This window comes from Stenotrophomonas sp. YJH_SMC_8 (genome assembly GCF_059371315.1).
Genome location: NZ_JCAFUL010000013.1, coordinates 1 through 55,947 on the forward strand (window position 1 = coordinate 1; position 55,947 = coordinate 55,947).

Consider the following 55,947-nt stretch of genomic DNA (forward strand, 5'->3'; position numbering starts at 1 on the left):
GGCGGTTCAGGGAGAATCCGGCGTGGGGACCCAAGCTACTTCTCGGTCGCAAGACCTGGATCCACACGGTCGCCCACGCCGGGCTCTCGGCACCCAAGGTGCCAGATCGGCAAGAGATAAGATCCACGCCATGCGTGGATGAAATTGTCAGATATCGAATGAAATTCCGGGGTGAGCAATTCCAACAGATCGCGACGATCTGTCGAAGGCGGGGTGGGTCCGGTGGCGGGAGTGTCCGCGGCATGGATGCCGCGGCCAAGCCCCCATGGATGGGTTCACGGCGTCTCCCGCCACCGGACCCACCCCGCCCACCCACAGAAAGCCAGCTTTTGCTTCGGCTGTTGCCGCTGCTTGGAGCTTCTGCGGGTGCAGGGCGCAGCCCTGCCGATAAACCCTCTTAGTACAGCGTGCGCTCCGGCGCGCCCGCCGGCGGCGGGGTGTACTGGTACAGCCAGGTCTCGGTGAGGGTCTTGCCGCCACTGCGCAGGAACAGGCGGATATCGATCTGCTCGGTGCTGCCCTCCGGCGGCACCAGGTCGAACATCGCGCGGTAGCCGTTGATCTCGCGCAGCGGCCGCGCCGACACGATCTCGACCCGGCCACGGCTGGCTTCCACCACCGCCTCGACCTCGGCCTTGTCGATCAACCTGGCCAGCTCGCCGCCTTCGAAGTCCACCGCGAAGCGCCAGCTGAAATACTCGCGCTTCTTGCCGACCACGCCGCCCAGGCCGGTACGGCTGGCCACACAGTGCGCCAGCGGCGGCCGTGCCGGCGGCTCGGCGCCCCAGTACAGGCGGTAGCCGACCAGCAGCTCCTGGCCGGGCTGCGGTTTGTCCTTCGGGTTCCAGAACGCCACGATGTTGTCGAAGGTCTCGTCCACGGTGGGAATCTCCACCAGCTGCACCGAGCCTTCGCCCCACTCGCCCTTCGGCTCCACCCACAGGCACGGGCGCTTCTCGTAGAACACGCCATCGTCCTGGTAATGGTCGAAGTTGCGGTCACGCTGCAGCAGGCCGAAGCCGCGCGGGTTGCGGTCCACGAACATGTTGAAGCGCAGGTTGCGCGGGTTCAGCAACGGCCGCCAGATCCACTCGCCGGCGCCGGTCCACAGCGACAGGCCATCGGTATCGTGGATCTCCGGGCGCCAGTCCCAGCCCATGCGGCGGTCGTTCTCGCCCACCTGGTACATGCTGGTGCACGGTGCGATGCCCAGGCGCTCGATCGCCTTGCGCGGGTATAGCGCGCTGTCGATGTCCATCAGCAGCACATCGCCATTGGTGATCGCGAAGCGGTAGGCGCCGGCCACGCTGGGCGAATCCAGCAGGCCATAGACCACGATCGTTTCCGAATCGGCCGACGGCTGTTCCAGGTAATAGGCGATGAAGTCCGGGAATTCCTCCGGCTTGCCCATGCCGGTGTCGATCGCCAGGCCACGCGCGGACTGGCCGTACTGGCCTTCCTTGCCGACGGCGCGGAAGTAGCTGGCGCCAAGGAACGCAGCGAAGTCGCGGTCGGTGTCCTTGCGGGTGTTCAGGCGGAACCCGGCGAAGCCCAGATCGGCCGGCAGCTCGCCGTCCTTGATGCCGCTCTTGCCGTAATTGAACGCCGCGCCGTCATAGGCCAGCTCCTGCGCCTTGCCGTCGACCACGTCGAACATGCGCACCGGCGAATGGAAGTACAGGCCCAGGTGGAAGAACTTGGCCTGGAACTTGCCCGGCTGGTCGGCCCACAGGGCGTGGTCCTGGCGGTAGCCGATCGACTGGTACTGGTCCCAGTCCAGTCCTTCCAGGCGGCCCGGCAGCACCCGCTTGTGGCTCTTGTAGGGCGCCTGCGCCAGCGCGCGCGCCTGGCCCTTCAGGGTGGCGAAGTCGAACGGCTGCGGCTGGCCGAGGCGGCGCAGGCCCATCTGGCCACTCTTGCTGGCCGCGCACGCGGGCAGGGACGGCAGGCCGAATGCAGCCAGGGCGAGGGAGGCATTGCGGATGAAGTCGCGTCGTTGCATGCAGGCGCGTCAGGCACAGAAGGAAGGTCGGCCATCATAGGCAGACAAACGTTAACGGGCAGCGGAGACGCGCCCTGCCCGTTCAGCTGCCGCTGGCCGCCCGGCTCAGCGCTGGCAGTGGCTGCACCAGACGCTCGCGCGCTGGCCGATGGTGGCGTGCTTCAGTGCGCGGCCGCAGTTCGGGCACGGCAGGCCATCGCGGCCGTATACCAGCAGTTCCTGCTCGAAGTAGCCCGGCGCGCCATCGGGGCTGATGAAATCGCGCAGCGTGGTGCCGCCACGGGTGATGGCGTAGCCGAGGATCTCCTTCACCGCGTCAGCCAGCCGCTGGTAGCGCTCGCGCGAGATCTTCCCGGCCTCGCGCAGCGGACTGATGCCAGCCTTGAACAGGCTTTCGGCAGCGTAGATGTTGCCCACGCCCACCACCACCGCCTGGTCCATCAGGAAGGTCTTCACCGGCGCGCTGCGGCCACGGCTGCGGGCGAACAGGTGGTCCCCGTCGAAGGCATCATCCAGCGGCTCCGGGCCCAGCCCCTGCAGCAGCGGATGGATCTCGCCGGCCGGCTGCCACAGCAGGCTGCCGAAGCGGCGCGGGTCGTTGAAGCGCAGCAGGCGGCCGTTGTCCAGGCTGATATCCACATGGTCGTGCGCGCGCAGCGGGGTGTCGCCGGGCAGCACGCGCAGGCTGCCGGACATGCCCAGGTGCAGCACGGCGCTGCCGATGGCGGTGTCCAGCAGCAGGTACTTGGCGCGCCGGCGGATGTCCTCGATGCGCTGCCCCGGCAGCAGCTCGGCCACTTCCGGCGGAATCGGCCAGCGCAGATCGGCCCGGCGCAGGATCACCCCATGCACGCGACGGCCCTGCAGGTGCGGCGCCAGGCCGCGGCGTGTGGTTTCGACTTCGGGCAATTCAGGCATGCGGCGATTCTACGCCGGGCATGGCCCGGCGCTACCGGGACCGGTGCACCTGGCAGCGCCGGGCCATGCCCGGCGACGGTGCAGAGTCAGCGCGGCGGCGCCGCCAGCTCCCGTGCATCCAGGTAGCCGTCGCCGTTGGCATCCTGCGTGTGGAAGCGCTTCACGATCACCTGCCGCTGCTGCTCGCGGCTGATCGCCCTGCCCTTGCCGCCGGGCAGCTCCTCGGCGCCCAGCACGCCATCACCGTTGCGGTCCATGCGGTCGAAGGCATACAGCATCCACTGCACGTACTCGGCCTCGCTGACCTTGCCATCGCCATCGCTGTCCATCCGCTGCAGGTAGCTGGCAGTGTCGGTGACCTGGGCCAGCACCGCGCCCGGCACCAGCGCCGCCAGCAGCAGTCCGTACCCTGCCCTCACGCGCCCACCAGGCTGTAGCCCTTCAATCGTGCGGCGTAGGCCTGCAACGCGGCGATACCGCTTTCCTCCGCCTCGCGGCACCAGGCCTGCAGCTGATGCAGGCGCTCGGCCGCATCGTGGCCGCGTGCTTCCAGCAACGCGGCCAGGCGCCCCCGGTACTCGACCAGGGTGCGGATGCGCGGCCGTTGCGCCACCCATTCGCTCAGCTGGGCGCGGCTGTCCGGCTTCAACCAGCGGCCATCATTGACCAGGCCACGGCGCAGCCGGCGCGGCAGCAGGCGACGCAGCTTGGCCCCGGCGTTGGCGGCCTCCTCGCGCAGGGCCGGCATGAACACATTGCGCTGGTAGTCGGTCATCGCCTGGAAGCGGTGCGAGAGCAGCGCCTTCAGCGTTTCGGCATCGGGCACAGCGATGTTCGGGCGTACGTCCATGGCCGGTGCAACGCGAAGCACCTTGGCCAGGCGCAGCGCCTGCAGCAGGCGGATCGCACTCCAGCCGATGTCGAATTCCCAGCGCCGCATCGCGAAGCGCGCCGAACTGGGGAAGGCATGATGGTTGTTGTGCAGCTCCTCACCACCGATCCAGAGCCCCCACGGCGTCAGGTTCGTGGAGGTATCGGCCGATTCGTAGTTGCGGTACCCCCACCAGTGACCCAGGCCATTGACCACACCTGCGGCCCAGAACGGGATCCACGCCATCTGGATCGCCCACAGCGCCACGCCGGGCAGGCCGAACAGCACGCTGTTGATCGCCAGCAGCAGCACCGGGCCGAGCGTGGCGTGCGGGGTGTACAGGTGGCGCTCGATCGCATCATCCGGGGTGCCACGCCCGTACTGCTCGATGTCCGCGCGCATGCCGCGCGCCTCGCGGTACAGCTCCACGCCATGCCAGAACACCTTGCCGATGCCACGGGTGACCGGGCTGTGCGGATCGTCCTCGGTTTCCACCTTGGCGTGGTGCTTGCGATGGATGGCCACCCACTCGCGGGTGATCATCGAGGTGGTCAGCCACAGCCAGAACCGGAACACGTGGGCCAGTGCCGGGTGGAAATCGACCCCGCGATGGGCCTGGCTGCGATGCAGGTACAGGGTCACCGAGAAGATGGTGATCTGGGTGAAGACCAGCAGCACCGCCAGCATGGCCCACCAGCCCAGGCCCAGCACACCACCGGTCAACAGGGACATCAGGGCATCGGGCATGGCGGCTCTCCGTATCGACGCGGGGATGGCAGACATCATGGGCGCTTGCGTTGCAAACTGCATCCCTGCGGCGGTGATTGCCACCGTCATCCGTGGCACCGTTCACAGTTGGGGACCTGAGTTGTCGAGCCTTGATCCACGCGCCAGCACCATGACTGCCGCCCCGCCCGTTGCGGAGCTGCCCCCCTTGATCGAACTGGACCGCGCCACGGTGGTGCGCGGCCAGGTGAAGGTGCTGCACGGGCTCAGCCTGCGCATCGCGCAGGGCCAGCACACTGCCCTGCTCGGCCCCAACGGTTGCGGCAAATCGACCTTCATCAAGCTGATCACCCGCGAGCTGTACCCGCTGGCGCAAAGCGACGGCTCGGTGGCCGTGAAGGTGCTGGGCCAGAACCGCTGGCAGGTGGACCGGCTGCGTTCGCAGCTGGGCATCGTCACCGGCGATCTCAGCAGCAACCTGGCCGACATGCCGGGACTGACCGTGGAACAGGCGGTGCTGTCCGGCTTCTTCGCCAGCTACGTGGTGCCGGCCTTCCGCGAGGTGACTGCCGACATGCGTGCACGCGTCGGTGAGACACTGGCGATGACCGGCGCGCTGGCACTGCGCGAGCGCGCCTATGCCGAGCTGTCGGCCGGCGAGACCCGCCGGGTGCTGATCGCCCGCGCGCTGGTCAACCGCCCGCAGGCGCTGCTGCTGGACGAGCCCTCCACCGGTCTGGACCTGGTCGCCCGCGAACAGCTGGTGGCGACCATGCGGGTACTCGTCCAGCAGGGCATCACCCTGGTGCTGGTGACCCACCACATCGAAGAGATCATTCCTGAGATCGAACGCGTGGTGCTGCTGCGCGACGGTCGCGTGCTGGCCGATGGCACCCGTGCCGAGCTGCTGCGCAACGAACCGCTGTCGGCGGTGTTCGGCGGCGCCATCACCGTGTGCGAGCAGGAAGGCCGGCTGACCGCGTACGCGGGCTGAGACGGAGCCCTCGAGGGAAACAAGGGGCTTGGAAACCGACGGGCCTGGGAAACCGATGGGCCCGGAAACCGACGGGCCTGGGAAACCGGCGGGCTCGGAAACCGGCGGCGGTAGAGTCGACTGTTAGTCGACTATCGCGCGCAGCGCGGGATCTTTGCGATTCAGGCGAAAGGCAGTCGACTAACAGTCGACTCTACCCCGTCGTCATGTCATTCCCCGTCGTGATGCCATCCCCCCGTCATGGCATCCCCCGTCACGCCATCCCCCGTCGTGATGCCATTCCCCATGTGATGCCATTCCGTCGCCATGCCGGTGCAGCGGGCCGGAACCCGGCCCGCTGCACCCAGCCTCAGAACCTCAACGCCAGCGCGCGCGATTCGATCGGTGCCATCCGGCTCTGGTCCTGCAGCTGCAGGTCGCGCAGCTCGTACGGCGCGCCGAAGCCAGCCGGCAACGCGGCCTGGTCGAACGGCAGCACCAGCTGGCCACGCCCCGGACCATCGAACCACGCGGCCGCATGCGCCTGCGCGACCGGCTTCAGCTCGCCATCGCGGCCGGTGGCATACAGCGTGCCACGCGCCTCGTAACGGCCAGCGGCGGCTACCTGCATTGGCAGTGCGACCTGTCGACTGGCCGGGTCCGGCGCCGCCTGGCCACTGAAGCGCGCTGTCGGACGCGCCACCGCGAAGGCGACCTTGCCATCGCGCAACACACCATCGGCCTGGGCGAACACCTGCAGCTCCCACAACCCCTGCGCGTTGCCGACATCAGCCGGAATCCGCACCTGCGCACGCAGGGCACCATCGGTGGTGCGCAGCAGGCGCTGCGGCCAGCTGCGGCCGTCCGGCGCAACCAGCAACGCTTCACCGCCCAGGCTGCTGCGGCGTGAGGCCAGCGTTGCGGGAGTAGCGCCGTCTTCCAGCAGGCGCGCCTGCAGCTGCAGGTTGCCACCGGCCAGCACCTGCCCTTGGTTGGCCTGCACCTCCAGCCGCAGCGGACTGTTCGGCTCCAGTACCTGCACCACGTAGCGGCCCTGTGCCTGCGCGCTCTGCAGCGTGTACGCACCGGCCGCACTGGTCGCGCCGGTACGCAGCATGCTGCTGCCATCACTCACCGGCATACCGGCCTCCTGCAGCGCGCGCGCGTCGACACTGCGGGCCACGCTGCTGCGGCCTGCCGGGTCGCGCACCTGCAGCGAGTTGGCCGGCACTGCACGCGCGCCTTCTGCCGGGCTCAGCTGGATCACCGCATCGGCGGCCGTCAGCGGCAGGTCGAGGCCGCGCTGCAGTTGCGTGCCATCGACCTGCTGCCAGTAGCTGCGGCTGACCGAGGCATACGGAGTCGCCGCCTGCAACGATTGCGCCGGGTCCAACGCCCAGGCGAAGGACAGCGGTGCGCGTTCGCTGTCATCGGCCGGCAACGGCGCGGCAACCAGCGCAGCGGGCACCTGATCGCCGGCACGTGCGGCATTCAACGGCTGCGCAGCCTGCGCTGTGGAAAGGGACAGCACCGCCAGCACCGCGCTGGCCAGCAGGGTGGAATGGATCGTCATGGTCGTCTCCCTCACTGGGTCAGGTCGTTGCGCAGGATCGTGCCAAGGCCGAAGCACTCGCGACGGCTCTGGTTGTGGCTGAGCGGCTCTGCCCCCTGGGTGCGCTGCGTGTCGGTGAACCAGGTGGTACCTGCGGCCTTCTGGCTGCTGCACTCCAGGAAGCCGTCGGAGCAGGACGACAGCCAGTTCTGGGTGAACTCCAGGCCGACATTGGCGGCATAGCCCCCGCAGTAGCTGTTGCTGTCCCACACCGCCGATTCGACATCGCTGCCGACCACCGCGCGGAACGGTTTGGGCAGCGCCGGGCGGCCTGCGGTGCCATACAGGTTCTGCGCGTTGTAGGTCGCCATGCTGGCCAGCTGCTGCTGGCGCACGGCGTCGTTCTTGTAGCCCAGCAGCCAGCCCAGCGAGGTTTCAAAGGTATTGCCGTTGAGCACCGCATCGGCCAACGGCGTACCGGCCGAGGAAGGTGCCAGCGCAGTGACCTTGCGCACCGTGCGGATGATCTTCGGATAGCGGCTGTCGTAGGTCGGGTTGGACAGGATCCAGCGCACCACGTTGCCGCCGTTGGAATGGGTGATCACCACCAGCTGGGTGATGCCACGGCTGTCGATGAAGCTGGTCAGCTGGTTGGCCAGGCAGCCGGCGGCCTCCGGCTTCCACATGTACTGGGTGAAGTCGCAATTGATGACAACGTAGTTGCTGCTGTTCGGCAGGCCCTGGCGCACGGTGTCGATGATGGCCGGCTGCCAGTAGTCCTGGGTGGCATTGGTCTGCGCGCCGGTGCCATGCACGAAGGCCACGCCGACCACGTCGGCGGCCTGCGCCGGCGTTGCTGCAAGCCCGAGGAGCAGGGCCAGGACGGTACTTCCTGTTGCGGTGCTGCGCATCGCTTCTCTCCCTCTGTCTGCGGATCCCCCCGACCCGGCTGGAACTGGACGGCCCTGGCGCTTGCCGTTGTGCCGATGCTCACGGTGCAGCGGCGTGAAAGTCCGTGCGCTGCGCCCGGATTCAGGAGACTGACGCCACTCGATGACGTTTTTCATATCGCGGCAATGACCATGCCGGGTCTGGCCGTATGACCGATGGCCACTGCGGTGTCGTACACGGACTGCGATCATGGCGCGATGTTTTTTCTCCGGAGCCCGTTCATGTCGCTGATTTCCCACCCTGCCCGCCCGCTCCTCGGCCTTGCCGTGGCCGTGGCCCTGGCCGGTTGTGCCGCCACCGCCGCCAAGCCGACCGCCGTCGAAGCCAACATCACCACCAAGGCCGTGGGCTATCTGGACAAGGATGCGGTCCCGGCCAGCCTGGACCTGGTGCCGGCGCCGCCGGTGGCCGGTTCGGCCGCCCTTGCCCTGGACGAACAGGTCAGCCGTGAAGCCCGAGCACTGCGTGGCAGCCCGCGCTTCGCCCAGGCCGGTGTCGATGCCGAACTCGGCTTCCCGGAAGGCGCCAACCACTTCTCCTGTGCCGCCGACATCGACGTCGACGCGGTGAAGACGCCGGCGCTGTACCGCCTGCTGGAGCGCAGCCGGATCGACGCCAGCGCCGCCACCAAGGCGGCCAAGAACCACTACCAGCGCCCACGCCCGTTCATGGTCAACGGTGAGCCGACCTGCGCGCCGAAGGATGAAGAGGGCCTGCGCAAGAACGGCTCCTACCCGTCCGGCCATACCTCGATCGGCTGGGCCTGGGCACTGATCCTGTCGGAGATCGCACCGGACCGCGCCGATGCGATCCAGGCCCGTGGCCGCAACTACGGCGAGAGCCGCCTGGTGTGCAACGTGCACTGGCAGAGCGACATCCTGGAAGGCCGCTTCATGGGCGCCGCCGCCGTAGCCCGCCTGCACGACAATGCCGCGTTCAACAAGGATCTGCTGGCCGCGCGCAAGGAGATCGCCGCCGCTCGCAAGGCCGGCCTGCATTCCAGCCGTGACTGCGCCACCGAGAACGCGGTGCTGAAGGTGCGCCCGCAGAGCGCGTTGTAAGCGCACGCCGGATGGACTGTTGCCGGCCAGCGGCCGGCACTACCGGTTGCGACGCATGGGTAGCGCCGGGCCATGCCCGGCGGACACCGAACACAGAAGGGCCGGCATTGCGCCGGCCCTTCTTCATTGCATCAACGCAGCAGCTGCATCAGAACTTCGCGGTGAACTCCACGCCCCAGGTACGCGGCTCGTTGAGGAAGCCGGTCAGGTTGTTGAAGTCGATCGCGCCGACCACGCGGGTCTGGTTGGTCAGGTTGCGGCCGAACACGGCCACGTCGTACTGGCCGTAATCCCAGTTGTAGCCCAGGCGCAGGCCGCCTTCCAGCGAACTACGGCCGCGGAATTCCGGCGACTCGTAGATGAAGAAGTTAACCGCGCTGCGGTAGGCCCAGTCGGTGTAGGCGTACAGCTCGCTGCCATCGCTGAGCGGGAAGCCCACGCGCAGGGTCGCGTTGTGGATCCACTTCGGTGCCTGCGGCAACGGGTTGCCGTTGACCAGCGCATAGGTCTGGCCGTTGATCACCGTGGTCGGGTCGGTAATGGTGCAGCCACCGCCGCAGATCGCCACCGCCAGGTTCTTGTCCTTGATCTCGGTGTCGTTGTAGCTGCTGCCGAAGGTCAGCAGGACGTTGTCGGCCAGGTAGGCCTCCAGGTCCAGCTCCACGCCCTGGCCGATGGTCTTGTCGGCATTGAGCAGGGTGGCGGTGTTGTTGCTGCCGCCCACGGCGATCAGCTGCTGGCCGTCGACGTTGTAGCGGAACACGCTCAGGCCCAGGCGCGCGCGGCGCTCGAACAGGTCGGCCTTGATGCCGGCTTCATACGAGATGACCTTCTCCGAATCGGCCTGCGACAGGCCCGGCGCGAAGGCCAGGCGACCCTGGATCGACGGTGCGCGGAAGCCCTTGGCGACGCGGGCGTAGGCGTTGATGTCGTCGGTCAGCTTGTACACGCCGCTGACATCCCAGCTGACGTCGTTGACGTCGGTGTTGGCCAGGTACGGGCCGCTGACCGGGGTGCCGAACGGAACGGCCTGCAGCACGCTGGCGCTGAAGTCCTTCTTGTCCTGGGTATAGCGCACGCCGGCGCGGAGCTTGAAGCGGTCGGTGACGTCGAAGTCGCCCGAAGCGAACACCGCCCACGCCTTGTTGCGCTGGTTCTGCACCACGTGGCCGGTCTGCGGGTTGCCCGGGGTCAGCGAGTCGTAGTTGAAGTTGTTGATGGTCACGTCTTCATCGAAGTAGAAGACGCCGGCCTGCCAGTCGAAGCGGCCCCATTCGTTGGACTCGATGCGCACTTCCTGCGTCCACTGGCGGTGGTGCGGCAGGCCGTCGGCCGACTCCGACGAGAACGGAATCAGGCCCGGGCCGTAGTTGCCGGCACCGAGGAAGGCCGCACCGTAGCCGCCGTCGATGTCACCGCGGTTGAGCGATTCGGCGGTCTCGTAGCCGGTGATCGAGTGCAGCGTCACCGAGCCGAGGTTCCACTGCAGGCGCGCGCTGCCGCCCCAGGTTTCCAGGTCGGAGAAGTTGACGCCGTCGTTGGCCACCTTGTCGCGGTCGAAGTTCTCGACCAGCGAATTGCCGCCCTTCTGGATGATGTTGGCGCGGAACAGGCGCGCGGTGCCGTTGAGCTTGCGCTTGTGCAGGTTGAACAGCGCTTCGAAGTCGTCGCCTTCGTACAGGAACTGCACGCGGCCGGCGGCTTCGTCATAGCCTTCGAAGCCACTGTTGGGGGCACCGGCGCGGGTGTTGTCGACCCAGTCATCGCGGCGCTGGTAGATCGCCGAGACACGTGCCGACCAGCGGTCGGTCAGCGGGCCGCCGTAGGCGCCCTGCACGTTCCAGCTGTTGTAGCTGCCGTAGCCCACGCGCACGTAGCCGTCGGCATCCTGCGACGGACGCGCCGAATCGAACTTGACCACGCCGGCCGGGGTGTTGCGGCCGAACAGCGTGCCCTGCGGGCCACGCAGCACTTCCACGTTGGCCAGGTCGAACAGCGGGAAGCCCTTCAGCAGCGGGCTTTCCTGCACCACGTCGTCATACACCAGCGACACCGGCTGCGAGGCATTGAGGTCGAAATCGGTGTTGCCCAGGCCACGGATGTAGAAGCGCGGGAAGGCACGGCCGTAGGACGACTCGATGTTGAGGCTGGGCACGCGCGCGGCCAGGAAGCGGATGTCATCGCCGGCCGAGCCGAGCACATCCAGCTTCTCGCCCTGGATCGCGCTCAGTGCGACCGGTACGTCCTTGGCGTTCTCGACGCGGCGCTGCGCGGTCACCTGCAGGGCATCGAGGGCAACCGGATCCTTGGCAGCGGGGGTTTCCTGGGCGGCTGCTACCAGCGGCAGCAGGGCGGAAAGAGCGGCAACGAGGGGGCGCGCGACCGGAAGGCGGCCACGGGAAGTACGGGTCGGGGACATGGCGGTAGGCTGTGTTTGGAGGGGTGGTAAAACGGCGCTACCAGATAATTGTTGCAATACAGCACCTACGCCGCAAATGCCCGCCGTTCATGGCCCCGTCGCCGGCGCCCCCGGGCGCTCGCTAGACTCGGGGTTTCCACCGCGACGGACCCGCCGCCATGACCCAGTGGTACTTCCATGCCTCCGCCCAGGCCGAGCGCATCGGCCCGCTTGATGACGAGGCCGCGCGCCGCTACGCGCAGGCCAATCCACGCGCCCTGGCCTGGTGCCAGGGCATGAGCGGGTGGACGCCGATCGCCGAGGTGGCCGAGCTGCAGGCGCCGGCCCCGGGCATGCCCAACACCCCGCCGCCGGTGCCGGCAGGCACCAGCGGTCGCGCCGACGACATCGAGTTCCGCATCGTCGGCCATGAAATGCAGTTCGTGGAGATCGAGCTCGACCCCGGCGAGAGCGCCATCGCCGAGGCCGGCGCGCTGATGTTCAAGGACGCCACGGTGCAGATGGACACGGTGTTCGGCGCCGCCAACGGCGAGCAGAGCGGGTTCATGGGCAAGGTGATGGCCGCAGGCAAGCGCGTGCTGACCGGCGAGAGCCTGTTCGCCACCGTCTACACCCAGAGCGGCCATGGCAAGGGCAAGGTCGCGTTCGCCGCGCCCTACCCCGGCACCGTGCTGGCGATGAAACTGGACCAGCATGGCGGGCGCCTGATCTGCCAGAAGGACAGCTTCCTGGCCGGTGCCCGCGGCGTGCAGATCGGCGTGCAGTTCCAGCGCAAGATCATGACCGGCCTGTTCGGCGGCGAGGGCTTCATCATGCAGAAGCTGGAAGGCGACGGCTGGGTGTTCATCCACGCCGGCGGCTGCGTGGTCGAGCGCGAGCTGGCTGCCGGTGAACGCCTGGACGTGGACACCGGCTGCGTGGTGGCGTATCACCCCACGGTGGACATGGACGTGCGCCGGGTCGCCGGCATCAAGAGCATGCTGTTCGGTGGCGAGGGCGTGTTCCTGGCCACGCTGACCGGGCCAGGCAAGGTCTGGTTGCAGTCGCTGCCGTTCTCGCGCCTGGCTGGCCGCATGTGGATGGCCGCACCGCAGGGCGGTGGCCAGAGCCGCGGCGAAGGTTCGGTGCTGGGGGGTCTTGGCCGGATGCTGGACGGCGACAACCGGTTCTGACCGTGCCCGGTAGCGCCGGGCCATGCCCGGCGAGCACAGCGGCACCTGAACCATCCGCCGGGCATGGCCCGGCGCTACCCACGGATTTTGCGGCTTCGGTATGCTGGCGCCCTTTCCCGAGTCCGGCGCCGCGAGCGCACTGCCGATGAGCCTGTTCCGCCCCCGCATGCTGCTGTCCGTCGCCCTGATCGGCCTGCTGGCCGGCTGCGGCGGTGATCCGGTCCGCCCCACGCCGCCGCCGGCCCCCACCGTGGTGCCGCAGGCCAAGCCGGTGAAGATCGGTATCGCGCTCGGCGGTGGCGCGGCCAAGGGCTTCGCCCACATCGGCGTGATCAAGATGCTGGAAGCCAATGGCTTCGAGCCCGCGGTGGTGTCCGGCACCAGTGCCGGCAGCGTGGTCGGCGCGCTGTATGCCAGCGGCATGGACGCCTTCCAGATGCAGAGCAAGGCGGTGGCGCTGGATGAAGCCAGCATCCGCGACGTGCGCCTGTTCTCCGGTGGCCTGGTGCAGGGCCAGAAGCTGCAGGACTACGTCAACGAACAGGTCGCCAACCGTCCGGCCGAACGCCTGAAGAAGCCGTTCGCCGCCGTCGCCACCCAGTTGGAAACCGGCGAGCGCGCGATCTTCGTGCGCGGCAACGTCGGCCAGGCGGTGCGCGCGTCGAGCAGCATTCCCGGTGTGTTCGAGCCGGTGAAGATCGGCGGTCGCAACTACATTGATGGCGGTGTGGTCAGCCCGGTGCCGGTGGATGCCGCACGCCAGCTCGGCGCCGACTTCGTGATCGCCGTGGACATTTCCAGCAAGGCCAGCGGCAAGGCGCCGACCGACATGCTGGGCATCGTCAACCAGTCCATCTCGATCATGGGCCAGCGCCTCGGCGAGCAGGAACTGGCGCGCGCCGACATCGTCATCCGCCCGAAGGTGCTGGACATCGGCGCTGCCGATTTCAGCCAGCGTGGCACCGCGATCCTGGAAGGCGAAAAGGCTGCGATGGCAGCGATGCCGCAGATCCGCGCCAGGATCCAGCAGCTGCAGCGCGCGCGCGCCGCCGCGGCCGCACCGGCGCCGGTGGCTGCCCCCAAGTGCGAGGAAGCCTCGCGCCTGGGCAAGCTGATGGGCCGCAAGGACAAGTGCTGAGGGCAACCCGCTCCATGCGGGTCACCCCCAGGGACCTCACGACGGGTCAGGCGCCGATCTGGGCCAGTGCGTCGTTGGCTGCGGCCGTCACCGAGCTGCCGTAGCCATGGATGTACGAGCCGTTGCAGACCAGCGTGGCGTGCAGAATGACGCCATTGATTTCGGCCTTATCGAAGTTGCAGCTCTGGCCTGCCGCTGTGGAATAACGCATCAGTCGCATGGCGATGACGTTGGCGTCATCGATGCTGGCACCGAGCCCACTGATGGACCAGCTCTTCAGGGTCTGCGTGTTGCCGCAGTCGTAGCGGAAACGGAACCCCCAGGATTCCGGATAGTACGAACCCTGCAGGGGCGCTGAGCAATGGGTACCCGTGGCCGCCATTTCCGTCGCGATGGCCAGCGAGTTGCGCGCCGCGGTGGTGGGTGAGTTACCCACGCCGGCAATCGGCCAGCCATTGCAGACGAACTGGGCGAAAACACCCTTGCCGTAGGCACCACTGACGATGCTGCTGGCATCCGCGCTGCAGCTCACGCCAGCCTGCAGCACCGCCATGAAGCCGTTGAGGTTCTCCACCGCTTCATTGACCGAGACGCCGATTCCATAGACATAGCCACCATTGCACTGGCGCTTGGCCAGCGTCGACGAGTTGCTGGTCATGCCGACGAATTCAGTGGTACCGCAACTCAACGCCAGAGGTTGGGCATTGGTGATCTGGGGGGAAGCACCTGCAGCGGCCGGCATCAGGCCAGCGGCAAGCAGGGCAATGACAGGAGCAAGGCAGACTTTCATGTCGATCTCTCCGGACAGGGTTGTCCAGTGAGTCTAGGAAGGCCGATCGCGTCACTCTGTCAGATGTTCATCCGTCTCACCGTAGGAAAATGCCTTGTGTCGTCCAGGATGCAAAGCAAGTCACGCTCTCCCACATCCGCCAGCTGATCATGGCTCCAGCTGCGACAGCGGCAATGCCTGGAATCCCTTCACCGTGCGCAGCACGAAGCTGGAATTGGCATCGGCCACGCCGCCGGCATTGAGCAGCCGGTCCAGCAGGAAGTGCGAGAAGTGCTCCAGGTCGCGCACGTAGACGTGCAGCAGGTAATCCATGTCGCCGGTCAGTGCATGGCAGGCCACCACTTCATCCCACGCTTGCACGCTGTCCACGAAGTGGCCGATGGCGGCCTGGTCGTGCTTTTCCAGCTGCACGCGCACGAAGGCCTGCAGGCCCAGGCGCAGCTGCCGCGGTTCCAGCCGCGCACCGTAGCCGACGATCACGCCCTCGCTTTCCAGCCGCTGCAGGCGGCGCAGGCAGGCCGAGGGCGATAGGTTCACCCGCGTCGCCAACTCGGCGTTGGTGGCGCGCCCATCCCGCTGGATTTCAGCCAGCAGGCGTATATCCGTGCGATCGAACTGGACTTCTCCGGCCATTGTTGCCCCGCAACATGGTGAGTACGCAATGATCTTGCGCCAACAAGGCCATTCGGCGCAACTTTTGCAACCCTGTTGCGCGAGCTCTGCCCTAGCATCTTGGGTATCCCACCCAGGAGTGCCCCATGGACCTCGCCCAGCCCCGCCGCGTCGAACACCAGCAGACCGACAAGGGCTACGTGCCGGTGTACACCACCGCGCTCGTCGAGCAGCCGTGGGACACCTATAGCGCAGACGACCACGCCACCTGGAGCACGCTGTACCAGCGCCAGCGCGAGCTGCTGGTCGGCCGCGCCTGCCAGGAATTCCTGGATGCACAGGACGAGATGGGCATGAGCGCGCACATGATTCCGCGCTTCGACCAGCTCAACGAAGTACTCGGCGCCGCCACCGGCTGGACCCTGGTCGGCGTCGAAGGCCTGCTGCCGGAACTGGATTTCTTCGACCACCTGGCCAATCGCCGCTTCCCGGTGACCTGGTGGATCCGTCGCCCGGACCAGATCGACTACATCGCCGAGCCGGACCTGTTCCATGATCTGTTCGGCCACGTGCCGCTGCTGATGAACCCGGTGTTCGCCGATTACATGGAGGCCTACGGGCGCGGCGGCGTCAAAGCGCACGCGATCGGCCCGGATGCGCTGCAGAACCTGACCCGCCTGTACTGGTACACGGTGGAGTTCGGCCTGATCGACACGCCCGAAGGCCTGCGCATCTATGGTGCCGGCATCGTGTCGTCGAAGGGCGAATCGCTGTACTCGCTGGAATCGGCCGCGCCCAACCGCATCGGCTTCGACCTGCAGCGCATCATGCGCACGAAGTACCGCATCGACACCTTCCAGAAGACCTACTTCGTCATCGACAGCTTCGAGCAGCTGATGCAGGCGACGTCGCCGGACTTCACCCCGATCTACGCGGCACTGGCCGACCAGGCGCACTTGCCCGCCGGTGACGTGCAGAGCGATGACCGCGTGTTCCAGGAGGGCACCGGGGAAGGCTGGGCCGACGGCGGCGACGTGTAAGTACACAACGCGCACGGCTTTGCACTGGAAACGGCGCACATAAGTGCGCCGTTTTCGTTGTTGCCTGCCTGCGCCATTGCAGCGGCGCAGGCGAGGGCAGGGCACTCAGGCGTCCACGGCCCGGCAGGAACCACGCACCATCAGCTGTGGATGCACGCTGGCCGCAGTCGGGGCCTCAGGCACCTCGGTCTGCACCAGCATCGCCGCCGCCATGCGGCCGATGTCGGACACATGACGGCGCACCGAGGTCAGCGGTGGCCACAACCGCGAGGCCAGCGGGCTGTCGTCGTAGCTGACGATCGACAGCTGCTGTGGCACGGCAATACCCGCGCGCAGCGCAACCTGGTAGACACCGGCCGCCATCTCGTCGTTGCCGACGAAGATCGCGCTGGGGCGTTGCCCGCCCATCAGCAGGCGCTCTGCGGCATGCACGCCGGACTCGAAGGTGTCGTCCGCTTCAAGTACGCGCTCACCCGGCAGGGTCAGGCCCACCTGTGCCAGCCGATCAAGGAAACCATGGGTACGTTCGCGTGCGGCCCGCCGGTCACCCGGTCCGGCGATCACCGCGATGTCACGATGGCCGAGCGATAGCAGGTAGCCCGCTGCAGCGGCAGCACCATCGCGGTCATGGGTGACCACGGCCTGGGTTTCATCCTCCGAAGCATGCGCATCGATGCGGATGTAGCGGCAGTCGATCTCGTCCAGCATCTGCGCCAACGGCACCGATTCCGACGCGCGCGGGCCGAGGATCACCCCATGCAGCTTCTGCTGCTGCACGAAGCGGCGCACGCCGTGCGCGCAGTCCGGAGACTGGCTGTCGCAGGGATGCACGACCAGCTCATAGCCGGTGCCGCGCAGCGCTTCCAGCGCGCCGTGCTGCAGATCGACGATGCATTGGGCGCCCGGGTCGTCATACACCAGGCCGATCAGGAAGGAGCGGCGGAACGCGAGTCCGCGCGCCAGGGGGTCGGGCACGTAACCGACCTCGCGCATCAACGCCTCGACCTTGTCGCGGGTGTCTTTGCGCACCAGCGGTGAGTTGTTGATGATTCTTGAAACCGTTTTCTTGGAAACTCCCGACAGTCGTGCGATGTCGTTGATCGTGGCAGCCTTGCCCTTCGATGCCGGCAACGCGGCATCGCTAATAATTCGCACTGACATGTATAGAACCAGGTAAGTCGGAGAAGTCTAGCCTTGCGCCCGTCGGGCGCGAAGTTGCGGAATGTCGCAGCTGGAGCGGAACACGTCGTGTTCGACACGTTCTACCGCGTGGGGTTCCATTGTGATCGCTCTACTGCATTCGCATCTGAACCGTTTTTCACGCGCGCTTGCCATGAATGCGGGTGCGACGCGCGCGATCACCAACATTCCCTTAACCAGGCTCCGCTACAGTCGGGGCATGGACCTGCAGACTTCTCCGTTTCCGGCGTTCCGTGGCCGCGACCGGTTGATCGCCGCAGTCGACGCGGCGATGACCTCCGGTGATGCCGGGCGCATCACCGCCGACCTGCAGCTGGCGCTGCAGGAAGCCATCGCGGACAGCCGCATCGAGTTGCCCGAATGCGTGCACCGTCCGGTCAGTGATCATTACGCGCGACGCCCGCTGTACCACAGCCGCGAACACGGCTACAGCGTGATTGCCATGAGCTGGGGCCCAGGGCAGGGCACGCCGCTGCACGACCACGATGCCATGTGGTGTGTGGAGGGCGTGTGGTTGGGCGAACTGGAGATCACCCGTTACGAGCTGATGGAGTGCGCCGGCGAACGCTGGCGATTCCGACGCCACGCCGCGCTGCGCGGGGGCTGCGGCAGTGCCGGCAGCCTGATTCCACCGCACGAGTACCACACCCTGCGCAATGCCAGCGATGAGGCCCTGGCCATTTCAGTGCATGTGTACGAAGCGCCGATGGAACGTTCGGCGGTGTTCGATCCGCTTGGGGGTGACTGGTACCAGCGCCGTATCCAGGCGTTGCAGGCCGATCCGGCCTGAGCCGGGCAGAGGGCAGAGGGCAGAGGGCAGGGCAGCGGACAGCGTCTTCGCAGCGCGCATGGCATCATGCGCCGCTGCGCTGCCGGACCCGGCGGCGATCCGAAATGCCCCGTCGGGCAAGGAGCAAGACCATGTCCAGCGCTGATCCGCGCCTGCGCGCGCTGTTGAAGCTGGCACCGGTGATTCCGGTGTACACCCCCGAAGACGTGAATGAAGCCGTCGAGGTAGCCCAGGCACTGTTCCGCGGTGGCCTGCCGGTGATCGAGGTGACCCTGCGCACGCCGCAGGCGCTGGACGCCATCAAGGCGATGGTCGAGGCCGTGCCGGATGCGGTGATCGGCGCCGGTACCGTGCTCAATGCCGCACAGATGCAGGCGGCGAAGCAGGCCGGCGCGCGCTTCGCGGTGTCGCCCGGGGCTACACCGGCCCTGTATGCCGCCGCACGCGATGCCGACCTGCCATACCTGCCCGGTGCCGCCACCGCCTCGGACCTGATCCTGGGCCTGGAACACGGCAAGGACACCTTCAAGTTCTTCCCGGCCGTGCAGGCCGGCGGTGCCGCGCTGCTGGCGGCCTGGCACGGCCCGTTCGCCGACGTGCGCTTCTGCCCGACCGGCGGCATCAGCGCGCAGACCGCGCCGCAGTTCCTGCACCTGCCCAATGTGCTGTGCGTGGGCGGTTCGTGGCTGACCACCCCGGCGCTGCTGCAGACCCGTGACTGGGAGGCGATCGAGCGCCTGGCGCGCGAGGCATCGGTGCTGGCCAGCTGAACACGCTGCACGAATCTCCAAAGGTTTGATCGTGATCAAAGCGCCGGCCTCGAGCCGGCGTCATTCTGTGGGCAAGCGCACTGCGGAGATCCGAACATGCAATCCACCATGAAGGCCGCCGTCGTACGCGAGTTCGGCAAGCCGCTGGTCATCGAGGAAGTCTCGGTACCGCGCCCGGGGGCGGGCGAGGTGCTGGTCAGGATCGAGGCCTGTGGCGTCTGCCACACCGACCTGCACGCCGCCGAGGGCGACTGGCCGGTGAAACCGAACCCGCCATTCATCCCCGGCCACGAGGGCGTGGGGCACGTCGTGGCCGTGGGAGGCGGGGTAGGGCACGTCAAGGAAGGCGACAGGGTCGGCATCCCCTGGTTGTACTCGGCGTGTGGCCATTGCGAACACTGCCTGGGCGGCTGGGAAACGCTGTGCGAAACGCAGCGCAACACCGGCTACTCGGTCAACGGCGGCTTCGCCGAGTACGCACTGGCCGATGCCAACTATGTCGGCCTGCTTCCGAAGGAAGTGGGCTTCGTCGAGATCGCGCCGGTGCTGTGCGCCGGCGTGACCGTCTACAAGGGGCTGAAGGTCACCGACACCAAGCCCGGTGACTGGGTGGCGATCTCCGGTATCGGCGGCCTGGGCCACATGGCGGTGCAGTACGCCCGCGCAATGGGCCTGAACGTGGCCGCGGTGGACGTGGATGACAGCAAGCTGGCGCTGGCGCGGCAGCTCGGTGCGCAGGTCACCGTCAACGCGCGCACCACCGATCCGGCCGCGTTCCTGAAAAGGGAGATCGGCGGCGCACACGGCGCCCTGGTCACCGCGGTGTCTCCCAAGGCGTTCGAACAGGCCCTGGGCATGGTCCGTCGCGGTGGCACCGTGTCGCTCAACGGCCTGCCGCCCGGCAACTTCCCGCTGGATATCTTCGGCATGGTGCTCAACGGCATCACCGTGCGCGGCTCGATCGTCGGCACCCGGCTGGACCTGCAGGAATCGCTGCAGTTCGCCGCCGAAGGCAAGGTCGCGGCCACGGTCAGCACCGACCGCCTGGAAAACATCAACGACGTGTTCGCGCGGATGCACGCGGGCACCATCGAAGGCCGCGTGGTGATCGACTTCGCCGCCTGACCGCCTGTGCATGGCCGCCGCTGCTCCGTACCCCTCTCCCACGGGCACGGCGGCCGTGCCGATCCAACGGTAGTGCCGGCCGCTGGCCGGCAACCCGGGCACTCCGCGGCAGCCGTACAATGCGCGCATGCCTGGCCTGCTCAAGACCCTGTTCCTGTCCATCGTCGCCCTGATCGGCGGCGTGCTGTCGCTTGCCCTGGTCAGCAGCGTCGCCAGCTGGCTGCCGCCGCTGCTGGGCCTGTCACCGGGCAACAACAGCATGCAGCTGGGCTGGGACCTGGCCTTCAGCGTGCTCGGCGGCATCGCCGGCATCGCCTTCGCCACCTACTACGCGCCCTGCTGGCCGCGTTCGCACGGCTTCTCGATCTGGTCGCTGATCGCACTGGGCTGCGGCTATGCCATGTGGACGGTGGGTGCGGATTTCCCGCTGTGGTTCGTCATTGCATTGCTGGCGTCGCTGCCGGTGCAGCTGCTGGTCGGCTGGTGGTTCGGCCGTCGCGCTTCGCGCAGCGCGGTAGGCAGTGCCGGACTGCATTGATTACGGAATCGTCGCATCCAGTCTGCATGCGGTTGAATCACAGCGTCATAGTCGCTGCAATTGGTGAATCGTGATCCGTGCAGAGCCGCTGGTCGCGCTTCGCTCTGTCCGGTGCAAGTACACCGATACTCTGCAATCCCTGGACATCCATCACCCGCGTCTGACCAGTCCGTTCATCCAAGAAGGCGAGACGAGTGGTTGATTCCGCAATCACCGCCCCGCACCCGAGCTTTTTGTCTTCATCCCACAGCTCGACACATGGCGCTTTTGCTGCTGGCGTGCATACATCACGTCGGATCTCAGCTGCCCATACCTTGCCTGCATGATTGCCAAAGCCAGCAGGGACAGCAATCAGGACAATTGCGAACATGGACATGATCAGTCCCATCATTGGAAGTATGAGGGCCGTTGCAACGCCCAAGGACACTGCCTTTCGGCGCGGCGACCGCTTCGCTCGCGTTTCGGGCTGCGACATCGGCCATAGAAAGTACGTGGTCAATCCGCCAATAGCCAGAGAAAGGAAGGCAAAAATTCCCCATTGTTCTTCCAAAAGGTGTGGATAGTCAGAGGCCATCTGAACAAGCGCGTCCGCACCAAATCCAAGCAATCCTTCCCGGGCCAGCGAGAATCCGTCGTTAGGAATTCCAAGTTCTGCGAGGTAACCATTCCTTGCAGATGCTCCGATCCAATATGTGAAGACACCACACACCGTTATCGCGAATGTGAAGACAATCACCAGATTCGGCCAATCTATCCCCCTCTGCGGGGGCACGCGGGGTACCGCATCTACCTCATGTTCCGTTCGTGCCATGCGTGTGTTTCCGATTTGAGTTGTCCTCCGTAGAGAACGGCATCCCGACCCTCAAATGAAGAGGCGAAGGCGACTTTTTCGCGCAGCGCAACACAGGCTTAATAATTCCTCCCTAGGCTCGGTGCCCGCCGAACGTCGGCAACGCGGCGCAGGGGTCTGTCCCATGGATACCGGGCAGGCGCGGCGCGGATCACCACAGGGAACCGGGGAATCCATCCGATGCGTCACCCAATCCGGGAGGCTGCCACCGCAGCCCCTCCAGCGAAGCGTTTGTCCCGTGCCGTGCACGCCGTGCTGATCGGCGGCCTGGCCGTGCTGCCCGTCGACGCCATGGCCGAAGCCGAAGAGGCCGACGGCGATACCCGCCAACAGCTGCAGCAGCTGGACACGGTCACCGTCACCGGCAGCTACGCGAAGAGCCTGGAGCGCGCGGTCGATCTCAAGCGCGCCAACATCGGTTTCTCCGATTCGATCGTCGCCACCGACGTGGCTGATTTCCCCGAGCAGAATCTGGCAGAGGCGCTGCAGCGCATGCCCGGCGTCACCATCGAACGCAACAAGGGCCTGGGCAGCAAGGTCAGCGTGCGCGGGTTGCCCAGCGAGTTCACCCTGGTCTCCATCAACAACCTGGCCACCGCCTCGGGCAGTGGCGGGCGCGACGTGCAATTCGACATCTTCGCCGCCGACGTGGTGCAGACGGTCACCGTGCAGAAGTCACCGACCGCTGCGGATGAGGAAGGTGGCATCGCCGGTTCGGTCTACATCGAAACAGCCAAGCCGTTTGACTACGCCGAACCGAAGTTCAGCGCCTCGGCCGAAGCCTCGCACAACTCGATCAACGGCAAGATCGACCCGAAGATCTCATTCCTGGCCAGTGACACCTGGGGCGACTGGGGCGGCCTGGTGTCGTTCTCCAAGGCCAAGCGCAGCAACCGCACCGACTCCAATTCCGGCATCAACTTCCGCCCGATGGGGCGCTTCCTGGAAGCCTCCGGTACGCGCTCGTCGCAGGCCGCCGCGGTGCTGGCGCGCGATGCGGGAATCGCGGTGAAGAACCGCATGGACAAGGACGAGACCAGCCGCATCATCTTCCAGGACAAGGTTGGTGACCGCGTCTACCTCAACGAACAGGACCAGTGGGGCGCTACGGCATCGCTGCAGTTCAAGCCCAGCGAAACGTTCACGCTGAGCTTCGACGCCATGCTCGGCGGCTACGACACGCATGAAGACGAGTACGATGCGGCGGCCTATTCGGCCTCCAGCCGCAGCACGCTCGAGCGCATCCACGAGTACGACAAGACCACGCTGGGTGCGTACGGCATCACCGTACTCAAGGACGTGGCCTACACCGCCACCCAGCACGAGATCCTAAGCAAGGACCGCAACGCCAACACCGACTATCGCCAGTTCAGCAGCAAACTGGACTGGAAGGTAGGCAGCTGGGACATCGATGCGCTGGTCGGCTATTCCGGTGCACGCAGGGATTCGGACTACGCCAACCTCAAGCACGTGGCCTATGCCCCGTCGCGCACGCGCTGGACCGGCAATGGTGGCGAAACCGTACCGAGCAGCGCCGGTGGTTTCGACATGTACAACGCCGCCAGCAGGTACCTGTTCGAAGCGTACGAAACCGAAGTGGAGAAGGTGAAGGATGACAAGTACGCCGCGCAGCTGGACCTGCGCCGGCAGATGAACCTGGCCTTCTTCCCGGCGCTGAGCGCGGTGCAGTTCGGCGCGCGCTACACCGACAAGACCAAGCAGCGTGAGTTCGGCAGCGGCAAGATCCAGGGCCCTTCGGCAGGCAGCACCGCATGGGTGAACACGCGCACGCTGGCCGACAGCAACCCGATGTGGATCAGCCAGCTGGCCCCGGGTGGCGCCTATCGCCCCAGCGATCTGGACTGGCAGCAGATCTCCAACGCCTACGCACGCGCCACCTTCCGCTATCCCGGCTATGCCACGCCGCTGGATCCGGGCCAGTACTACGAAGTGAAGGAGAAGACCCTGGCGCTGTACGCCATGGCCGACTTCTACTTCGATATCGGCCATGTGCCGGTATACGCCAACCTCGGCGTGCGTTCTATCGATACCGACGTCGACTCCTCCGGCTTCCATCCGGTGCAGAAGCCCGATGGCAGCAGCGGCTTCACCGCCACGCCGATTTCCAGCAGCGGCGACTACAGCAAGCTGCTGCCCAGCTTCAACATGACTGCCGAGATCGCCGAGGGCCTGGTGCTGCGCGGTGCTGCGTCGGAGACGCTGATGCGTCCGTCGCTGACCGACATCGCCTACCGCCGCACCGTCAGCTGGAGCAGCTTCCGCTTCATGGACGGCAATCCGGCGCTGAAGCCGACCACGGCCAGGCAGTGGGAAGTGGGCCTGGAGAAGTACCTGCAGAATGGCGGCCTGCTGGCCGCGTCGTACTTCTCCAAGAAGATCGATGGCGTGGTGCGGCAGTCGCTGACCGGCATCGAGCGCAACGTCGAGAAGCTCAACGCCAATGGTTCGCTGGATGGCTACTACGACTTCGAGGTGTACCAGCCGGTCAATGCCGACGGTTCGTACAAGGTCAGCGGCGTGGAACTGGTCGCGCAGCTGCCGCTGTCGATGCTGCATCCGGCGCTGGAAGGGTGGGGCATCAATGCCAACTACACCCAGCTGGACAACTCGCTGACCGGCGCCTCGGATCTCTCGATCCCGACGCCGCCAGAGGGCCTGGCCGAAAAGGCCTACAACTTCACCCTGTACTACGAGAACGATCGCTTCAGCGCACGCGCCTCGTACAACTACAAGGACAAGTACGTCGAGTACATCCACCTCAACATGTACCCGGTCTACCGCGATGCCTATGGCCAGCTGGATGCTTCGATCGGCTTCCGCCTGAACGACACCTGGAAGCTGAACCTGGAAGCGATCAACCTGCTGGACGAGAAGACCCGCGGCTACACGATCGACAAGGCGTTCCCGACCCAGTACGAGTTCTCCGGTCGCCGCGTGACCGCCGGCATCCGCGCGGACTTCTGAGCGCCAACTGCTGCCATTGACCGCTGATGAAGCCGAGCATGGGCTCGGCTCTACAGGTTCACGGGTACCACCGCGTTCTGTGCAGCCGAGCCGGCGCTCGGCTGCTTGTCAGCGGAATCGCGACTTCAGTTCGTTCGCCTTCAGCTCTTCCACCAGCTCGTTCGTGCTGTCGATACGCGCCTGGGTGCAGAACGAAGAATTGCTGCGGATCTGCGCCTCGTGGAAACCGACACCGACGATTTCCTGCATCACCGGGTCCTGATCGAACTTCTTCGCGAGGTAGTCCAGGGCGGCGCCTTCATCGACACTGACCTTGCAGGCGCGTGCCGCGGCCAGCCGTGACCACGCGAACTGCAGGTCCGGATCCCAGCCCATGGCGTCCTCGCCAGTGAAGCCATTGTCGAAATGGTAGGCATAGACCTCGTTGGAAATCCGCTTGGCCTTCATGCCACCGTGGCCGGAGTAGGCCTGGGCCACCATGGGCAGCAGCAGCGCGGCGAGGAACATCATTTTCTTCATGCAGCCATCGTCCTGATTGAAATGCGTGCAGGATTCTAGCCAGCCGGCCACGCGGTGTACCAGCCACTTCGCGCGTACCGTTGCATTGACCGTTGCATTGCACGCATGCGCGCTCGCCGGGCATGGCCCGGCGCTACTGCAGCAGCGGCCTCACCGCCGCTGCCGGGATATGGTCCAGCGCGCGCCAGGCATCCTCCACCACCGGCCGTGCCTGCGACCAGCTCAATCGGGAGTGCCCGCGCATCTGTTCCCAGTGCTCCGCCAGTTCCTCGCAGGTATCGGCGGCATCACCGCGTGGCCAATCGGCAGCATGCGTGGTCAACGCGAAGGCATATACCGGGCAGAGGTCACGCCAGTTGCGGTGGCTCTGCCCGCGGCGTTCCTCATAGTCGCTGAGCATGTACTGCAGGTAATCCTGCGCCACCGCCTGGGGGTCTTCGTGGCGACGCGTACGGCGCTGCGCGGTGCGCTGGCCGAGCGGATCGAGCAGGGCGTTGAACACGGACGGTGCGGGTCGTTCAAGACGGGGCATGGCCGGCTCCTGCAGCGGGGGCGGGTGGGCAGGAATACGCGCGGTACCGTTACCGGGGGGTGAGCGAGATGTTCATGACGCCAGGTTCGCGGCGGCTTTACCTGGGGGGCGGTGTAGTGGGAGCCCCGAGCGCAGGTACCAGACCATGAGCCGAGAGACCTCCCGAGACCCGTTGCGCGGGAACCATCCGCCGATTCCGGGCGAACAGCGCGGCAAGCGCGATGCCGACAACGCCGACCGTCGCGGCACCGGTGCGCCGTTCTTCGACGCCGAGCATCCAGACGAACATCTGCCGGTGAAACGCCAGGCTGAACAGGCAGCTCAGGACCGCAAGGACGGTGGCGACCGCCATCGCGGCGGCCAGGAAAGCCCGCTCAGGCGCCGCGAGCGCAAGCAGCACGCCAGTGACAACCAGGACGAAGCACTGGAGGAGACCTTCCCGGCCAGCGACCCGACCTCGCCGTTCGTGCCGGCCAAGGCCCCCGATTGACGGTAGCGCCGGGCCATGCCCGGCGAGCGCAGCGGTCCCGCGCTAGCGCCACGACCACTGCACACCCACGCTGGCCCGCCGCCCCGGCCCGGGCTCGTAGAAGCGGCCATTGCCATCGTTGACGATCACCGAGCCGATGTAGGCGTGGTCCAGCACATTCTCCAGGCGCGCGAAGGCGCGCAGCTCACCACCCGGCAGGGTCCAGAGGCGCCCCCCCTCCAGATGCAGCAGGGCGTAGCCCGGCGCGCGCTCGGTGGCCACGTCATTGACCACGGTATCGCTGCTGGCCGTGGCCTCCAGTGCCCACTGCCAGTCGGCGGGTGTCCACCGCAGGCGTGCGAACGCCTGCTGGCGCGGCACACCCGGCAGGCGGCTGCCCGCCGCGACCACGTTGTTCGAGGTCAGGTAGGGCGAGCGCACCTGCGCCTGCAGCCAGGTCCAGGCCAGCTGCAGTTCCAGCTGCTCGGCCAGCGGCTGTCGGTACTGCAGCTCCACACCCTGCCGGCGGGTGCGGCCGATGTTGCGGTAGGTGCTGCGTCCTCCGAAATTGCTGGCAACGGCCAACTCATCGTCGGTATCTGCGCGAAACAGGCTGATATCGAGCTGGGTTCCGCCCTGTGCGTGCCATTTGCTGCCCACCTCCAGGCTGCGGCTGCGCGCCGCCGCCAGATCCAGGGCCAATCCCGCCTGCCCGTCGGCGCGATAGCCCAGTTCGTTGAAGGTGGGGGTTTCGAAACCGCGGCCGACCGCAGCATGCAGCCGCCACTGCGGGCTTGCCTCGAAGCTGATCCCGGCCACCGGCGTGGTGGCCTGGTAGCGCCGGCGGCCACTGTCATCCGGGTTGCGGCCGATGATGTAGCGGTCGTCGGATTCGAAGCGCACCGCGCTGTGGCGCACACCAGCCAGCAATGACCAGCGCTGGCTCCACTGCCACCACGCCTGCGCGAACTGATCGACGTTCTGCACCGTGTCGATCTGGTCTCTGCGCAGGCGCCCACGTACGCCCAGCGTGCTGCCGATGAAGTTCTCGTAGCCGGTGCGGTGCTGGCGCTGGCGGTCGGCACTGAGCCCGGCCACCAGGTCCAGCGGTCGCCCGGCGAGGTCGCCGTGCCAGCCCCAGCGCGCGTCCAGCCCACCGTAGCCGGCGTCCAGATCAATCACGCCGCCGGCATGCAGGGGGTTGGCCTGGGCGGTCGGCGGGATCGGCAGGTACTGGCGTACCGCGCGCTGCCCGGCATAGCCCATCAACTGCCAGCGCTGCGCCCCGTTCTCGCGGGTCCAGCGCAGACCCGCCTGCTGCTGGCGCACCGATTTGCGGGTGTTGTACTGGTGCGCCACTGCCGTGGCCTGGCGTGGGTCGGCTGCCACCTGCGCGCGGGTCAGGCCCAGCGGATCCTGCGCATCGGGGGCATCGAGCGCATTGAGCAGCAGCTCCAGCCGGCCACCGCCCAGCTCACCGCCGATGCGCGCATTGAGCGATTCACGGCGCGCACGGCTATGGTCCCGCCAGCCATCGGTGCGGAAGTGGTTGGCGGCGATGTTGTAGTCCAGTCCGCGACCGGCCCCCTTCAGCTGCGCGCCGACGCTGAGCGTGCTGTCGGCGCCGGCGTTCACGCGCAACCGCCACGGGTCGCCGGCCTGGCCCTGCGCACTCCAGACCTGCAGCACGCCGCCGGAGGAGTTGCCGTACAGCGCCGAGAACGGCCCACGCAGCACGTCGATGCGCTCGGCGCCGAGCAGGCTGGCATGTGACAGCTGGCCCTGGCCGTCAGGCATGGTGGCCGGCACGCCGTCGATCAGTACCCGCACCCCGCGCACGCCGAAGGTCGAGCGTGCGCCGAAGCCACGGATCGACAGCTGGGTATCCTGCGCGAAGTTCTGCCGGTCGCGCGCCAGCAGGCCCGGCACCCCGGCCAGCGCCTCGGACAGCTGCACGCCGGCCCCGGGCCGGCTGGCATCGATCCAGACCGTGTCCAGGCTGGCGGGCAAGGCGAACGGGTCGATGCCGGGCACGCGTGCGGCCTGCACCTGCACGGCGGGCAGGGCGGTCGGCGCGGGCTCGGCCAGCGCCGCCCAGGGCGACAGCAGCAGGGCAGCAAGCGGCAGGCAATGGCGTCGTGCAGCAGGATTCATGATTCAGGTTGATGGATCGGGCGGCAACGCACGCCATGGTACGGGGCCGCGGATGACGATGGCGGCGGCCAGCCCCGGCGGGCTTTGTTACGATGGGCTGTTTCCGGCCGAAAAGCCGCGAACCGCGTGGCGCAATTCCTCCCCCTTTCCGTCTACCGAACGAGTACCGCCGTGTCCTTCTTTGCAAACGTGGAACTGGTCCCAGGCGACCCGATCCTGGGCCTGACCGAGGCGTACAACGCCGACAGCCGCCCGACCAAGGTCAACCTGGGTGTGGGCATCTACTACGACGAGAGTGGCCGCATTCCGCTGCTGCGCGCCGTCAAGCAGATCGAGCAGCAGCTCGCCGCTGAAGCCAAACCGCGCGGCTACCTGCCGATCGATGGCCTGCCGGCGTACACGCAGGCCACGCGTGAGCTGGTGTTCGGCAAGGATTCGCCGCTGCTGGCCGCTGGCCGCGTCACCACCGCACAGACCGTCGGTGGCAGCGGTGCGCTGCGCGTCGGCGCCGACGTGCTGAAGAAGCTGCTGCCGCACGCCACCGTCGCGCTGAGCAACCCGAGCTGGGAAAACCACCGCGCGGTGTTCAGCGCCGCCGGTTTCGAGGTGGTGGAGTACACCTACTTCGACCCGACCACCCATGGCGTCAACTTCGAGGCCCTGCTGGCCGACCTGGGCAAGCTGGAAGCCGGCACCGTGGTGCTGCTGCACGCCTGCTGCCACAACCCCACCGGCGCCGACCTCACGGTCACCCAGTGGAAGCAGGTCGCGCAGCTGCTGAAGGACAAGCAGCTGTTCCCCTTCATCGACATGGCCTACCAGGGCTTCGACAAGGGCATCGAGCAGGACGGCGCCGCGGTGCGCATCATCGCCGAAGCCGGCATCGACAGCTTCATCGTCGCCAACTCGTACTCCAAGTCGTTCTCGCTGTACGGCGAGCGCGTGGGTGCGCTGTCGATGGTGGCGCCGACCGCCGCGGACGCCAAGGCCGTGCAGTCGCAGGTCAAGCGCGTGATCCGCACCATCTACTCCAGCCCGTCCACCCACGGTGCTGCGCTGGTGGCCGGTGTGCTGACCAACCCGGAACTGCGCGCGATGTGGGAGCAGGAGCTGACCGAGATGCGCGAGCGCATCCACGCCCTGCGCCAGGGACTGGTCGAGAAGCTGGCCGCAGCCGGTGCGCCGCAGTTCGGTTTCATCAACGAACAGGCCGGCATGTTCTCCTACTCCGGCCTGAGCCGTGAGCAGGTCGAGCGCCTGCGCGACGAGTTCGGCATCTACGCCGTCGGCACCGGGCGCATCTGCGTGGCCGCGCTGAACCAGAACAACCTGGAGTACGTCGCCAAGGCCGTGGCCACCGTCGCCAAGGGCTGAAGCAACGCTCCAGCGGTTTGAAGACAAAGGCGCCGAAAGGCGCCTTTGTTTTTTGCTCTTGCTCTTGCCTTTGCCATTCCCACCGCGCTCGCGGCGAACCCTGAAACGCAGTGAGAGGGGCACCGTGGCCAGGACCGTGAGGCGCATGGATGCGCCGATCGAGCCCCCAGGGATGGGTTTACGGCGTGTCCTGGCCACGGTGCCCCTCTCGCTGCGCCTGCATGAAGAGAAGGCGCCACGAGCGCAACGCATCTGGAAACGATTACGCCTCCCCGCGCTCACGCACGCGCTTGCCGGACGGGCGACAATAGGCGTTTTCCCGCTGCCGAGACCTGCCCGACCATGTCCCGTACTTCGTTGACCCGCTTCCTGATCCAGGAACAGCACGCCGGCCGCATCAATGCCGACCTGCGCCAGCTGATCGCGGTCGTCGCCCGCGCCTGCACCAGCATCTCCATCGCCGTCAGCAAGGGCGCCCTCGGTGGCGTGCTCGGCGACGCCGGTACCGGCAACGTGCAGGGTGAAGCGCAGAAGAAGCTGGACGTGATCAGCAACGAGATCCTGCTCGAAGCCAATGCCTGGGGTGGCCACCTCGCGGCCTGCGCCTCGGAGGAAATGGACCACAGCCAGCCGGTACCGGACATCTACCCGCGCGGTGATTTCCTGCTGCTGTTCGATCCCCTCGATGGCAGCTCCAACATCGACGTCAACGTCTCGGTCGGCACCATCTTCTCGGTGCTGCGCTGCCCGACCAACGTGGAACTGCCGGGCGACGACGCGTTTCTGCAGCCCGGCAGCAGGCAGATCGCCGCAGGCTACTGCATCTATGGGCCCAGCACCCAGCTGGTGCTGACCGTCGGCCACGGTACCCACGCTTTCACCCTGGACCGCGAGAAGGGCGAGTTCGTACTGACCACCGAGAACATGCAGATTCCGGCGGCCACCCAGGAATTCGCCATCAACATGTCCAACCAGCGCCACTGGGAAGCGCCGATGCAGGCCTACGTTGGTGACCTGCTGGCCGGCAAGGAAGGCGCGCGCGGCAAGAACTTCAACATGCGCTGGATCGCCAGCATGGTGGCCGACGTGCATCGCATCCTGACCCGCGGCGGCATCTTCATCTACCCGTGGGACAAGAAGGATCCGACCAAGGCCGGCAAGCTGCGCCTGATGTACGAGGCCAACCCGATGGGCCTGCTGGTCGAACAGGCCGGCGGCGCCGCCTGGACCGGCCGCGAGCGCATCCTCGACATCCAGCCCGACCAGCTGCACCAGCGCGTGCCGGTATTCCTCGGCTCGCGCGAGGAAGTGGCCGAAGCTGTGCGCTACCACCACGCGCACGACGCCGCACAGGGCTGATTGGCGGTTGCCTGACGGCGGTCATGGCAGATCGATGACATGACCGTGGGGTGACACCGAGGGCGGCAAACGGCACCATCAAGCTGTTGCCGCCTAAGGAATGCACGCATGCACGAGCAGGGCCCGGTCGATTTCATCGAAGTCATCCACAACGCGGTCCCCAGCGAGGTCTGCGCGGCGATCGTCGAGCGCATGCGCGCTGCACAGGGCCTGCGACCAGGCGCGGTAGGCAGTGGTGTGTTCCCGGAACTCAAGCACAGCAAGGATCTGCGCATCAGCGGCCTGGATGGCTGGCAGGATGTGGACCATCAGCTGCAGCATGCGGTGTTCAACGGCCTGCTGACTTATCTACGCCGTTATCCACAGGCATTGATCGCGCCGCTGATGTTGCAGATCCAGGACAGCAACGGCCAGCCGCGACGCCTGTCTGCCGAGGACTTCCCCGACATGCCGCCACAGCAACTGGCGGATCTTGCGCGGACCTGCCTGCGCCCCGGCGCCATCAACCTGCAGTGGTATGCGGCGGGCGAGGGTGGTTACCCCTACTGGCACTGCGAGCTGTACCCGAAGGACGCACAGGCCGAGACCCTGCATCGGCACGTGCTGTGGACGCTGTATCTCAACGACGAGTTCGAAGAGGGCGAAACCGAGTTCCTGTTCCAGGGGCGGAAGATCGCGCCGCGCACCGGCAGTTTGCTGATTGCGCCGACGGCGTTCACCCACACCCATCGCGGCAATCGGCCACAGGGTGGCGACAAGTTCATCGCCACCAGCTGGATCCTGTTCCAGAATGCGCAGAAGTTGTTCGGGGGAGGGTGACGTCGGGTCTGCAGGCCGATTATCGCTTGCCATGTGGAGTCGAGCTTCCTCGACTGAATCTGGAGCGAAGCCGGGCGGTCTCGACGCTACCGAGGGCGGCGGCGATAGAGACTTGCGCCCGCCACTGCACCGAAAACCGCCACACCGAAGCCAACAAGTGCCTCTTCTCCCAGCGCGTCGCCCGACATCAGCTTGCCGGCCGTCAGCAGCAGGACGTTCAATGGGAGCATCCACAAGAACGCGATGCCAAGCCAGTAGATGATCTTCATTTCATGCGCTCATTGATCCGGATACATCGACTTGAACCAGTAGGCGGATCTGTTCCGCATCCATGAGCTGAACTCTTCCGTCTCCAGTTCCCGCAGTTGGCGCATGTCTATTCCATAGCGTTGGAACAGCGAAATCAGCTCCCTCATACCGTCCTCATCCACAGCTGACGGATCAACAGAGACGTTGATCGTTCTGAGAAACCCCTCAACGAATACCACGCCCGATGTATTACTCAACCTGGAGAAGAATGCATCCTCGTCCAGTCGTGAGTAGAACCTCAGGGAATCAATTTCTATTTTCAGCATAGCCAGTCGTTGCGGAAGTGGTTGCGTGCAGGCTGTTCCATTCGGCTATCCGGCGGGTCCAAAGGATCGCCAGAGATTGCCGTCGCCGCCTTGCCAGGCACTGAGCTTCTCGACCGGGATTTCCTTGAGTTGACAGATGAACTGGAGATGGAAAGAACGGGCTTCTTTCCGATAGCTGCTCCATCCAACGGCCGTCACTTTGACTTCGATCCGGCTATCGCCCTTGTGCGGCTGGTGTAGTTCGACATCCGCCGAATCGGACAGCCAGTAGTCTCCCTTGTGTGCAAAGCCTGCGCCGCCACTGGTCAACCGCGCATCCACTACCTCCGGCATTCCTTCGGACGAAGGCAGGTATCCCTTCAGGCTGCCGGTGATCTTGGTGAACTGCTGGGAATCGATCACGCCCGGCGACTCCGAGAAGAGGCGCAGCAGAAGGAGCGTGTCAGTGCCCCTGCGCACTACCTGACCTGTGTTTGCCGTCCACAGATGTTGCTCGAACTCATCCAGGCCGGCAGGCATATCAGTGGCAGTCGATGCCTGCGGAACGGCGACGCATTCGTGAATGGCGCGGGCCTGTACCTGCAGGGTCACAAGGGTTAGAAGGAGAGCGCTGGCCGGAAGGCAACACAGGCGTTTCATCATGTGGACACCGCTGATTCGAATTCAGTCACGCGAGCGATTGGCAGGATGTGCCTGATCAAAAGGGGATGCGTCGGAGTCATGTGCTCCCGTCCATGCATCGAGGTCCTGCATCTGCAGGGGCGAGGCTTTCAGGCGCTCTGATAGCTGGATCGGTGCATCACATTGATCTCGCCATTGCAGTGGGCTTGTGGAGCGGAGTGTTGCATCGACCTGGAGCTCGATGCCGGAGTCTCCGGCAGAAACAACGATAATCTGCCCTGCGATCGGCACTGCGTAGCAGCCCGTCTTTCCGGCAAATGCGCTGGATCCACTGCTATGAAACAGCCACACGCGATCGTCGGAGACAGCGAACCGGTCACCTGCTTTCGCGTCAGCGGGGAGCTGGATCGTGAGCTTGCTGAAAGTGGAACGGTCGGTCCACCACGACGAACGGAATCGTCTCAGCCCTATCACACGGCTGTTGCCGGCAACGATCTGGTGACAGGCAAAGAGCCGCTGGCGCGGCTCGACCGTAAGGCAGCTGGGGTCGCGCATGGCAGCGTCTTCAACCACAAACGCACGGGCAGCCTCTGCATCGGTACCACAGACAAACAGAAACGCACCACAGCCGAAAGCAGATAGCCGCTTCATGGGCGAACTGATTCATCGTCAAGCGGACGGAATTGCACCGTCGCTGATCGTAGATCATCCATCTGCATCCTTCCCTGGCTTGCAGGCCATCCGGCCAAGCGCAGATTGTTACCGGTAGGTCAGGCAGCGGTCCAGCGTTCTAGAACAGACTTCCCTGCGGCGAATCCTTCTTCGGCGGCAACGGCTTCAGGAACCGGCTGCAGTCCAGCTTCGGCCAATGGCTGTTCTGCGCGTTGAAGCCCAACCGCTTGCGCGCCAGCTTGAAGCGGTTGTTCAGCAGATCCGCATACACACCCTGGCCGCGCATGCGCGTACCGAACTGGCTGTCGTAGTCCTTGCCGCCGCGCAGCTGCTGGATGGTACTCATCACATGCGCGGCGCGATCGGGATGATGGGTGTCCAGCCAGTCGCGGAACAGCGGCGCCACTTCAAGCGGCAGGCGCAGCAGCACGTAACCGGCTGTGCTGGCGCCGGCATCATGTGCGGCCTCCAGCACAGCTTCCAGTTCGCTGTCGTTGATCCACGGAATCACCGGCGCCACCATCACTCCCACCGGAATGCCCGCTTCATGCAGGCGCTTCATCGCGCGCAGCCGTGCATGGGGTGCGGACGCGCGTGGTTCCAGTTTCGCGGAGAGATGCGGATCCAGCGAGGTCACCGAGAAGTGCACGCTGACCAGGTTCTCCGCCGCCAGCGGTGCGAGCAGATCGATATCGCGCTCGACCAGCGCGTTCTTGGTGATCAACGAAAACGGATGCTTGGTTTCCAGCATCACTTCGATCAGCTGGCGGGTCAGCTTGAACTTGCGCTCGATCGGCTGGTACGCATCGGTGTTGATGCCCAGCGCGATCGGCTGGGGCACATAGCCCGGCTTCGACAGTTCCTTGCGCAGCAGCTGCGGCGCATTGGTCTTGGCGAACAGCTTGGTCTCGAAATCCAGGCCCGGCGACAGGTTCAGATAGGCATGCGAGGGGCGCGCGAAGCAGTAGGAGCACCCATGCTCACAACCGCGGTACGGATTCACCGACTGGCTGAAGCCAACGTCCGGCGAAGTGTTGCGGGTGATGATGCTGCGTGCAGTCTCGGCGCGTACTTCCGTGCGCAGGCGCGGGGCGAGGAATTCTTCGCTCTCGTCCACGGCCCAGCCGTCGTCCACCGCCTCGCTGACGGTGCTTTCAAAGCGCCCGGCAAGGTGGGACGTGGAACCTCGGCCCTTGATCGCGATACCCATTGCGGCAGGTTACGCCTCAGCCGTCTCAATGGCTGCGACAACTGTTCCGGTAGCGCCGGGCCATGCCCGGCGGTCGAAATCCGGGCACCGCCGGGCATGGCCCGGCGCTACCTCACAGCAGCGCCAGGTAGCCCCGCACCGTGGCATCCAGTCCGTCATACAGCGCCTCGCCGATCAGCGCGTGGCCGATCGACACCTCCAGCACGTCCGGCACGTGGGCCAGGAAATCGCGCAGGTTGTCCTGCGACAGGTCGTGGCCAGCGTTGACGCCCAGTCCCACCGCCTGCGCGCGGCGTGCGGCGGTGGCGAACAGCGCCAGCATTGCCTCGGCATCGCCGGCGGCGTGCGCTTCGGCGTAGGGGCCGGTGTACAGCTCGATGCGGTCGGCACCCACCTCAGCGGCCTGCTCCAGCAGTGGATTGCCCGCGTCGACGAACAGGCTGACCCGGCAACCCATTGCTTTCAGTTCGGCCACCAGCGGTCGCAGCCGCTCACCGTCGCGCTCGAAGTCGAAGCCATGGTCGGAGGTGATCTGCCCATCGCCATCCGGCACCAGCGTGGCCTGCGCCGGGCGGGTCTGCGCGCACAGCGGCAGCAGCCCCGGGTAGCCCTCGCGCGGCGGCGCGAACGGGTTGCCTTCAATGTTGAACTCGACACCCCGCGCACGGGTCAGCATGGACAACGCCAGCACGTCCTCGGCGGTGATATGGCGGCGGTCCGGCCGCGGGTGCACGGTGATGCCATGCGCACCGGCATCCAGGCAAGCCTGGGCGGCACGCACCACGTCCGGTTCGGCGCCGCCGCGCGAATTGCGCAGGACGGCGATCTTGTTGACGTTGACGCTGAGCTGGGTCATGGAACGGAACTACTTGGAAAGAGGGGACGGATCGTGGTCGTTGGCGTCGTCATTGCGGCGGGCCTGGGCCTGCTCGCGCAGGCGGCGCAGTTCCTCGGCATCGACAAGGGTGGCAGGGTCCCGCTGAAGGTCGCCGAAGCGGGCCACATAGCGGCCGCGCACCCAGGCCAGCAGGAAGGCGAGGGCGGCCAGCAGGCACAGGGTCATCAATGAGGCGCTGGGGGTCTTCAGCGCGAAGGCGAAACAGCCCAGCGCCAGCAGCAGGTACAACCAGTACATAGTCGGGCTCCCCGGATGATCGCCGCAGTGTAGCGCTGCGTCAGAGCAGCGGCGAGGCCAGCCGGGCGAAGGCCTCGGGCAGGCGGTGCAGCCACAGCGAACGGCCGGCCTGGTCGTGCACGCGGGTGGCGCGGTCGAACTCTCCCTGCAGCAGCCCGGCCAGGGCGGCGACGCGGTCACGGTCGCTGATCATCATCGACAGCTCGAAGTTCAGGCGGAAGCTGCGGTGGTCGAAGTTGGCGCTGCCGACGATGCAGACGTCGTCGTCGGCGATGAAGGCCTTGGTGTGCAGCATGCGCGGGCCGTACTCGTAGATCTTCACCCCAGCGTGCAGCAGTTCGTCGAAATAGGAGCGCGCGGCCTGGGTGACAAACCAGGAGTCGCTCATCTTCGGCACCAGCAGGCGCACGTCCAGTCCGCCCAACGCCGCCGAGGTCAGCGCCATCCGCGCCGCTTCGCCCGGCACGAAGTAGGGGGTCACCAGCCACACGCGCTCGTGTGCTTCCTGGATGGCCGCCACGTGCAGGCGGTGGATGGTTTCCCAGCCGGAATCCGGTCCGGAGACCAGCACCTGGGCGTTGATCGGGCCATCCGCGCGCAATGGCATGTCGGCCGGCCAGAGGCGGGCGATGTCGAAGCGCGAGTGGTCCTGGCCACTGGCGTAGAGCCAATCCTCGGCGAACACCAGCTGCAGGCTGCGCACCACATGACCGCGGATGCGCATGTGCAGGTCGCGGTAGGCGTCCGGCCTGCGGCTCTCGTCTTCATCGTCGGTGATGTTGATGCCACCGGTGAAGGCCAGCCGGCCATCGACGATCACCAGCTTGCGGTGCGTACGCAGGTTCAACCACGGCCGCTTGAACGGCTTCAGCAGCTGCCGCGGATGGAACCAGACCGCCTCGCCACCAGCGTCCAGCAACGGTTGCAGGAAACGGCGGGGCAGGGCGGAGGAGCCAACCGCGTCCAGCAGCAGGCGCACCTGCACGCCGGCATGGGCGCGCTCGACCAGGGCGTCGCGCAGGGCGGTACCGGCATGGTCCGGATTGAAGATGTAGTACTCCAGGTGCACATGATCGCGAGCCTGTGCCACCGCTTCCAGCAGTGCGGCGTAGGTAGCGGCACCGTCCACCAGCCAGGTCACTTCGGTGGCGCTGCTCGGCGCCAGGCCCGTGGTGGCCTGCGCGATCTTGGCCAGCTCGGTGCAGTCGGCATCCGGTGGGCAGACATCGCTGTAGTGCTCCATGCCCGAACGTGCGCGTCCGCGGCGCAGCCGTTGCCGCTTCACCTTCTGCGGGCCCAGCAGGTAGTAGATGAACAACCCCAGGTAGGGCAGCAGCGCCAACGACAGGATCCAGCTCAGCGTGGCGACCGGCTCACGCTTCTGCAGCATGATCCAGCCCGCCAGCGCGAACAGGTACAGCAGGTAGGCCACCGCCAGGATCGTGCCGAGGTGGGCAATGCCATCGAGCCAGTGACGCAGGGAGTCGAAGAGGGCGAGCATCCACCGATCATAGCGGGCGCGTGCTCCCTGATGGGGTCAGATCCCTTTTCCGCAGGAAAGGGATCTGACCCCATGGCGGCGCGATGAGCGCAAAAAAAAAGACGCCCCTGTTTCCAGGGGCGTCTGCAGTCGCGTCATGACTGTTGTGTTGCGGTGTAGCGATTACTGCTGCACAAAACCGATCTTCTTCATCTGAGCATTCTTCGCAGCGGCCAGAACCTTGGCCATCACGTCGTACTCGGAATCAGGGCTGGCGTCGATGCGCAGTTCCGGCTGGTTGGTCGGGTCCTTCTGGACCTCGTTCTCCATCCGCTGCTGCAGCTCGCTTGCATTGATCGGGCTGTTGTTCCACGAGACCTGGTTGCTGGCGTCGATCTTCAACTCGATCGGCGGCGGCGGTTCGACCAGCTGCGGCGGTGGGTTGAGCACGCGCTGCGGCAGGTCCACGGCGATCGGGTACGTCATGATCGGCGCGGTCACGATGAAGATGATCAGCAGAACCAGCATCACGTCCACGAGGGGTGTGACGTTGATGTCTGCCATGGGGCCCTTGCCACCACCACTACTGAATGCCATGGCTTACTGCCCCTTCTCTTTGGTCGCGACGAAGCCCACGTCCAGCATGCCCTGTTCCTGCGCGATCTTGGTCATCTCGTTGATGACACGCATCTTGGTGGTGCGGTCACCACGCAGGTTCAGCGGCGGCTGCGGGGTCTGCTGGGCGGCGGTCGCCAAGCGCGACTCGAGAGTCTGCTTGTTGATTTCTTCGTCGTTCCAGTAGATCGAGCCATCTTCCTTGACTGCCAGGGTGATGGGACCCTTTCGGTCGTTGGTGTCGTCCGGCTTCTGGACCAGGTTGGCCTCCGGCAGATCCACCTTGACCTTGTGGGACATCAGGGGCGCCGTGATGATGAAGATGATCAGCAGCACCAGCATCACGTCCACGAGGGGCGTAACGTTGATGTCGGCCATGGGGCCGCCGCTGTTACCACTACTGAAAGCCATAACGGGCTCCGTCTAGATCGTGTTGACTACGTTCTCGCTGGGTACAGCGCGTCGCAATTAGCGGACGCGCGAACCGGTGGCGAAGAAGTCGTGCAGGTCGTGCGCGAAGGTATCGAACTTGCTGATGGTCGCGCTGTTGATCTTGCTGAAGAAGTTGAAGGCGAACACGGCCGGGATCGCGACGAACAGACCGATCGCGGTCATGATCAGCGCTTCACCCACCGGGCCGGCAACGGCGTCGATCGAAGCGGAGCCGGTGGCACCGATCTTGATCAGCGCGCCGTAGATGCCCCACACGGTACCCAGCAGACCGACGAACGGAGCGGTTGCGCCGACGGTGGCCAGCAGGGTCATGCCCGACTGCAGCTTGTTGCTTTCGCGGGTCACGGCCTGACGCAGGGCGCGGTCGACGAACTCCGAACGGCTCAGGTTCTCACCGACGCCGCCGGTGGCACCGCCTTCAGCACGCTGGTGGTGGGCAGCTGCCTGGGCAGCGTCCAGGGCGATCTTCGAGAACGGCTCCGAAGCCGGCTGCTCTTCCATCGCACGGATGGCGTCCTGCGCGTTCGGGGTATCCCAGAACAGGCTGACGACGCGATCAGCGGCGCTCTTCAGGCGGGTGGCACGGAAGATGTTGATGACGGTCCAGTACCAGGACATGGCCGACATGGCGATCAGGGTCAGCAGCACGACCCAGGAAACCGCGAAATCACCCGGCTTGGTGGTCATTTCGTGGATCAGGTGCTCGAAGCCCATCTGCGACAGGGCGTTGGACGGATTGCCCCCGGCAGCAGCGGCGATGAAAATTTCCTGCAGCATGACGCTTACCTTTGTTGTGTGTGGTGATAAAGGGTGTAGCTAAGCTAAACAATCGAACTGGGAGCGGGGGTGGCCAGGCGGCCACCCGGGCGCATCAGTTCAGCGCAAAGTTGACCGGGACGCGAACGCGACCTGCCGCCTTCTTACCGCCAGATTCAGCGGCGTTGAAGCGCCACTTGCGAGCCGCTTCCATCGCGGCACGGTCCAGGTCGCGGTTACGGCTGGACTTTTCCACCGTGACATTGGTGACGTTGCCGCTGGCATCGACATCAATGATCAGGATCACTTCGCCCTGGATACCAGCGCGGAAGGCTGCCGGCGGGTAGCGCGGCGGATTCATGGCCTTCGACGAGATGTCCACGCTGGCCTCGATCGAGGTCGCAGGTGCCGGCGGCGCGGGGGGCGACGGCGGGGTGACGATATCGCTCGGGCGCGGCTCCGGCACGTCCACGACCGGCGCCTGCGGCGGCGGCGGGACCGGCGACGGCTTCGGCGGCGACAGATTCTTCACCGGCGGCGGCGGAGTATCGGTCGGCGGCGGCGGCGGCGGCGGCGGGGGCGGCGGCGGCGGCGCATCGACGATGGTCACCATGACGTTGCGCTCCTTCTCAGCCACGGCCTTGGGAGCCACGGCGGGAATGAGGAGCATCATGAAGGCGGCCAGATGCAGGGCAATTACAAACGCGATGCCGACGATGCGAGGCCAGCTCAGCCCCTTGTCATCGGGTTGTTCGTACCGGTGAACGACTAGTTGTTCCGTCATGCGCCAAGAGCTCAATAGTGGGGCCGGGATGCCGGGGGCGGAATCCCTGATCAGCGGTGCATGACACCGCAGGAACCTCCAAGCTTATACCAATCCTGAGCGCCTGCGCATCAACTGAGCAGGCATTCAGGCGTTATTCCTACTTACTTCAGGTTGATGATTTTCTTGGCATCAGCCTGGTTCTTCACACCCTTCGCCAGCGCCTGCTGGGCGGCCTGCTTGGCCTCCGGGATGCGACCTTCGGCATGCAGGACGCGTGCCAGGTTCAGGTAGGTCTCACCGTCCTTGGACAGCGGGGCAGCCTTCTGCCACGCATCGATCGCCTGCGGCACCTGGTCGGAGTAGTAGTAGGACTGGGCCAGCGCCAGGTAAACCTGGTAGTCCGGCTTCAGGATGCCCTTCTGCAACCCTTCGTTGATGACCGCGATGACGTCCTTTTCCTTTTTGTCGGTGTTGGCATAGATGGAGTACAGCTGCTTGTACTCGCGCTCTTCGGTGAGCTGGCCGCTGCTGCGCAGCTTGTCCATCACCGCGGCCGCCTTGTCCATCTGGTCGGCCTGCATGTACATGCTGGCCAGGTTCAGCTGGGCCTTCTTGTCGTTCGGGTTCTTGGCGGCCAGCGCCTCGGCTTCCTTGACCGCTTCACCGGACTGGCCGGCTTCGGACAGGGCCGCCATCAGCAGCTGGTTCCAGTTGTCCTTCGGTTCGGCGGAACCGGCGATGGCCTGCCTCAGCACCGGGATCGCTTCCTGGTAGCGCTCCAGCTGGTACAGCGCCTGGCCCTTGGCGATCAGTTCTTCCGGCTTGGTCGACTTGCTCTCGGCGAAGTACTTGTCGAGGGTTGCCAGGCCTTCGGCGGTCTTGTCTTCCTGCAGCTCCAGCTGGCCCAGCATCAGCATCGACTGGAAGTGGCCGTTGTTGTCCAGGCCGTTGAACTGCAGGACCTGCTTCAGATAGGCGATCGCCGCCGGGGTGTCGTCGGTCTGGTAGGCGGCCTGAGAGGCCAGCTGCGCGGCCAGCGACTTGTCGTACTCGTTCGCGGCGCTGTCAGCCAGGATGGCGTCGGCCTGGGTGCGGGTCTCCGGGAACTTTTCCTTGTTGTAGCTGTCGATCATTTTCTGCAGCTTGCTGCCCATCTTGGCCGAAGCCTTGACCGTCGGCTCCTGGCGGGTCGCGTTCGGGTACAGCGCCTCGGCCTTGGCCTGCTTGCCGCCGCGGTTGCCGCGCTCGGAGGAACGCGAGGACTGCGCGAAGGCATCGGTGACCACGGCGCCGGTCAGGGCGGTCGCGACGAGGACGGAAAGCACAGCTTTGTGGTTACGGAAAATCATCGTTCACCTCGATCGAACCGCCGGTTAGCGGCAAAGTCGGACTGTCAGAAAAATCTGAGCCGCCAAACGTATCAGAAACAGATGGCGTGAGAAATCGTTTTATGTGCTGCAATACAGCATAGAACTGCGCACTCATCCGCACTTTGGCCGTAGCCCGGCCGCCTGCGCCTGCTGATAGACCGGCGTCAGGGCCGGGGCATCGCGTCGCAGTTCCTGGATCCGGTTGGCCGGATCAGGGTGGGTGGACAGCCATTGCGGGCTGCGGCCGCCGCTGGCGGCCATCATGTTCTGCCACAGGTCGACTGCCTGCGCCGGATTGAAACCGGCCTGGGCCATCAGCCGCTGGCCGATCACGTCAGCCTCGCTTTCCTGGGTGCGTGAGCCGGGCAGCAGGAAGGCGGTCTGCGCGCCCATGCCGCCGAGCTGGTTGACGGTGCTGGCAGCGCCTTCGCCATAGGCCGCACCGGCCAGCGCACCGAGCACGGCCAAGCCGGTCTGCGCCCCCATCTGTCGGGTGATGCGTTCTTCGTGGTGACGGGCGATGACATGGCCGATTTCATGGCCGATCACGGCAGCCAGCTGGTCCTGGTTCTTGGCCACGGTGAAGATGCCGGTGTTCACGCCGACCTTGCCACCGGGCAGGGCGAATGCGTTGGGCTCCTTGTCGACGAACACCGCCGTCTCCCACCGTACGCCACGGTACTGAGGCGGCAACTGCGCGACCAGGGCATTGACCACGCACTGCACGTAACCGTTCTGGCGGCCGTCGGTGCTGATCTTTTCCTTCTGCTTTGTTTCGGCGAACGCCTGTGCGCCGAGCTGGTCCAGCTGTGCCTGCGAGACGCCGCCCACCATCTGCCGGCGGCCGGTAGGGGAGGTGGTGGTCGCGCAGGCGCTGACCAGGGTGGTGATGACAAGGGCCAGCAGCAGTTGTTTCATGGAAGCTCCCCCGTGTTCATATGGGCAGTGTGTAGCGTAGCGGCTTAATCTTTCGTCAAGCGGACGCGGCGTTACGTTGACCCCAGGAACACCATCGCGGCAAGGGCAACCGCATTGTTCAACGCATGCGCGGTGATCGCCGCCCACAACGTGCCGGTACGCTGGTAGAGCCAGCAGAACGCAGCCCCCATGCCACCATAGACCAGCCACAGTTGTGCGATTTCGGCCGGGCCATTGGCGCTGGTGCCTGGGATCTCATGGATCAGGGCGAATGCGAGGCTGCTCAGTACCACGCCCAACCACGGGCGCCCGGCCTTCCACAGGCGGCCAAACAGCACGCGACGGAACAGCAGTTCCTCGTAGGCCGGCGCCAGTGCCACCGCGAACAGCACCAGGAACAACGGGAAACGTGCGATCGCGCTCTGCATCAGCGCCAGATTGGTGGGGACCGGCTCGATGCCGAACTGCTTGGCCAGGAAGGCGATGCCGTTGCTGCCGAGCACGATCAGGGTCGCCACCAGCAGGGTCCAGCCCCAGGTGGAGGGGCGGCGCAGCGCCTGGCGCGACGCCTGACGCTCGGCGGCGTTGGCTGGCCGTCGCCAGAAGTACAGCAGCAACGCTGCACCACCGGTGGCAAACAGCGCCATGAGAATCTGTGCTAGCGCGCCGGGCTGGCCCAGTGTCGCCGCGATCGAACCGGCGTCGGGCGTTCCACCGCTGGCCTGCGCATTGGCGTAGCCGACCACCACGCCACGGTAAAGGCCCCACAGCAGGCCGCTGATCAGGCTCAGGCCGAACAGGGTGACGGCGGCGATGCCCAGGTCGATGAAAAACCCCGCCAGCGGTGAAACGACACGCGGCGCGGCCGAGGCCGGCGGAATCGGGGGCGGGGCGGAAACCGGGGCGGATGCGGACATCAGGTACCTGCGTTCAAGGATCGAAGGCCGGCGCGCCTCCCCGCGCACCGGCCATCACCGGATTGTGTCAGATATCCAGGTTGGCGACCTTCAGCGCGTTGTCCTCGATGAAATCGCGACGCGGTTCGACGACATCGCCCATCAGGGTGCTGAAGATCTGGTCGGCTGCGACAGCGTCTTCGATGCGCACCTGCAGCAGTCGGCGGGTTTCCGGATTCACGGTGGTGTCCCACAGCTGCTCCGGATTCATTTCGCCCAGACCCTTGAATCGCTGGATCTGGCGGCCGCGCTTGGCCTCTTCGAGCAGCCAGTTCTGCGCCTTGGCGAAGCTGTCCACTTCGATCGACTTGGCGCCGCGGGAGATGGTCGCACCTTCGCGGACCAGGCCATGCAGCAGCTTGGATGCCTGGTGGATCGCGCGCAGTTCACCACTCTCGAACGCCGACATCGGCAACACCTGGATGTGCTGTTCGCCCATGTGGCGACGGGTCACCAGCACAGCGGCGGGGCGCTCATCGTTGGCTTCCTGCAGCTCCAGGCTGAAGCGCGGGCTGCCCAGGCTGCCCTGGTTGAGGCGCTTGGCCAGTGCATCCAGGCCTTCGCCTTCGCCGGCACTGCGCAGGCTCTCCAGGTCCATCGGCACGAAATCGACCAGCGCTTCGAGCAGGTTGCGGTCGTAGCGGTGCGCGTTGCGCTCGATGGAATCGAGGGCAGCGGCGTAGGCCAGCAGCAGCTTCTCCAGCGCCAGGCCTTCGATGCCCGGTTCGCCGGTGGCCGGCACCAGCGCAGCGTTTTCCACTGCGCTGCTGGCCAGGTAGCTGTCCAGCGCCGGGTCGTCCTTCAGGTACAGCTCCTGCTTGCCCTGCTTGATCTTGTACAGCGGCGGCAGGCCGATGTAGACGTAACCGCGCTCGATCAGCTCCGGCATCTGACGGTAGAAGAACGTCAGCAGCAGGGTGCGGATGTGGGCGCCGTCGACGTCGGCGTCGGTCATGATGATGATCTTGTGGTAACGCAGCTTGTCCGGGTTGTACTCGTCACGGCCGATGCCGGTGCCCAGCGCGGTGATCAGCGTACCGACCTGGTCGGAGGACAGCATGCGGTCGAAGCGCGCGCGTTCCACGTTGAGGATCTTGCCGCGCAGCGGCAGCACCGCCTGGTTCTTGCGGTTGCGGCCCTGCTTGGCCGAGCCACCTGCCGAGTCACCCTCGACGATGAACAGTTCGGACAGCGCCGGATCCTTTTCCTGGCAGTCGGCCAGCTTGCCCGGCAGGCCGGCGATATCCAGCGCACCCTTGCGGCGGGTCAGGTCGCGGGCCTTGCGCGCGGCTTCACGTGCACGTGCGGCATCGACGATCTTGCCGGCGATCGCCTTGGCTTCGTTCGGGTTTTCCTGCAGGAACTCTTCCAGGCGCGCACCGAAGGCGTTTTCCACCGCCGGGCGCACGTCGGAGCTGACCAGCTTTTCCTTGGTCTGGCTGGAGAAGCTCGGGTCCGGCACCTTCACCGACAGCACCGCGATCATGCCTTCGCGCATGTCGTCGCCGGTCAGGTTGATCTTGGCCTGCTTGGCGATGCCGTTCTGCTCGATGTAGTTGTTGAGCACACGGGTCAGCGCACCACGGAAACCGGCCAGGTGGGTACCGCCGTCCTTCTGCGGAATGTTGTTGGTGAAGCAGTACATCGTCTCCTGGTAGGAGTCGGTCCACTGCAGCGCCACATCCACGACGATGCCGTTGTGCTCGCCGGTAACCGAGATGACATTCGGGTGCAGCGGGGTCTTCAGCTGGGCCAGATGCTCCACGAAGCTGCGGATGCCGCCTTCGTAGTGGAAGTCATCGCGACGGCCATCGCCGCGCTCGTCGGCAAGGACGATCTTGACGCCGGAGTTCAGGAACGACAGCTCGCGCAGGCGGCGGGCAAGGATGTCGTAGTGGAACTCCACGTTGTCGTGGAAGGCGACGGTGGACGGCCAGAAGCGCACGGTGGTGCCGCGCTTGGTGGTGGTTTCCAGCTTGGCCAGCGCGGTCACTGCGGCGCCGTTGCTGAATTCCTGCTGGTAGTGGAAGCCGTTCTGGAACACGTCCACCAGCAGCTTCTGCGACAGCGCGTTGACCACGCTGACGCCGACGCCGTGCAGGCCGCCCGAAACCTTGTAGCTGTTGTCGTCGAACTTGCCGCCTGCGTGCAGGACGGTCATGACTACTTCGGCCGCAGACACTTCGCGACCGAGCTTGGCACTCATCTGCTCGTGCTTGCCGGTCGGGATACCACGGCCGTTGTCGGACACCGAGACCGAACCGTCAGCGTGGATCGTCACCGCGACGTGGTCGGCGTGGCCGGCCAGCGCTTCGTCGATCGAGTTGTCGACAACCTCGAACACCATGTGGTGCAGACCGGTGCCGTCATGCACGTCACCGATGTACATGCCGGGACGCTTGCGGACAGCCTCCAGGCCTTCCAGGGCGGTAATGCTGTTGGCGTCGTAATTGCCGTTGTTTGCCGGGGTGTTCTGTTCGTCGCTCATTGCGCTTGCCGTAGGCTCCGCAGGTCGGCCACCGCTTGGGGCGATGCGCCGAGAATGAAAGGATTCCAACCCGAATTATACCAGCCGGGGTCGAGCGGCCCTGGTGTGCCCACTATGGCACAGCCACGATCTGTGCATGTTCCACGTGGAACCGGGTGATGTGGGTCAGCTCCTGCAGCGCCGCCGGGGTTTCGGTGGCGGTGATGAAGATCTGTGCTGGGCCATTGAGCAGGCGCTCCAGTACCCGCGCCTGGTGGGTGCGATCCAGCTCCGAAGCCAGATCATCCAGCGCGATCACAGGCCATTCGCCACGCTGTTCGGCATAGTCTTCGGCCTGCGCGAGCAGGCAGGCCAATGCCGTCAGCTTGGCCTGACCGCGTGACAGGGCATCGCGACCCGGAATGCTGTGGAAATCCACACTCCAGTCCGCCCGGTGCGGGCCAACCGAGGTATACCCAGCCTGGCGGTCGCGTTCCCGGGCCAGAAGCAGGGCATCGGCCAGCGGAAGTTCATGCCGCCGCCATCCAGGACTCAGTTCCAGTCCCTGGATGCCGAGTTGCGGTGCCAGGCTGGCGGCCAAGGCCACAGTGCGCTGCTGCAGACGCTCCAGGTAGTGCTGGCGGCGGCTGGTCAGTGGTTCTCCGGCCTCAGCCAGCTCGTGATCCCAGGTATCGAGCATCCGCGGCGGCCCGCCCTGCTTGAGCAGGGCATTGCGCTGCTTCAGCGCCCGGGAGTAGCGGCGCCACAGGGACAGAAAGTCCGGTTCCACGTGGAACAAGCCCCAATCGAGTAAGCGGCGGCGGGGTTCGCCACCACCACTGACCAATGCGTGGCTACCGGGCTCGAACGTCACCACCGCCAGCGCTGCGCAGAGATTGCCCAGCTGCGCGACATCTTCGCCGTCCAATCGCCCCTTCCAGTCCTGGCCGCTGTGGCGCAGCCCGGCCTTCCGGCGGTGGGGCGGGTGATCGGCACGCTGTTCGTCCCATTCCACGAAGATTTCCAACGCTTCCTGGCCCTGGCGCACCAATCCATCGCGGACCCGGCCACGGAAGCTGCGTCCATAGGCCATCAGATGCAGGGCTTCGAGCACGCTGGTCTTGCCGGCACCGTTGTCGCCGGTCAGCAGGTTCAATCCCGGCTGGGGCGACAGGTCCACCGCACTGAAGCGACGCAGTTGGTGCAGGGCGAGGCGGCGGATAAGCATGGGGCGCGAAAGACCATCCGCACGAGGCGGTAGTGGGGCAGGGAATCCATCAGCTTACTGCATCGGTCAAGCAGGACGCGCCGCGCCAGCTGCCAAGCAGAGCAGAGGCCTCTGCGCGCTTGGCGATCACGCGTTCCACGTGGCACCACGCCGTCCGCTTGGCCCCTTACAGGCCTGGACGTGGCCGAAATCCCTTCAATTCTGCCGAGGGCAGCAGGGCATCGACCCTCAGATTTCAACGATTTCAGCGCCTTCACACAGGTGTGAGTGCGCGCTTCGGCAGGGGTGCGGTCGGATGGCCCCACGGATTCCTTCAAATCTGCGATCCGGTATCCCGGAGGGTTCCACAGATTTCAAAGAATTCACCCCCTTCGTTTCACGCTGTCCACAGCGGGTCTGTATGACTTATACACAAGGTATGGGCAATCTGTGGATAAAAAAGCCCTTTTGCCTGCCGCTGAAAACTATCCACAGGTTCCCCCCCAGCCTGAGGGGCCTCTATACAGGGGGTTTCAGCCTTATAAATTTCTTTTAAATCATATAGATAGCTTGTTTTTCCACGAAATCTGGCCCTACCATCACCACCATGCTTTAGATTTATACCCAGATTTAGAAGCTAGGCTTGGCCCAAATTGCCTCGAATCAGTCCTGTGGACAGAGGCGTTTGCAGAAGCAGCGAGAATCCCGGCATCAGCGGCGCTCCGCTTCATCAATCCAGTCAGATCTGGCTGAATGCACCACGTTAAGAATCCAGGTGCGGGCGCTTCCGATCGAAGGGGATGCGCCAGCGAGCATTGGCTGCAATCGCTGGTCCCAACGCTCGCCATGAATGGTGCTGAAGGCAGAGCGAAAGAGGGGACGAGCAAGGAGGATGACGTCCGTCCAAACGGAGGCCGCTCGGCAACCCGATCCAATGCTCCACGTGGAACAAAAAAAAAAAAACGCCCGGGAAGATCCCGGGCGTCGTTCGGTTCCACGTGGAACAGCGCTGTTGTCAGAGACGCAGCGGCATGACTACGTGACGCGACTTCTCGCTGCTGGATTCACGCACCAGCGCGGAGGAGTTGGAGTCGCGCAGCTGGATGATGACTTCTTCGTCGCGCAGCGCGGACAGGGCATCCAGCAGGTAGTTCACATTGAAGCCAATGGCCAGATCGCTGACCGTGGTGTCGGCCTCGATCTCTTCCTGGGCTTCTTCCTGCTCCGGGTTGTGAGCACTGATCTTCAGGTTGCCCGGCGAGACTTCCACGCGGATGCCGCGGTACTTCTCGTTGGACAGAATCGCGGCACGCTGCAGCGAGGCGCGCAGGGCTTCGCGATCCACCTTCACTTCGCGGTCGGCACCGATCGGGATCACCGCTTCGTAATCCGGGAAGCGACCGTCGATCAGCTTCGAGGTGAAGGTGACATCGTCGCGCTTCACGCGGACATGGCTGCGGCCGACTTCCAGTTCGATCTCGCGATCGCCGCTTTCCAGCAGGCGCTGCAGTTCGGTCACGCCCTTTCGCGGCACGATGATCTGGCGCTTGGAACCGCTGGGCTTGGCCAGGTCGGTTTCACACAGGGCCAGGCGATGGCCGTCGGTCGCAACGGTCCGCAGGGCATCGCCGCGCAGATCGAACAGCAGGCCGTTGAGGTAGTAGCGCACGTCCTGCTGGGCCATCGCGAACGCGGTGCGTTCGATCAGTTCCTTCAGGGTCGCTTCGCCAATGGCCACGCGCTCGGTGGCTTCCACTTCATCCACCGACGGGAAGTCGTTCGAGGGCAGGGTTGCCAGGGTGAAGCGGCTGCGCCCGGCCTGCACGGTGATCTTGTCACCGGTCTGCGAGACGGTGATCCGGCTGCCATCAGGCAGGGCGCGGATGATCTCGAACAGCTTGCGGGCGGGAATGGTGGTTTCGCCGTCCTGGGCGTCTTCAACCGCGATCCGCGACACCATCTCCACTTCCAGGTCGGTACCGGTCAGCGACAGCTGGCCGTTCTGCACCTGGACCAGGAAATTGGCCAGAACCGGAAGGGTCTGGCGGCGTTCGACCACGTTGACGACCTGTGCCAACGGCTTGAGAAAGGCTTCGCGCTGCAGTGTGAAACGCATGTGGTTCCGTGCCCCTATGCTTTAAAAAATGTGGAATAAATCAAAAGCTTGGTGGTGCTGGTAGAGACAGAATCGCTGGAAAACAACGCTAAGTCGTTGTAAATAAAAGAATTTCTAACCTCGAAACCCTCTGTATTACCGACCCCCAGGGGGTGGGGAAAGCTGTGGATAAATTCAGCGCGATTTCAAACGCCATTTTTATCCACAACGTGTCCCGCGCTTGCTACCGGATTCTGCACCGTTTTGTGCGATGACGCCTCATCGGCATCCGTGCATCATTCGCTCAGCTTCCGGATCAGCTTGTCCCAGTCCTCGCGGAGCTTGCCGTCGGTTTCCATCAGGGTGCGGATCTGGCGGCAGGCGTGCAGCACCGTGGTGTGATCGCGACCGGCAAAGGCATCGCCGATCTCGGGCAGGCTGTGCTCGGTCAGTTCCTTGGTCAGGGCCATGGCGACCTGGCGGGGGCGGGCCAGCGAGCGGGTCCGACGCTTCGACAGCAGATCCTTGATCTGCAGGCCGTAGTAGTCGGCAACGGTTTTCTGGATGTTGGGAATGCTGATCGCCTGCTGCTGGGCGCGCAGCAGGTCGCGCAGGGTTTCCTGGGCGAATTCGGTGGTGATCGCGCGGCCGGTGAAATTGGCGCGGGCGGTCAGGGTATTGAGCGCGCCCTCGAGGTCGCGCACGTTGGAGCGCATCTTCTTGGCGATCAGGAACGCAACATCATCGGGAATCTCGGCACCGCGTTCGCGTGCCTTGGCCAGCACGATCGCGGCGCGGGTCTCGAAGTCCGGCGGTTCGATCGCGACCGACAGGCCCCAGGCAAGCCGCGACTTCAGGCGCGCTTCCAGGCCCTCGACTTCGCGCGGATAGCGGTCACAGGTCAGGATGATCTGCTGCTTGCCATCGAACAACGCGTTGAAGGTGTGGAAGAACTCTTCCTGGGTGCGGTCCTTGCCGGCGAAGAACTGGATGTCATCGATCAGCAGCGCGTCCACCTGCTGGAACTGGCGCTTGAACTGATCCATGGTCTTTTCCTGCAGGGCCCGGATCATCGCGCTGAAGAACTGTTCCGAACGCAGGTACAGCACTTTTGCGCCTGGATTGGCCTGGCGCATGGCGTTGCCGGCGGCGAACATCAGGTGGGTCTTGCCCAGGCCGGTGCCTCCGTACAGCAGCAGCGGATTGTGCGCGCGGTCGCCCGGCTTCTGCGCTGCCTGGAAGGCGGCGGCCAGGCCCAGCTGATTGCTGCGGCCTTCAACGAAGTTGGCGAACGTGTAGTGATTGTCCAGATTGCCGGCAAACGGCACCTGCGGTTCGCTGGAAACTTGCGCCGATGGCGTGGAAACCGGCGCGTTCTGCGCCTCCACAGGGCGCGGGCGCGAGCCGATTTCAAGAAAAACGTCGCTGAAGCCGGCGAAATGCGCCAGCAGTTCGCGGATCCGGGCCAGATACAGCTCGCGAACCTGGTCGACGATGAAGGCATTCGGTGCATACAGCACCAGGCTGTCCACGCGCAGATCGGCCTGCAGCGGCTTCAACCAGGTATGAACGTCTTCCGGCGGGAACTCCGCTTCGAGGCGCTCGAGACTACGGGACCAAGCATCCATCAGCAATAATCGTCCGGTGGCCGGGGCATGGACGCGACAAGGCGCCCAAACACAGGCCGGAAAGGGGGGAAATGGATGGCTCAGACTACCACCGAGCGCCCGCCTTCGGAATGCTTGTCCCCTACTTATTCACAAAAACATCCACAGCTATTGCACAGCCCAGTGAATTCGCGTAGCTGCCAGGGGTTGACTTGGGCCGGGGTACCTCTCTAGAATTTCCGGTTCTTTCCGTCCCATTCATACGAGAGGCCCCCAATGGCCACGAAGCGCACCTACCAGCCCAGCAACCTCAAGCGTAAGCGCGACCACGGCTTCCGTGCCCGTATGAAGACCGCTGACGGCCGCAAGATCCTGTCGCGTCGCCGCGCCAAGGGCCGCAAAGTCCTGAGCGCCTGATTGCCATGCCGCACCTCGCGGCAGACGCAATCCCTTCGACAGTGAATACTGCAGACCCGCGCAAGCGATTCCCTCGCTCTGCGCGGGTTCGCACGCGTGCCGAATATTCAACGGTCTTCAACGGCGCCCGCCGTGTGTCCGATCCGCTGATGACCCTGCACTGGCTGCCGGCTGACCGGCCGGCCAGGCTGGGTCTGGCGGTTTCCCGCAAGGTTGATCCGAACGCCGTCGGGCGTAACCGGATCAAGCGCGTCCTGCGCGACATCCTGCGTCAGACACGTACCGAAATCCAGCCAGGCGACTTTGTCGTCGTGGCTCGTAGTGCTGCGCGTTCCGCCAGCAACGACGAGATCCGCCAGGCCTTCCTGCGCCTGCTGCGTCGCCTGCGTGCATTGCCCACGCCGGGCGTGGACGGCACAATGCCGCCGCCTGATGGCATCGCAACTCCTTCTTTGACCGAGCCGGCATCGCGTCCCGGCCCCGCCGAGCCTGTCCGCTGATGAACCAGACCCGCGTATTCCTCATTTTTGCCTGGCTGATGGTGGCCGTGCTGCTGTGGATGGAGTGGAGCCGTGAAAAGGCTGCTCCGACCCCGGCACCGACGACCACGTCGGCCCCGGCTGCTGCACAGAGTGTTCCGGGCGCGACCCCGGGCAGCATCCCCAGCGCGCAGGTCCCGGGTGCCCCGGGCCAGGCCGCTGTGCAGCCCCAGGCCAGCGCCACCCCCGCCAGCCAGCGCGTGACCGTCACCACCGACGTGCTGCGCCTGGTACTGGACGGCGGCCGCGTGCTCGATGCCGAGCTGCTGCAGTTCCCGCAGACCAAGGACGAAGGCAGCCCGCCGGTTCGCCTGCTGACCGAAGACCCCGCGCATCCATACAGCGCGATCAGTGGCTGGGCCAGCGAAGACAAGAACACCCCGGTTCCCGGCGCTGACGGCTTCAAGCTGGTCGGTGACACCAAGGACTTCGTGCTGGCCAAGGGCCAGAACGAGCTGCAGATCCCGTTCGTGTGGACCGCCGACAACGGCGTGACCATCAAGCGCACCCTGACCGTCTCGCGCAACGAGTACGCCGTGCGCTTCAAGGACGAAGTCAGCAATGCCGGCGCCGCGCCGTGGAACGGCTACGTCTACCGCACCCTGGACCGCACCCCGACCATCCTGTCGCGGAGCATGACCAACCCGGATTCGTTCAGCTTCAACGGCGCCACCTGGTACGACAACGACAAGAAGTACCAGCGTCGTGCGTTCAAGGACTACCTGGAAGACGGCACGCTGAACCAGAACATCACCGGCGGCTGGCTGGCGATGCTGCAGCACCACTTCTTCACCGCCTGGATCCCGCAGAAGGACCAGACCGCGCACTACGTGCTGTCGCAGGTGGCCGGTCGTGACCTGATCGAGGCGCGTGGCCCGGCCTTCACCGTGGCCCCGGGCCAGTCGACCAGCACCGAAGCCCGCCTGTGGGTCGGCCCGAAGCTGGTCAACCTGATCGCCAAGGAAGACGTGCCGGGCCTGGACCGCGTGGTCGACTACAGCCGCTTCTCGATGATGGCGGTGATCGGCCAGGGCCTGTTCTGGGTGCTGAACCAGGTGCACAAGCTGGTCGGCAACTGGGGCTGGGCGATTGTCGGCCTGGTGGTGCTGCTGAAGCTGGTGCTGTACCCGCTGTCGGCCGTGCAGTACAAGAGCGGCGCCAAGATGCGTCGCTTCCAGCCGCGCATCGCGCAGCTGAAGGAACGCTATGGCGATGACCGCCAGAAGTTCCAGACCGCGATGATGGAGCTGTACAAGAAGGAAAAGATCAATCCGATGGGCGGCTGCCTGCCGATCCTCATCCAGATGCCGATCTTCTTCGCCCTGTACTGGGTGCTGGTCGAGTCGGTCGAACTGCGCCAGGCGCCGTGGCTGGGCTGGATCCAGGACCTGACCGCACGCGACCCGTACTTCATCCTGCCGGTCATCAACGTGGCGGTGATGTGGTTCACCCAGAAGCTGACCCCGGCACCGGGCATGGACCCGATGCAGCAGAAGATGATGCAGTTCATGCCGCTGGTGTTCGGCGTCATGATGGCCTTCATGCCGTCCGGCCTGGTCCTGTACTGGGTGGTCAACGGCGGCCTGGGCCTGCTGCAGCAGTGGTGGATGACCAAGCGCCATGGCGGCGACCCGGTCCCGGCCACCACCGCCCCGGCCCCGGTCAAGAAGAAGTAACGCCGACCTGTAGAGTCGACTGTTAGTCGACTGGCGTTGGGGATGGAGCAGTCGGCTAACAGTCGACTCTACCGCCCCGATCGACGCGAAAGCCCGCCGCAAGGCGGGCTTTTCGCATGCGGCGTTAGAATTCCCCGCATACCGTTCCTCCCACTTCCGAGTCCGCCATGCTGCGTGCGTCGTCGTTCCGCCTGTTCCTGCCTTCGCTGCTGCTCACCCTGGTCGTTGCCGGCTGTGGTGACAAGGACGCGAAGGCACCGGCGGCCACCGTCACCCAGCCCAGCGCGCAGGCGGCTGCTGCTGCCGATCCGGCCGCCGCACCGTTGCTGGCTGCGCTGCAGAAGCAGCTCGACGGGTACCGCCGGATCATCGTGCTGCTGGCCGACGAGGAACAGCAGTCGGCCGCCGACCGCGGTACCTCCACGCGCGTGGGCCAGCAGCTGTTCCACGATGGGCTGGAACAGCGCACGGCGATCGCCGCACAGTTCGATACGCTGCTGCGTGGTTCCAGCCCCCAGCGCTTCGCCACCCTCGGCACCGTGCTGGACTACATCGAGTCGGCGCCGGAACTGTTCGACGCCGACCGCCTGGCTTTCCGCGAAGTGCTGCGCGATCTGCATGAGCGCGTCGGCACCGACTCTTCGCTGCCGGCAGTGAAGCTGCACCAGCGCATCGGCGAGGACCTGGAAGCGCTCGATGAGATCGAACGCAACTACAACCAGGAACTGACCCGCATCTTCAGCCGCTTCGAGCGCACCCGCGCCATCGAGCTCAAGCGCGAGAAGTGGGAGGACTACATCGCCCACCTGCACAAGGACTACAGCCGCGAAGCGATCCTGCGCGACTACGGCGTGATCGAGCCGTACCCGATGTCGATGAAGGACAGCGACCGCGAGATCTTCGGCCGCGACCTGCCGGCCAAGACCGTGGTGCTGACCTTCGACGATGGCCCGCACAAGGCCTATACCGATGAAGTGGTGGCCATCCTCAAGCGCTACGACGTGCCGGGCGTGTTCTTCGAAGTGGGCCGGAACCTGGGCAAGGTGGAAGCCGATGGCAAGGTCAGCCTTGGCCCGATGGCGAAGATCAGTCGCAATCTGATGGAGGAGGGCTATGCGGTGGGCAACCACAGCCTGACCCACGCCCAGCTCTCGCGCACCACCGGTGATGCGCTGCGCCAGCAGGTGCTGGACACCGACACGCTGCTGAAGGATGTCGACAGCAAGCGTGCACCGCTGTTCCGCTTCCCTTATGGCGCGCGCAACGCCGAAGGCCTGCAGCTGCTCAACGAGGCCGGCCTGAAATCGATCATGTGGAACATCGACTCGATGGACTGGGCCGATCCGGTGCCGGAGTCGATCGTGCAGCGCGTGCTCGACCAGGTGAACAAGGAACAGCGCGGCATCATCCTGTTCCACGACATCCACGATCGTGCGGTGAAGGCGCTGCCGCAGATCCTCGACCGCCTGATTGCCGATGGTTACCAGTTCGCAGGCTGGAACGGCCGCGACTTCACCGTTGCCCGCGCGCGCAAGGGCGACACCGGTGCCGCCACCGTCACCACCGGCTACGAGAAGTCGTGGGCCATCGTGGTCGGCATCGACAACTACGCCAAGTGGCCGAAGCTGGAGTACGCCAGCCATGACGCGCAGGCAGTGGCCGACACATTGACCGGGCAGTTCGGCTTCCCGTCCTCGCAGGTGATCGTGTTGAAGAACGAGCAGGCCACCCGCAACAACATCCTGGCCGCCTTCCACGACCGCCTGGCCGATGACCGCACCGGAAAGAACGACCGCGTGTTCGTGTTCTTCGCCGGCCATGGTGCCACCCGCCAGCTCGCCTCCGGACGCGACCTCGGCTACATCATTCCAGTGGATTCGGACCCGAAGGAATTCGCCACCGACGCCATCGCGATGACCGACATCCAGAACATCGCCGAGAGCATGCAGGCCAAGCATGTGATGTTCGTGATGGATGCCTGCTACAGCGGCCTGGGCCTGACCCGTGGCGGCCCTTCGTCGTCGTCGTTCCTGCGCGAGAACGCACGCCGCAGCGCGCGCCAGATGCTGACCGCCGGCGGCGCCGACCAGCAGGTGGCCGACGCCGGCCCCAATGGCCATTCGGTGTTTACGTGGGTACTGCTGCAGGCGCTGGCCGGCAAGGGCGACCTCAACGGCGATGGCCTGATCACGGGTACCGAACTGGCCGCCTACGTGGCGCCGGCCGTCTCGGCCGTTTCGCACCAGACGCCGGCCTTCGGCAGCCTGCCCGGTTCGCAGGGCGGGGAGTTCGTGTTCCAGGTGCCGGACAGCCAGGAGTTCCTCAATGCCGATACGCGCCAGCTGACTGCCGATGCGATCGCACTGAACAACAAGGTCGAGGCTGCCAGCGAAGCCAAGGGCAGCCAGGCACCGGTGACCGTGGCCGACCTGCAGGGCGGCAAGGCCAAGCTGGTGGTGCCTACCGCCGGCCCGGCGTCGGATCGCCAGCGCGCGCAGCAGGCCAATGACCGTGGCCTGCAGCTGTACCGCGAGAAGCAGTACGACGAGGCGGTGGCGCAGTTCACCGAGGCGCTGAAGCTGCGTCCGGACTTCGCCCAGGCTGCCAACAACCTCGGCTTCGTCTATTACCGCCAGCAGCGCTACGCCGAAGCCGCACGCTGGCTGGAGAACACGCTGAAGATCGACCCCTCGCGTGCCGTGG

51 protein-coding genes (1 of these 51 only partly in view) are annotated in these 55,947 nt (G+C 65.6%); 18 read left to right on the forward strand and 33 right to left on the reverse strand.

Features of this window, described 5'->3' with window-relative positions:
- Window positions 1-397: 397 nt before the first annotated feature.
- The 4 genes from AC5P88_RS15745 to AC5P88_RS15760 form a co-directional block, all read right to left on the reverse strand.
- On the reverse strand, window positions 398-2,002 hold the full coding sequence (locus AC5P88_RS15745) for an OpgD/OpgG family glucan biosynthesis protein (RefSeq protein WP_495225466.1): 1,605 nt from the start codon (window positions 2,000-2,002) through the stop codon (window positions 398-400).
- A 105-nt stretch (window positions 2,003-2,107) separates the two neighbouring features.
- Window positions 2,108-2,920: a bifunctional DNA-formamidopyrimidine glycosylase/DNA-(apurinic or apyrimidinic site) lyase gene (gene mutM / locus AC5P88_RS15750; RefSeq protein WP_495225467.1), complete on the reverse strand. Its 813-nt coding sequence runs from the start codon at window positions 2,918-2,920 to the stop codon at window positions 2,108-2,110.
- An 86-nt stretch (window positions 2,921-3,006) separates the two neighbouring features.
- Complete coding sequence (locus tag AC5P88_RS15755; RefSeq protein WP_111111706.1) at window positions 3,007-3,339, reverse strand: EF-hand domain-containing protein; 333 nt, start codon at window positions 3,337-3,339, stop codon at window positions 3,007-3,009.
- Window positions 3,336-4,538 carry a DesA family fatty acid desaturase gene (locus AC5P88_RS15760; protein ID WP_495225468.1) on the reverse strand — a complete coding sequence of 401 codons (1,203 nt, stop codon included), beginning with the start codon at window positions 4,536-4,538 and terminating at the stop codon, window positions 3,336-3,338. The genes AC5P88_RS15755 and AC5P88_RS15760 overlap by 4 nt, the downstream gene beginning before the upstream one ends.
- A 151-nt stretch (window positions 4,539-4,689) precedes the next feature.
- Here AC5P88_RS15760 and AC5P88_RS15765 point away from each other — a divergent pair, with 151 nt between their 5' ends.
- Complete coding sequence (locus tag AC5P88_RS15765) at window positions 4,690-5,511, forward strand: ABC transporter ATP-binding protein (RefSeq protein ID WP_495225469.1); 822 nt, start codon at window positions 4,690-4,692, stop codon at window positions 5,509-5,511.
- A 349-nt stretch (window positions 5,512-5,860) separates the two neighbouring features.
- Here AC5P88_RS15765 and AC5P88_RS15770 read toward each other — a convergent pair whose 3' ends face one another.
- Both AC5P88_RS15770 and AC5P88_RS15775 read right to left on the reverse strand, forming a co-directional pair.
- Window positions 5,861-7,063, reverse strand: coding sequence for a DUF4785 domain-containing protein (locus AC5P88_RS15770; RefSeq protein WP_495225470.1), 1,203 nt, complete (start codon window positions 7,061-7,063; stop codon window positions 5,861-5,863).
- A gap of 11 nt (window positions 7,064-7,074) precedes the next feature.
- A complete protein-coding gene (locus tag AC5P88_RS15775; protein ID WP_495225471.1) occupies window positions 7,075-7,953 on the reverse strand; it encodes a lipase family protein in 879 nt (292 codons plus the stop codon).
- A 261-nt stretch (window positions 7,954-8,214) separates the two neighbouring features.
- Here AC5P88_RS15775 and AC5P88_RS15780 point away from each other — a divergent pair, with 261 nt between their 5' ends.
- On the forward strand, window positions 8,215-9,054 hold the full coding sequence (locus tag AC5P88_RS15780) for an acid phosphatase (RefSeq protein ID WP_495225472.1): 840 nt from the start codon (window positions 8,215-8,217) through the stop codon (window positions 9,052-9,054).
- Window positions 9,055-9,202: 148 nt separating this feature from the next.
- On the opposite strand, the gene AC5P88_RS15785 is transcribed toward AC5P88_RS15780, so the two are convergent.
- A complete protein-coding gene (locus tag AC5P88_RS15785) occupies window positions 9,203-11,473 on the reverse strand; it encodes a TonB-dependent receptor (protein ID WP_005407481.1) in 2,271 nt (756 codons plus the stop codon).
- A gap of 158 nt (window positions 11,474-11,631) precedes the next feature.
- Between AC5P88_RS15785 and AC5P88_RS15790 the strand changes: the two genes are divergently transcribed.
- A complete protein-coding gene (locus AC5P88_RS15790; protein ID WP_106551273.1) occupies window positions 11,632-12,645 on the forward strand; it encodes a TIGR00266 family protein in 1,014 nt (337 codons plus the stop codon).
- 145 nt (window positions 12,646-12,790) lie between these two features.
- Window positions 12,791-13,783, forward strand: coding sequence for a patatin-like phospholipase family protein (locus AC5P88_RS15795; protein ID WP_005411784.1), 993 nt, complete (start codon window positions 12,791-12,793; stop codon window positions 13,781-13,783).
- 46 nt (window positions 13,784-13,829) lie between these two features.
- On the opposite strand, the gene AC5P88_RS15800 is transcribed toward AC5P88_RS15795, so the two are convergent.
- Both AC5P88_RS15800 and AC5P88_RS15805 read right to left on the reverse strand, forming a co-directional pair.
- On the reverse strand, window positions 13,830-14,573 hold the full coding sequence (locus AC5P88_RS15800; RefSeq protein ID WP_495225473.1) for a hypothetical protein: 744 nt from the start codon (window positions 14,571-14,573) through the stop codon (window positions 13,830-13,832).
- Window positions 14,574-14,720: 147 nt separating this feature from the next.
- Window positions 14,721-15,206, reverse strand: coding sequence for an Lrp/AsnC family transcriptional regulator (locus tag AC5P88_RS15805; RefSeq protein WP_014645428.1), 486 nt, complete (start codon window positions 15,204-15,206; stop codon window positions 14,721-14,723).
- A gap of 125 nt (window positions 15,207-15,331) precedes the next feature.
- Between AC5P88_RS15805 and phhA the strand changes: the two genes are divergently transcribed.
- Window positions 15,332-16,225: a phenylalanine 4-monooxygenase gene (gene phhA, locus AC5P88_RS15810; RefSeq protein WP_495225474.1), complete on the forward strand. Its 894-nt coding sequence runs from the start codon at window positions 15,332-15,334 to the stop codon at window positions 16,223-16,225.
- Window positions 16,226-16,330: 105 nt separating this feature from the next.
- Here phhA and AC5P88_RS15815 read toward each other — a convergent pair whose 3' ends face one another.
- Window positions 16,331-17,386: a LacI family DNA-binding transcriptional regulator gene (locus tag AC5P88_RS15815; RefSeq protein ID WP_111203942.1), complete on the reverse strand. Its 1,056-nt coding sequence runs from the start codon at window positions 17,384-17,386 to the stop codon at window positions 16,331-16,333.
- 238 nt (window positions 17,387-17,624) lie between these two features.
- Between AC5P88_RS15815 and AC5P88_RS15820 the strand changes: the two genes are divergently transcribed.
- From AC5P88_RS15820 to AC5P88_RS15835, 4 genes are all read left to right on the forward strand, one after another.
- Complete coding sequence (locus AC5P88_RS15820) at window positions 17,625-18,215, forward strand: cysteine dioxygenase family protein (RefSeq protein ID WP_111203941.1); 591 nt, start codon at window positions 17,625-17,627, stop codon at window positions 18,213-18,215.
- 131 nt (window positions 18,216-18,346) lie between these two features.
- Window positions 18,347-18,985, forward strand: a complete 639-nt coding sequence (gene eda, locus AC5P88_RS15825; RefSeq protein WP_049402962.1) for a bifunctional 4-hydroxy-2-oxoglutarate aldolase/2-dehydro-3-deoxy-phosphogluconate aldolase — start codon at window positions 18,347-18,349, stop codon at window positions 18,983-18,985.
- Window positions 18,986-19,081: 96 nt separating this feature from the next.
- On the forward strand, window positions 19,082-20,110 hold the full coding sequence (gene adhP, locus AC5P88_RS15830; protein WP_495225475.1) for an alcohol dehydrogenase AdhP: 1,029 nt from the start codon (window positions 19,082-19,084) through the stop codon (window positions 20,108-20,110).
- A gap of 127 nt (window positions 20,111-20,237) precedes the next feature.
- On the forward strand, window positions 20,238-20,648 hold the full coding sequence (locus AC5P88_RS15835; protein WP_495225476.1) for a hypothetical protein: 411 nt from the start codon (window positions 20,238-20,240) through the stop codon (window positions 20,646-20,648).
- 37 nt (window positions 20,649-20,685) lie between these two features.
- On the opposite strand, the gene AC5P88_RS15840 is transcribed toward AC5P88_RS15835, so the two are convergent.
- Complete coding sequence (locus tag AC5P88_RS15840) at window positions 20,686-21,459, reverse strand: hypothetical protein (protein WP_329914131.1); 774 nt, start codon at window positions 21,457-21,459, stop codon at window positions 20,686-20,688.
- A gap of 270 nt (window positions 21,460-21,729) precedes the next feature.
- Here AC5P88_RS15840 and AC5P88_RS15845 point away from each other — a divergent pair, with 270 nt between their 5' ends.
- Window positions 21,730-24,483, forward strand: a complete 2,754-nt coding sequence (locus AC5P88_RS15845; RefSeq protein ID WP_495225477.1) for a TonB-dependent receptor — start codon at window positions 21,730-21,732, stop codon at window positions 24,481-24,483.
- A gap of 108 nt (window positions 24,484-24,591) precedes the next feature.
- Here AC5P88_RS15845 and AC5P88_RS15850 read toward each other — a convergent pair whose 3' ends face one another.
- Both AC5P88_RS15850 and AC5P88_RS15855 read right to left on the reverse strand, forming a co-directional pair.
- Complete coding sequence (locus AC5P88_RS15850; protein ID WP_106549160.1) at window positions 24,592-25,002, reverse strand: hypothetical protein; 411 nt, start codon at window positions 25,000-25,002, stop codon at window positions 24,592-24,594.
- 133 nt (window positions 25,003-25,135) lie between these two features.
- Window positions 25,136-25,534 (reverse strand): hypothetical protein, encoded by a 399-nt coding sequence (locus AC5P88_RS15855; RefSeq protein WP_004132921.1) that lies wholly within the window; start codon window positions 25,532-25,534, stop codon window positions 25,136-25,138.
- A gap of 145 nt (window positions 25,535-25,679) precedes the next feature.
- On the opposite strand from AC5P88_RS15855, the gene AC5P88_RS15860 reads away from it, so the two are divergent.
- Window positions 25,680-26,024, forward strand: a complete 345-nt coding sequence (locus AC5P88_RS15860; RefSeq protein ID WP_106549159.1) for a hypothetical protein — start codon at window positions 25,680-25,682, stop codon at window positions 26,022-26,024.
- Between the two features lie 42 nt (window positions 26,025-26,066).
- Here AC5P88_RS15860 and AC5P88_RS15865 read toward each other — a convergent pair whose 3' ends face one another.
- Entirely contained in the window at window positions 26,067-28,157 is a 2,091-nt protein-coding gene (locus AC5P88_RS15865) for a TonB-dependent receptor family protein (RefSeq protein ID WP_495225478.1), read from the reverse strand.
- 171 nt (window positions 28,158-28,328) lie between these two features.
- Here AC5P88_RS15865 and AC5P88_RS15870 point away from each other — a divergent pair, with 171 nt between their 5' ends.
- The 3 genes from AC5P88_RS15870 to AC5P88_RS15880 all read left to right on the forward strand — a co-directional run bounded on the left by AC5P88_RS15870 (window position 28,329) and on the right by AC5P88_RS15880 (window position 31,709).
- The gene (locus tag AC5P88_RS15870) at window positions 28,329-29,531 is read left to right on the forward strand and encodes an amino acid aminotransferase (protein ID WP_495225479.1); all 1,203 of its coding nucleotides are present in this window, start codon (window positions 28,329-28,331) and stop codon (window positions 29,529-29,531) included.
- Window positions 29,532-29,873: 342 nt separating this feature from the next.
- Complete coding sequence (locus tag AC5P88_RS15875; RefSeq protein WP_286074616.1) at window positions 29,874-30,890, forward strand: class 1 fructose-bisphosphatase; 1,017 nt, start codon at window positions 29,874-29,876, stop codon at window positions 30,888-30,890.
- Between the two features lie 108 nt (window positions 30,891-30,998).
- On the forward strand, window positions 30,999-31,709 hold the full coding sequence (locus AC5P88_RS15880) for a 2OG-Fe(II) oxygenase (RefSeq protein WP_495225480.1): 711 nt from the start codon (window positions 30,999-31,001) through the stop codon (window positions 31,707-31,709).
- Window positions 31,710-31,795: 86 nt separating this feature from the next.
- Here AC5P88_RS15880 and AC5P88_RS15885 read toward each other — a convergent pair whose 3' ends face one another.
- From AC5P88_RS15885 to dnaA, 19 genes are all read right to left on the reverse strand, one after another.
- A complete protein-coding gene (locus tag AC5P88_RS15885) occupies window positions 31,796-31,978 on the reverse strand; it encodes a hypothetical protein (protein WP_495225481.1) in 183 nt (60 codons plus the stop codon).
- A 9-nt stretch (window positions 31,979-31,987) separates the two neighbouring features.
- The gene (locus tag AC5P88_RS15890) at window positions 31,988-32,284 is read right to left on the reverse strand and encodes a hypothetical protein (protein ID WP_495225483.1); all 297 of its coding nucleotides are present in this window, start codon (window positions 32,282-32,284) and stop codon (window positions 31,988-31,990) included.
- Between the two features lie 45 nt (window positions 32,285-32,329).
- Window positions 32,330-32,926, reverse strand: coding sequence for a hypothetical protein (locus AC5P88_RS15895; protein ID WP_495225484.1), 597 nt, complete (start codon window positions 32,924-32,926; stop codon window positions 32,330-32,332).
- Between the two features lie 21 nt (window positions 32,927-32,947).
- Window positions 32,948-33,556 carry a hypothetical protein gene (locus AC5P88_RS15900; protein ID WP_495225485.1) on the reverse strand — a complete coding sequence of 203 codons (609 nt, stop codon included), beginning with the start codon at window positions 33,554-33,556 and terminating at the stop codon, window positions 32,948-32,950.
- Window positions 33,557-33,695: 139 nt separating this feature from the next.
- The gene (locus AC5P88_RS15905) at window positions 33,696-34,787 is read right to left on the reverse strand and encodes a PA0069 family radical SAM protein (protein WP_019337496.1); all 1,092 of its coding nucleotides are present in this window, start codon (window positions 34,785-34,787) and stop codon (window positions 33,696-33,698) included.
- A gap of 112 nt (window positions 34,788-34,899) precedes the next feature.
- On the reverse strand, window positions 34,900-35,643 hold the full coding sequence (locus AC5P88_RS15910) for a pyridoxine 5'-phosphate synthase (protein ID WP_495225486.1): 744 nt from the start codon (window positions 35,641-35,643) through the stop codon (window positions 34,900-34,902).
- Between the two features lie 9 nt (window positions 35,644-35,652).
- Window positions 35,653-35,922, reverse strand: coding sequence for a hypothetical protein (locus AC5P88_RS15915; RefSeq protein WP_495225487.1), 270 nt, complete (start codon window positions 35,920-35,922; stop codon window positions 35,653-35,655).
- Window positions 35,923-35,962: 40 nt separating this feature from the next.
- Entirely contained in the window at window positions 35,963-37,423 is a 1,461-nt protein-coding gene (gene cls, locus AC5P88_RS15920) for a cardiolipin synthase (RefSeq protein WP_495225488.1), read from the reverse strand.
- 162 nt (window positions 37,424-37,585) lie between these two features.
- The gene (locus tag AC5P88_RS15925) at window positions 37,586-37,999 is read right to left on the reverse strand and encodes an ExbD/TolR family protein (RefSeq protein ID WP_032129281.1); all 414 of its coding nucleotides are present in this window, start codon (window positions 37,997-37,999) and stop codon (window positions 37,586-37,588) included.
- Between the two features lie 3 nt (window positions 38,000-38,002).
- Window positions 38,003-38,428 carry an ExbD/TolR family protein gene (locus AC5P88_RS15930; RefSeq protein WP_012509603.1) on the reverse strand — a complete coding sequence of 142 codons (426 nt, stop codon included), beginning with the start codon at window positions 38,426-38,428 and terminating at the stop codon, window positions 38,003-38,005.
- A 57-nt stretch (window positions 38,429-38,485) separates the two neighbouring features.
- A complete protein-coding gene (gene exbB, locus AC5P88_RS15935) occupies window positions 38,486-39,247 on the reverse strand; it encodes a TonB-system energizer ExbB (RefSeq protein ID WP_005411738.1) in 762 nt (253 codons plus the stop codon).
- A 94-nt stretch (window positions 39,248-39,341) separates the two neighbouring features.
- Entirely contained in the window at window positions 39,342-40,010 is a 669-nt protein-coding gene (locus AC5P88_RS15940) for an energy transducer TonB (protein WP_049429181.1), read from the reverse strand.
- Window positions 40,011-40,153: 143 nt separating this feature from the next.
- Window positions 40,154-41,341 carry a tetratricopeptide repeat protein gene (locus tag AC5P88_RS15945; protein WP_495225489.1) on the reverse strand — a complete coding sequence of 396 codons (1,188 nt, stop codon included), beginning with the start codon at window positions 41,339-41,341 and terminating at the stop codon, window positions 40,154-40,156.
- A 132-nt stretch (window positions 41,342-41,473) separates the two neighbouring features.
- Window positions 41,474-42,280, reverse strand: a complete 807-nt coding sequence (locus AC5P88_RS15950; RefSeq protein ID WP_010487422.1) for a M48 family metallopeptidase — start codon at window positions 42,278-42,280, stop codon at window positions 41,474-41,476.
- 71 nt (window positions 42,281-42,351) lie between these two features.
- Window positions 42,352-43,197, reverse strand: a complete 846-nt coding sequence (locus AC5P88_RS15955) for a CPBP family intramembrane glutamic endopeptidase (RefSeq protein WP_111113438.1) — start codon at window positions 43,195-43,197, stop codon at window positions 42,352-42,354.
- Window positions 43,198-43,264: 67 nt separating this feature from the next.
- On the reverse strand, window positions 43,265-45,724 hold the full coding sequence (gene gyrB / locus AC5P88_RS15960; RefSeq protein ID WP_049429184.1) for a DNA topoisomerase (ATP-hydrolyzing) subunit B: 2,460 nt from the start codon (window positions 45,722-45,724) through the stop codon (window positions 43,265-43,267).
- Window positions 45,725-45,836: 112 nt separating this feature from the next.
- Window positions 45,837-46,931 (reverse strand): DNA replication/repair protein RecF, encoded by a 1,095-nt coding sequence (gene recF, locus AC5P88_RS15965; protein ID WP_495225490.1) that lies wholly within the window; start codon window positions 46,929-46,931, stop codon window positions 45,837-45,839.
- Window positions 46,932-47,925: 994 nt separating this feature from the next.
- A complete protein-coding gene (gene dnaN / locus AC5P88_RS15970; RefSeq protein WP_005411731.1) occupies window positions 47,926-49,026 on the reverse strand; it encodes a DNA polymerase III subunit beta in 1,101 nt (366 codons plus the stop codon).
- 275 nt (window positions 49,027-49,301) lie between these two features.
- Window positions 49,302-50,633, reverse strand: coding sequence for a chromosomal replication initiator protein DnaA (dnaA, locus tag AC5P88_RS15975; protein WP_057495961.1), 1,332 nt, complete (start codon window positions 50,631-50,633; stop codon window positions 49,302-49,304).
- Between the two features lie 255 nt (window positions 50,634-50,888).
- Here dnaA and rpmH point away from each other — a divergent pair, with 255 nt between their 5' ends.
- The 4 genes from rpmH to AC5P88_RS15995 all read left to right on the forward strand — a co-directional run.
- Window positions 50,889-51,029: a 50S ribosomal protein L34 gene (rpmH, locus tag AC5P88_RS15980; RefSeq protein WP_005411729.1), complete on the forward strand. Its 141-nt coding sequence runs from the start codon at window positions 50,889-50,891 to the stop codon at window positions 51,027-51,029.
- 5 nt (window positions 51,030-51,034) lie between these two features.
- Window positions 51,035-51,529 (forward strand): ribonuclease P protein component, encoded by a 495-nt coding sequence (gene rnpA / locus AC5P88_RS15985; RefSeq protein WP_006479316.1) that lies wholly within the window; start codon window positions 51,035-51,037, stop codon window positions 51,527-51,529.
- The gene (gene yidC / locus AC5P88_RS15990) at window positions 51,529-53,244 is read left to right on the forward strand and encodes a membrane protein insertase YidC (RefSeq protein ID WP_106549149.1); all 1,716 of its coding nucleotides are present in this window, start codon (window positions 51,529-51,531) and stop codon (window positions 53,242-53,244) included. Before rnpA ends, yidC begins: the two co-directional genes overlap by 1 nt.
- A gap of 167 nt (window positions 53,245-53,411) precedes the next feature.
- Window positions 53,412-55,947, forward strand: the 5' portion of a protein-coding gene (locus tag AC5P88_RS15995) for a polysaccharide deacetylase family protein (protein WP_286074610.1). It continues 137 nt past the right edge of the window; the window shows 2,536 of its 2,673 coding nt (coding positions 1-2,536); the start codon lies at window positions 53,412-53,414; its stop codon lies off the right edge, out of view.

What these genes read in the sequence shown, in the direction of transcription:
- AC5P88_RS15745 (WP_495225466.1), bottom strand. Translation starts at nt 2,002, where the DNA reads ATGCAACGACGCGACTTCATCCGCAATGCCTCCCTCGCCCTGGCTGCA.
- mutM (WP_495225467.1), bottom strand. Translation starts at nt 2,920, where the DNA reads ATGCCTGAATTGCCCGAAGTCGAAACCACACGCCGCGGCCTGGCGCCG.
- AC5P88_RS15760 (WP_495225468.1), bottom strand. Translation starts at nt 4,538, where the DNA reads ATGCCCGATGCCCTGATGTCCCTGTTGACCGGTGGTGTGCTGGGCCTG.
- AC5P88_RS15765 (WP_495225469.1), top strand. Translation starts at nt 4,690, where the DNA reads ATGACTGCCGCCCCGCCCGTTGCGGAGCTGCCCCCCTTGATCGAACTG.
- AC5P88_RS15770 (WP_495225470.1), bottom strand. Translation starts at nt 7,063, where the DNA reads ATGACGATCCATTCCACCCTGCTGGCCAGCGCGGTGCTGGCGGTGCTG.
- AC5P88_RS15775 (WP_495225471.1), bottom strand. Translation starts at nt 7,953, where the DNA reads ATGCGCAGCACCGCAACAGGAAGTACCGTCCTGGCCCTGCTCCTCGGG.
- AC5P88_RS15780 (WP_495225472.1), top strand. Translation starts at nt 8,215, where the DNA reads ATGTCGCTGATTTCCCACCCTGCCCGCCCGCTCCTCGGCCTTGCCGTG.
- AC5P88_RS15785 (WP_005407481.1), bottom strand. Translation starts at nt 11,473, where the DNA reads ATGTCCCCGACCCGTACTTCCCGTGGCCGCCTTCCGGTCGCGCGCCCC.
- AC5P88_RS15790 (WP_106551273.1), top strand. Translation starts at nt 11,632, where the DNA reads ATGACCCAGTGGTACTTCCATGCCTCCGCCCAGGCCGAGCGCATCGGC.
- AC5P88_RS15795 (WP_005411784.1), top strand. Translation starts at nt 12,791, where the DNA reads ATGAGCCTGTTCCGCCCCCGCATGCTGCTGTCCGTCGCCCTGATCGGC.
- AC5P88_RS15800 (WP_495225473.1), bottom strand. Translation starts at nt 14,573, where the DNA reads ATGAAAGTCTGCCTTGCTCCTGTCATTGCCCTGCTTGCCGCTGGCCTG.
- AC5P88_RS15805 (WP_014645428.1), bottom strand. Translation starts at nt 15,206, where the DNA reads ATGGCCGGAGAAGTCCAGTTCGATCGCACGGATATACGCCTGCTGGCT.
- phhA (WP_495225474.1), top strand. Translation starts at nt 15,332, where the DNA reads ATGGACCTCGCCCAGCCCCGCCGCGTCGAACACCAGCAGACCGACAAG.
- AC5P88_RS15815 (WP_111203942.1), bottom strand. Translation starts at nt 17,386, where the DNA reads ATGTCAGTGCGAATTATTAGCGATGCCGCGTTGCCGGCATCGAAGGGC.
- AC5P88_RS15820 (WP_111203941.1), top strand. Translation starts at nt 17,625, where the DNA reads ATGGACCTGCAGACTTCTCCGTTTCCGGCGTTCCGTGGCCGCGACCGG.
- eda (WP_049402962.1), top strand. Translation starts at nt 18,347, where the DNA reads ATGTCCAGCGCTGATCCGCGCCTGCGCGCGCTGTTGAAGCTGGCACCG.
- adhP (WP_495225475.1), top strand. Translation starts at nt 19,082, where the DNA reads ATGCAATCCACCATGAAGGCCGCCGTCGTACGCGAGTTCGGCAAGCCG.
- AC5P88_RS15835 (WP_495225476.1), top strand. Translation starts at nt 20,238, where the DNA reads ATGCCTGGCCTGCTCAAGACCCTGTTCCTGTCCATCGTCGCCCTGATC.
- AC5P88_RS15840 (WP_329914131.1), bottom strand. Translation starts at nt 21,459, where the DNA reads ATGGCACGAACGGAACATGAGGTAGATGCGGTACCCCGCGTGCCCCCG.
- AC5P88_RS15850 (WP_106549160.1), bottom strand. Translation starts at nt 25,002, where the DNA reads ATGAAGAAAATGATGTTCCTCGCCGCGCTGCTGCTGCCCATGGTGGCC.
- AC5P88_RS15855 (WP_004132921.1), bottom strand. Translation starts at nt 25,534, where the DNA reads ATGCCCCGTCTTGAACGACCCGCACCGTCCGTGTTCAACGCCCTGCTC.
- AC5P88_RS15860 (WP_106549159.1), top strand. Translation starts at nt 25,680, where the DNA reads ATGAGCCGAGAGACCTCCCGAGACCCGTTGCGCGGGAACCATCCGCCG.
- AC5P88_RS15865 (WP_495225478.1), bottom strand. Translation starts at nt 28,157, where the DNA reads ATGAATCCTGCTGCACGACGCCATTGCCTGCCGCTTGCTGCCCTGCTG.
- AC5P88_RS15875 (WP_286074616.1), top strand. Translation starts at nt 29,874, where the DNA reads ATGTCCCGTACTTCGTTGACCCGCTTCCTGATCCAGGAACAGCACGCC.
- AC5P88_RS15880 (WP_495225480.1), top strand. Translation starts at nt 30,999, where the DNA reads ATGCACGAGCAGGGCCCGGTCGATTTCATCGAAGTCATCCACAACGCG.
- AC5P88_RS15885 (WP_495225481.1), bottom strand. Translation starts at nt 31,978, where the DNA reads ATGAAGATCATCTACTGGCTTGGCATCGCGTTCTTGTGGATGCTCCCA.
- AC5P88_RS15890 (WP_495225483.1), bottom strand. Translation starts at nt 32,284, where the DNA reads ATGCTGAAAATAGAAATTGATTCCCTGAGGTTCTACTCACGACTGGAC.
- AC5P88_RS15895 (WP_495225484.1), bottom strand. Translation starts at nt 32,926, where the DNA reads ATGATGAAACGCCTGTGTTGCCTTCCGGCCAGCGCTCTCCTTCTAACC.
- AC5P88_RS15900 (WP_495225485.1), bottom strand. Translation starts at nt 33,556, where the DNA reads ATGAAGCGGCTATCTGCTTTCGGCTGTGGTGCGTTTCTGTTTGTCTGT.
- AC5P88_RS15905 (WP_019337496.1), bottom strand. Translation starts at nt 34,787, where the DNA reads ATGGGTATCGCGATCAAGGGCCGAGGTTCCACGTCCCACCTTGCCGGG.
- AC5P88_RS15910 (WP_495225486.1), bottom strand. Translation starts at nt 35,643, where the DNA reads ATGACCCAGCTCAGCGTCAACGTCAACAAGATCGCCGTCCTGCGCAAT.
- AC5P88_RS15915 (WP_495225487.1), bottom strand. Translation starts at nt 35,922, where the DNA reads ATGTACTGGTTGTACCTGCTGCTGGCGCTGGGCTGTTTCGCCTTCGCG.
- cls (WP_495225488.1), bottom strand. Translation starts at nt 37,423, where the DNA reads ATGCTCGCCCTCTTCGACTCCCTGCGTCACTGGCTCGATGGCATTGCC.
- AC5P88_RS15925 (WP_032129281.1), bottom strand. Translation starts at nt 37,999, where the DNA reads ATGGCATTCAGTAGTGGTGGTGGCAAGGGCCCCATGGCAGACATCAAC.
- AC5P88_RS15930 (WP_012509603.1), bottom strand. Translation starts at nt 38,428, where the DNA reads ATGGCTTTCAGTAGTGGTAACAGCGGCGGCCCCATGGCCGACATCAAC.
- exbB (WP_005411738.1), bottom strand. Translation starts at nt 39,247, where the DNA reads ATGCTGCAGGAAATTTTCATCGCCGCTGCTGCCGGGGGCAATCCGTCC.
- AC5P88_RS15940 (WP_049429181.1), bottom strand. Translation starts at nt 40,010, where the DNA reads ATGACGGAACAACTAGTCGTTCACCGGTACGAACAACCCGATGACAAG.
- AC5P88_RS15945 (WP_495225489.1), bottom strand. Translation starts at nt 41,341, where the DNA reads ATGATTTTCCGTAACCACAAAGCTGTGCTTTCCGTCCTCGTCGCGACC.
- AC5P88_RS15950 (WP_010487422.1), bottom strand. Translation starts at nt 42,280, where the DNA reads ATGAAACAACTGCTGCTGGCCCTTGTCATCACCACCCTGGTCAGCGCC.
- AC5P88_RS15955 (WP_111113438.1), bottom strand. Translation starts at nt 43,197, where the DNA reads ATGTCCGCATCCGCCCCGGTTTCCGCCCCGCCCCCGATTCCGCCGGCC.
- gyrB (WP_049429184.1), bottom strand. Translation starts at nt 45,724, where the DNA reads ATGAGCGACGAACAGAACACCCCGGCAAACAACGGCAATTACGACGCC.
- recF (WP_495225490.1), bottom strand. Translation starts at nt 46,931, where the DNA reads ATGCTTATCCGCCGCCTCGCCCTGCACCAACTGCGTCGCTTCAGTGCG.
- dnaN (WP_005411731.1), bottom strand. Translation starts at nt 49,026, where the DNA reads ATGCGTTTCACACTGCAGCGCGAAGCCTTTCTCAAGCCGTTGGCACAG.
- dnaA (WP_057495961.1), bottom strand. Translation starts at nt 50,633, where the DNA reads ATGGATGCTTGGTCCCGTAGTCTCGAGCGCCTCGAAGCGGAGTTCCCG.
- rpmH (WP_005411729.1), top strand. Translation starts at nt 50,889, where the DNA reads ATGGCCACGAAGCGCACCTACCAGCCCAGCAACCTCAAGCGTAAGCGC.
- rnpA (WP_006479316.1), top strand. Translation starts at nt 51,035, where the DNA reads ATGCCGCACCTCGCGGCAGACGCAATCCCTTCGACAGTGAATACTGCA.
- yidC (WP_106549149.1), top strand. Translation starts at nt 51,529, where the DNA reads ATGAACCAGACCCGCGTATTCCTCATTTTTGCCTGGCTGATGGTGGCC.